The organism is Paenibacillus polysaccharolyticus, assembly GCF_900102085.1.
Lineage (GTDB): Bacteria > Bacillota > Bacilli > Paenibacillales > Paenibacillaceae > Paenibacillus > Paenibacillus polysaccharolyticus.
Genome location: NZ_FMVM01000007.1, coordinates 173,015 through 230,685, shown reverse-complemented (window position 1 = coordinate 230,685; position 57,671 = coordinate 173,015). Strand labels below are relative to the sequence as shown.

45 protein-coding genes and 1 pseudogene (1 of these 46 cut by a window edge) are annotated in these 57,671 nt (G+C 46.5%); 33 read left to right on the top strand and 13 right to left on the bottom strand.

Features of this window, described 5'->3' with window-relative positions:
- Together BLQ13_RS11800 and BLQ13_RS11795 are read left to right on the top strand one after the other, a co-directional pair.
- Positions 1-2,135, top strand: the 3' portion of a protein-coding gene (locus BLQ13_RS11800) for a carbohydrate binding domain-containing protein (protein ID WP_090919542.1). The gene continues 1,768 nt to the left of window position 1, outside the view; the window shows 2,135 of its 3,903 coding nt (coding positions 1,769-3,903); its start codon lies beyond the left edge, outside the window; its stop codon occupies positions 2,133-2,135.
- 218 nt (positions 2,136-2,353) lie between these two features.
- Entirely contained in the window at positions 2,354-2,995 is a 642-nt protein-coding gene (locus tag BLQ13_RS11795) for an NAD(P)-dependent oxidoreductase (RefSeq protein ID WP_090919539.1), read from the top strand.
- 123 nt (positions 2,996-3,118) lie between these two features.
- Here the strand turns inward: BLQ13_RS11795 and BLQ13_RS11790 are convergent, their stop codons facing one another.
- Positions 3,119-3,523: a VOC family protein gene (locus BLQ13_RS11790; RefSeq protein ID WP_090919535.1), complete on the bottom strand. Its 405-nt coding sequence runs from the start codon at positions 3,521-3,523 to the stop codon at positions 3,119-3,121.
- A gap of 224 nt (positions 3,524-3,747) precedes the next feature.
- Here BLQ13_RS11790 and rarD point away from each other — a divergent pair, with 224 nt between their 5' ends.
- From rarD to BLQ13_RS11770, 4 genes are all read left to right on the top strand, one after another.
- Positions 3,748-4,644: an EamA family transporter RarD gene (rarD, locus tag BLQ13_RS11785; protein ID WP_090919532.1), complete on the top strand. Its 897-nt coding sequence runs from the start codon at positions 3,748-3,750 to the stop codon at positions 4,642-4,644.
- A 216-nt stretch (positions 4,645-4,860) separates the two neighbouring features.
- Positions 4,861-5,313 carry an NUDIX hydrolase gene (locus BLQ13_RS11780; RefSeq protein ID WP_090919529.1) on the top strand — a complete coding sequence of 151 codons (453 nt, stop codon included), beginning with the start codon at positions 4,861-4,863 and terminating at the stop codon, positions 5,311-5,313.
- A gap of 18 nt (positions 5,314-5,331) precedes the next feature.
- On the top strand, positions 5,332-6,603 hold the full coding sequence (locus tag BLQ13_RS11775; protein ID WP_090919526.1) for an MFS transporter: 1,272 nt from the start codon (positions 5,332-5,334) through the stop codon (positions 6,601-6,603).
- 21 nt (positions 6,604-6,624) lie between these two features.
- On the top strand, positions 6,625-6,978 hold the full coding sequence (locus tag BLQ13_RS11770; RefSeq protein WP_139168883.1) for a hypothetical protein: 354 nt from the start codon (positions 6,625-6,627) through the stop codon (positions 6,976-6,978).
- An 827-nt stretch (positions 6,979-7,805) separates the two neighbouring features.
- Here the strand turns inward: BLQ13_RS11770 and BLQ13_RS11765 are convergent.
- Both BLQ13_RS11765 and BLQ13_RS11760 read right to left on the bottom strand, forming a co-directional pair.
- Positions 7,806-8,855: a glycoside hydrolase family 53 protein gene (locus tag BLQ13_RS11765; RefSeq protein ID WP_090919520.1), complete on the bottom strand. Its 1,050-nt coding sequence runs from the start codon at positions 8,853-8,855 to the stop codon at positions 7,806-7,808.
- Positions 8,856-9,238: 383 nt separating this feature from the next.
- Complete coding sequence (locus BLQ13_RS11760; protein WP_090919517.1) at positions 9,239-9,466, bottom strand: hypothetical protein; 228 nt, start codon at positions 9,464-9,466, stop codon at positions 9,239-9,241.
- Between the two features lie 247 nt (positions 9,467-9,713).
- Between BLQ13_RS11760 and ppk1 the strand changes: the two genes are divergently transcribed.
- On the top strand, positions 9,714-11,795 hold the full coding sequence (gene ppk1 / locus BLQ13_RS11755; protein WP_090919514.1) for a polyphosphate kinase 1: 2,082 nt from the start codon (positions 9,714-9,716) through the stop codon (positions 11,793-11,795).
- Here the strand turns inward: ppk1 and BLQ13_RS11750 are convergent.
- Together BLQ13_RS11750 and BLQ13_RS11745 are read right to left on the bottom strand one after the other, a co-directional pair.
- Entirely contained in the window at positions 11,755-13,284 is a 1,530-nt protein-coding gene (locus BLQ13_RS11750) for a Ppx/GppA phosphatase family protein (protein WP_090919511.1), read from the bottom strand. The two genes, ppk1 and BLQ13_RS11750, sit on opposite strands and share 41 nt — an antisense overlap.
- 25 nt (positions 13,285-13,309) lie before the next feature.
- Positions 13,310-13,564 carry a hypothetical protein gene (locus BLQ13_RS11745; RefSeq protein ID WP_090919508.1) on the bottom strand — a complete coding sequence of 85 codons (255 nt, stop codon included), beginning with the start codon at positions 13,562-13,564 and terminating at the stop codon, positions 13,310-13,312.
- 236 nt (positions 13,565-13,800) lie between these two features.
- Here BLQ13_RS11745 and BLQ13_RS11740 point away from each other — a divergent pair, with 236 nt between their 5' ends.
- Both BLQ13_RS11740 and sda read left to right on the top strand, forming a co-directional pair.
- The gene (locus tag BLQ13_RS11740) at positions 13,801-14,460 is read left to right on the top strand and encodes a YheC/YheD family protein (RefSeq protein WP_090919505.1); all 660 of its coding nucleotides are present in this window, start codon (positions 13,801-13,803) and stop codon (positions 14,458-14,460) included.
- A gap of 356 nt (positions 14,461-14,816) precedes the next feature.
- Complete coding sequence (sda, locus tag BLQ13_RS11735) at positions 14,817-14,960, top strand: sporulation histidine kinase inhibitor Sda (protein ID WP_024632651.1); 144 nt, start codon at positions 14,817-14,819, stop codon at positions 14,958-14,960.
- Between the two features lie 21 nt (positions 14,961-14,981).
- On the opposite strand, the gene BLQ13_RS28280 is transcribed toward sda, so the two are convergent.
- On the bottom strand, positions 14,982-15,233 hold the full coding sequence (locus BLQ13_RS28280; RefSeq protein ID WP_139168882.1) for a hypothetical protein: 252 nt from the start codon (positions 15,231-15,233) through the stop codon (positions 14,982-14,984).
- 76 nt (positions 15,234-15,309) lie between these two features.
- Complete coding sequence (locus BLQ13_RS11730; RefSeq protein WP_090919501.1) at positions 15,310-16,311, bottom strand: NAD(P)/FAD-dependent oxidoreductase; 1,002 nt, start codon at positions 16,309-16,311, stop codon at positions 15,310-15,312.
- 512 nt (positions 16,312-16,823) lie between these two features.
- On the opposite strand from BLQ13_RS11730, the gene BLQ13_RS11725 reads away from it, so the two are divergent.
- Positions 16,824-18,017 (top strand): NAD(P)/FAD-dependent oxidoreductase, encoded by a 1,194-nt coding sequence (locus BLQ13_RS11725; protein ID WP_090919498.1) that lies wholly within the window; start codon positions 16,824-16,826, stop codon positions 18,015-18,017.
- Positions 18,014-18,268, top strand: coding sequence for a hypothetical protein (locus tag BLQ13_RS11720; protein WP_090919495.1), 255 nt, complete (start codon positions 18,014-18,016; stop codon positions 18,266-18,268). Before BLQ13_RS11725 ends, BLQ13_RS11720 begins: the two co-directional genes overlap by 4 nt.
- A gap of 359 nt (positions 18,269-18,627) precedes the next feature.
- On the opposite strand, the gene hemQ is transcribed toward BLQ13_RS11720, so the two are convergent.
- A complete protein-coding gene (gene hemQ, locus BLQ13_RS11715; RefSeq protein ID WP_090919493.1) occupies positions 18,628-19,374 on the bottom strand; it encodes a hydrogen peroxide-dependent heme synthase in 747 nt (248 codons plus the stop codon).
- A 227-nt stretch (positions 19,375-19,601) separates the two neighbouring features.
- Here hemQ and BLQ13_RS11710 point away from each other — a divergent pair, with 227 nt between their 5' ends.
- From BLQ13_RS11710 to dnaI, 12 genes and pseudogenes are all read left to right on the top strand, one after another.
- Positions 19,602-19,895: a YuiB family protein gene (locus BLQ13_RS11710; RefSeq protein ID WP_090919489.1), complete on the top strand. Its 294-nt coding sequence runs from the start codon at positions 19,602-19,604 to the stop codon at positions 19,893-19,895.
- A gap of 385 nt (positions 19,896-20,280) precedes the next feature.
- Complete coding sequence (locus tag BLQ13_RS11705) at positions 20,281-21,816, top strand: replication initiation and membrane attachment family protein (protein ID WP_090919486.1); 1,536 nt, start codon at positions 20,281-20,283, stop codon at positions 21,814-21,816.
- 110 nt (positions 21,817-21,926) lie between these two features.
- Positions 21,927-22,841, top strand: a complete 915-nt coding sequence (locus BLQ13_RS11700; protein ID WP_090919483.1) for a tetratricopeptide repeat protein — start codon at positions 21,927-21,929, stop codon at positions 22,839-22,841.
- A 202-nt stretch (positions 22,842-23,043) separates the two neighbouring features.
- A complete protein-coding gene (locus BLQ13_RS11695) occupies positions 23,044-24,876 on the top strand; it encodes a sensor histidine kinase (protein WP_090919480.1) in 1,833 nt (610 codons plus the stop codon).
- Position 24,877: 1 nt separating this feature from the next.
- Positions 24,878-26,401 carry a response regulator transcription factor gene (locus BLQ13_RS11690; RefSeq protein ID WP_090919477.1) on the top strand — a complete coding sequence of 508 codons (1,524 nt, stop codon included), beginning with the start codon at positions 24,878-24,880 and terminating at the stop codon, positions 26,399-26,401.
- A 183-nt stretch (positions 26,402-26,584) separates the two neighbouring features.
- Positions 26,585-28,057: an ABC transporter substrate-binding protein gene (locus BLQ13_RS11685; protein WP_090919473.1), complete on the top strand. Its 1,473-nt coding sequence runs from the start codon at positions 26,585-26,587 to the stop codon at positions 28,055-28,057.
- A gap of 80 nt (positions 28,058-28,137) precedes the next feature.
- A complete protein-coding gene (locus BLQ13_RS11680; protein ID WP_090919470.1) occupies positions 28,138-29,067 on the top strand; it encodes an ABC transporter permease in 930 nt (309 codons plus the stop codon).
- Between the two features lie 87 nt (positions 29,068-29,154).
- Complete coding sequence (locus tag BLQ13_RS11675) at positions 29,155-30,012, top strand: carbohydrate ABC transporter permease (protein WP_276539799.1); 858 nt, start codon at positions 29,155-29,157, stop codon at positions 30,010-30,012.
- 33 nt (positions 30,013-30,045) lie between these two features.
- Complete coding sequence (locus BLQ13_RS11670) at positions 30,046-32,349, top strand: glycoside hydrolase family 3 N-terminal domain-containing protein (RefSeq protein WP_208606779.1); 2,304 nt, start codon at positions 30,046-30,048, stop codon at positions 32,347-32,349.
- A gap of 3 nt (positions 32,350-32,352) precedes the next feature.
- Positions 32,353-35,600 (top strand): annotated as a pseudogene (locus BLQ13_RS11665) (alpha-mannosidase).
- Positions 35,601-35,730: 130 nt separating this feature from the next.
- Entirely contained in the window at positions 35,731-39,090 is a 3,360-nt protein-coding gene (locus BLQ13_RS11660; protein WP_139168881.1) for an alpha-amylase family protein, read from the top strand.
- A 206-nt stretch (positions 39,091-39,296) separates the two neighbouring features.
- Positions 39,297-40,247, top strand: coding sequence for a primosomal protein DnaI (dnaI, locus tag BLQ13_RS11655; protein ID WP_090919464.1), 951 nt, complete (start codon positions 39,297-39,299; stop codon positions 40,245-40,247).
- Positions 40,248-40,338: 91 nt separating this feature from the next.
- Here dnaI and BLQ13_RS11650 read toward each other — a convergent pair whose 3' ends face one another.
- The gene (locus BLQ13_RS11650; RefSeq protein WP_090919461.1) at positions 40,339-40,494 is read right to left on the bottom strand and encodes a YqzM family protein; all 156 of its coding nucleotides are present in this window, start codon (positions 40,492-40,494) and stop codon (positions 40,339-40,341) included.
- A 264-nt stretch (positions 40,495-40,758) separates the two neighbouring features.
- On the opposite strand from BLQ13_RS11650, the gene trxA reads away from it, so the two are divergent.
- Together trxA and uvrC are read left to right on the top strand one after the other, a co-directional pair.
- The gene (gene trxA / locus BLQ13_RS11645; RefSeq protein WP_090919457.1) at positions 40,759-41,076 is read left to right on the top strand and encodes a thioredoxin; all 318 of its coding nucleotides are present in this window, start codon (positions 40,759-40,761) and stop codon (positions 41,074-41,076) included.
- Positions 41,077-41,487: 411 nt separating this feature from the next.
- Complete coding sequence (gene uvrC / locus BLQ13_RS11640; protein ID WP_090919454.1) at positions 41,488-43,575, top strand: excinuclease ABC subunit UvrC; 2,088 nt, start codon at positions 41,488-41,490, stop codon at positions 43,573-43,575.
- Here the strand turns inward: uvrC and BLQ13_RS11635 are convergent.
- The gene (locus BLQ13_RS11635; protein ID WP_090919451.1) at positions 43,544-45,241 is read right to left on the bottom strand and encodes a CPBP family intramembrane glutamic endopeptidase; all 1,698 of its coding nucleotides are present in this window, start codon (positions 45,239-45,241) and stop codon (positions 43,544-43,546) included. The genes uvrC and BLQ13_RS11635 overlap by 32 nt on opposite strands.
- Positions 45,242-45,728: 487 nt before the next feature.
- Between BLQ13_RS11635 and BLQ13_RS11625 the strand changes: the two genes are divergently transcribed.
- On the top strand, positions 45,729-47,048 hold the full coding sequence (locus tag BLQ13_RS11625; RefSeq protein WP_420848937.1) for a TrkH family potassium uptake protein: 1,320 nt from the start codon (positions 45,729-45,731) through the stop codon (positions 47,046-47,048).
- A 33-nt stretch (positions 47,049-47,081) separates the two neighbouring features.
- The gene (locus BLQ13_RS11620; RefSeq protein WP_090919443.1) at positions 47,082-47,753 is read left to right on the top strand and encodes a potassium channel family protein; all 672 of its coding nucleotides are present in this window, start codon (positions 47,082-47,084) and stop codon (positions 47,751-47,753) included.
- Positions 47,754-47,780: 27 nt separating this feature from the next.
- On the opposite strand, the gene BLQ13_RS11615 is transcribed toward BLQ13_RS11620, so the two are convergent.
- Positions 47,781-48,704 (bottom strand): LysR family transcriptional regulator, encoded by a 924-nt coding sequence (locus tag BLQ13_RS11615; protein WP_090919440.1) that lies wholly within the window; start codon positions 48,702-48,704, stop codon positions 47,781-47,783.
- Between the two features lie 362 nt (positions 48,705-49,066).
- On the opposite strand from BLQ13_RS11615, the gene BLQ13_RS11610 reads away from it, so the two are divergent.
- From BLQ13_RS11610 to BLQ13_RS11585, 6 genes are all read left to right on the top strand, one after another.
- Positions 49,067-49,735 (top strand): succinate dehydrogenase cytochrome b558 subunit, encoded by a 669-nt coding sequence (locus BLQ13_RS11610; protein WP_090919438.1) that lies wholly within the window; start codon positions 49,067-49,069, stop codon positions 49,733-49,735.
- A 58-nt stretch (positions 49,736-49,793) separates the two neighbouring features.
- Complete coding sequence (gene sdhA, locus BLQ13_RS11605; RefSeq protein WP_090919435.1) at positions 49,794-51,536, top strand: succinate dehydrogenase flavoprotein subunit; 1,743 nt, start codon at positions 49,794-49,796, stop codon at positions 51,534-51,536.
- 206 nt (positions 51,537-51,742) lie between these two features.
- Complete coding sequence (gene sdhB, locus BLQ13_RS11600; protein ID WP_090919432.1) at positions 51,743-52,507, top strand: succinate dehydrogenase iron-sulfur subunit; 765 nt, start codon at positions 51,743-51,745, stop codon at positions 52,505-52,507.
- 187 nt (positions 52,508-52,694) lie between these two features.
- The gene (locus BLQ13_RS11595) at positions 52,695-53,654 is read left to right on the top strand and encodes a metallophosphoesterase (RefSeq protein WP_244159296.1); all 960 of its coding nucleotides are present in this window, start codon (positions 52,695-52,697) and stop codon (positions 53,652-53,654) included.
- Positions 53,655-53,684: 30 nt separating this feature from the next.
- Entirely contained in the window at positions 53,685-54,416 is a 732-nt protein-coding gene (locus tag BLQ13_RS11590) for a metallophosphoesterase family protein (RefSeq protein ID WP_090919780.1), read from the top strand.
- 153 nt (positions 54,417-54,569) lie between these two features.
- The gene (locus tag BLQ13_RS11585; RefSeq protein ID WP_090919426.1) at positions 54,570-55,208 is read left to right on the top strand and encodes a GNAT family N-acetyltransferase; all 639 of its coding nucleotides are present in this window, start codon (positions 54,570-54,572) and stop codon (positions 55,206-55,208) included.
- Positions 55,209-55,489: 281 nt separating this feature from the next.
- On the opposite strand, the gene BLQ13_RS11580 is transcribed toward BLQ13_RS11585, so the two are convergent.
- Both BLQ13_RS11580 and BLQ13_RS11575 read right to left on the bottom strand, forming a co-directional pair.
- Entirely contained in the window at positions 55,490-56,299 is an 810-nt protein-coding gene (locus tag BLQ13_RS11580) for a histidinol-phosphatase (protein WP_090919423.1), read from the bottom strand.
- Positions 56,300-56,518: 219 nt separating this feature from the next.
- Entirely contained in the window at positions 56,519-57,421 is a 903-nt protein-coding gene (locus BLQ13_RS11575) for a LysR family transcriptional regulator (RefSeq protein ID WP_090919420.1), read from the bottom strand.
- Between the last annotated feature and the right edge of the window lie 250 nt (positions 57,422-57,671).

Here is a 57,671-nt window from a genome sequence, read left to right as displayed (position 1 = left end):
TGTTTTTCTCCAAGCCATACGTTAACGGCCAGCTAGCTAAGGATCGCACAGGCCCGTCAGTCTGGTGGCCGCAGCGTTATCCGTATAATCCAGGCAGTGCCAATGTCAGTAAGGCAGAGGGGTGGACTCTTCATTATTTTGACAATACGTTTGGCATCTATACCTACGCTTATGATGTGAGCGGGATTCGTGATATCAAAGTGAAAGTTCGGACTCATCGGGATAAGCAGGCGGATGCGAAGGATAACACTTTCCGTGTGTATGATCCGGCAGCGCTCCAAGCCAAGGGTGTGTCCAACATTGATCCTTCAAAAGTGAGCCCATGGCAGGAATATCCGATGACCAAGCGTGATTTGAAGCCGGACATCAACGGGGTGGCTTGGCAACCAAGCAGTACAGACATGTTCAAACGTGTACCGGCTCAAGAAATCGGCGATATGTATTATACCTATTTCAACGATTTCAGGGATCAACTGGTTGATTATTATATCGAGGCTACGGACGGAAACGGCAATGTGACTCGCAGTGAGATTCAGACGGTATATGTAGGTACGGGAAAATACAAAAAGGATGCTTCCGGTAAAATCGTGGAAGACTCAAACGGAACAATCCAGGGCACACACCCGTTCCTAGTGGTGGATCAGACGCCGCCTTCCGCTCCAACCGAGGTGAAATCCACACGTGTAACGGATCGTAGTGTCACTCTTCAATGGACAGCAGCTACGGACAATGTTGGTGTCGATGGTTATGATATCTATCGGAATGGCACCAAAGTGGGCAGTTCCCAGACGACGGAGTATACAGATACCGGACTTGAACCTGCCAAAACCTACACGTACAGCATTAAAGCCAGGGATAAGGCCAATAACATATCTGATGCCAGTCAAACTTTACAAGTGCAGACACTCGTTGCAGATACTGAGCCACCAACAGCCCCCACGAACGTTGTGGTTAAAGAGTCTACTTCATCCACTGTAACTGTGGAGTGGGTAGCAAGTCAGGATAATTACGGAGTTGCGAGATACGACATCTATCGTGATGGAAGTAAAGTTGGAGAATCAACCCGACTGACGTATACCGATTCTTCTCTTGCTCCCGCAACCAATTATGTATACACCATCAAAGCCGTCGATGCGGCAGGAAATGTCTCGGCCGTCAGTGAGTCAGTCACGGTAAAGACCAAAGAAGGCAATGTGGTCACCATATATTACAAACAGGGTTACACCAATCCATACATTCATTATCGTCCGACAGGTGGAACCTGGACGACGGCTCCGGGTGTAAAAATGACGGCAGCTGAAATGCCAGGATACATGAAAATGACCGTGAATGTAGGCACAGCTACCGGACTTGAAGCGGTTTTCAACAATGGCAGCGGTACGTGGGACAACAACGGTGGAAAGAACTATCAGTTCCCTTTAGGGCTGAGCACCTATAATGCAGGGGTCATCACTCAAGGTGGGCCACAAGTAGATACGGCTCCGCCTAGCGTACCCACAAATCTGACAGTCACCTCAAAAGCTTCCGATCGTGTATCCCTTGCTTGGAGTCCATCAACAGATAATACAGGTGTAACCGGATACGAAATATTTCGGGATGGCGTCAACATTGGCACAAGCACAACAACTGCGTATACGGATACAGGTTTGAACGCTGCAACAGCTCATGCTTACTATGTTGTAGCTTATGATGCAGCGCAGAACAAATCGGCAGCAAGTGCGGAAGTCCGTGTGACGACCGATGCTGCACCAAAGAGCAATAGTGTCACACTCTACTATAAGCAGGGATACGCGCAGCCTAACATTCATTACCGTCCGGCAGGAGGGACATGGACGACACCTCCAGGTGTTCCAATCCCAGTATCAGACCTGCCAGGGTATAACAAAATTACAATTGATGTAGGTACATCGACCGGACTAGAGGCCGTTTTCAACAACGGAAGTGGTACTTGGGATAACAACGGGGGTCGCAATTATGTATTTCCTCTTGGGGTAAGCACTTATCATGCTGGTGTCATCACATCAGGAGCCCCAGCGGGAGCAACATTTTCAAGTAATGGTGACAGCCCAGTGACATCTTTGCCAGTAGAGTTTATCCATGCTTCCCCTTGGAGATTGGGACGTAGGAGCGCCTAAGTTGATGTTGTGAAGAAGAAAGGAAAGAAAGAAGCCTTGTTTATTGAGAACAAGGCTTCTTATTATGGCATTAAGAATATTGGCAGGGGGATATGTTAAAAGATAAAAGAAAACGTGTTGACAAGATAAGTTGTAACATTTATAGTTACATTATGAATTAGGGAAACAACCTTAACATAATAGTTAGTAAAAAAACGATATTGAAGGAGAGATTGACGATGAAAATTGCAATTATTGGTGCAACAGGTAAAGCGGGAAGTACTATTTTGAAAGAAGCGGTAGACCGCGGGCACGAAGTAACAGCGATTGTGCGGAATGCATCCAAATTAGAAGACAAAAGCCTGAATGTATTGGAAAAAGACGTATTTGATCTGACGGCTTCAGATGTTCAGGCCTTTGATGTGGTTGTGAATGCGTTTGGTGCACCAGCAGGCAAAGAAAACCTGCACGTGGAAGCTGGACAAGCCCTGATCAACATTTTGAAAGATGCTCCTAACACTCGTCTGATCGTTGTGGGTGGTGCGGGGAGCTTGTTCACGGACGAGTCCAAAACGCTGCGTGTTGTCGATTCCCCTGGATTCCCTGATGCGTACAAAGCAACAGCATCCAACCAAGGAAAGAACCTGCAAGACTTACAAGCATCTTCCGGCATTCAATGGACCTTCCTTAGCCCTGCTGGTTTCTTCAATCCGGAAGGCGTACGTACTGGAAAATACCAGTCCGGCAACGATGTAATTATGGTAAACAGTGAAGGCAACAGCTACATCAGCTATGCCGATTACGCGATTGCGCTTGTGGATGAGATTGAGAACCCGCAGCATAAAAATGAACGCTTTACTGTAGTTGGCGAAGCGAAGTAATAATTAGATATGTTTGTAGGATAAACTAAAAACAAACGGACACTTGCTTGGATAAGCGAGTGTCCGTTTTTGTTGATGTAAAATTATTTATGATCTATCAGATGTTATCTATGATTGGGCTCATTATTGACGCTTTGGCATCTTGCTCTCATCCATGTACAGCAGATTCCAGCGATGACCATCCAAATCCGCAAACCCTGCACCATACATCCAACCGTCCGTCTCTCCTGGCTTGCCAAAGATGCCTCCTCCGGCACGCTCTACATTCTGAATAAAGGAATCGACTGCTTCTCTGCTATCAGCACCAATGGAGATGATAACCTCTGCACTATGTGAAGTGTCCACAGCTCTGGCTCCGGTAAATTTCTCGAAAGTTGCATAAGGAAAAAGCATAATTGTAGTTTGGCCTATGGAGATCATGGCTCTCTCGCTACCAACGTTCGTCGTTTTAAATCCTATTGTATTAAAAAAAGAAGTTGCCTTTTCTACATCTTTGACCGGCAAGTTAAACCAGATATCTTGTGACATCGTCATGGCCCCCATAGAGAAAGAATTTATCTTATTATACGCTATTATGAAGAGAAGCAATGCACTTCAATGAAGCTGTGTGTTTAGACTGCTATGTATATTGTTACAAAATTGTATTTTTATAAGTATTTCTTTACTTATGTAAGGAACGAGGCGTATAATCCGTTGAGACATCAGAGATTAAATAGAGACTCAGACAGAGAACATAAAGAGAGGTATGTTTCATGAATAGCGGATTAATTAATGCCATTATTGCGTATGTTATGTGGGGAATCCTCCCACTTTATTGGAAGCTGTTTAACAACGTGCCTGCTGGTGAGATTTTGTCACATCGGGTGGTGTGGTCATTTGTATTTATGGGGATTTTAGTCGCTATCCAGCGCCGCTGGAGTGATGTAAAACGAATCTGGACCAGCCGCTCCACTTTACTGTCGCTCACGGCTAGTGGACTGTTGATAGCGATCAACTGGCTGATTTTTATCTGGGCTGTGAACAACGGTCATGTGGTGGAGACTAGTCTTGGTTATTATCTGAACCCTTTGCTGAATGTGCTGCTTGCCGTCGTTTTCCTTCATGAGAAACCGAACCGGGGGCAATGGCTGGCCATTGCTATTGCAGCGCTTGCTGTGCTGATTATTACGATCGACTACGGACGTTTCCCGTGGATCTCCATTTCACTGGCTGCATCCTTTGGTTTATATGGTCTGGCTAAGAAAAAGATCAAGCAAGATGCGTCAGTAGGCTTGCTGTCAGAGACGGCAGTTGTCCTGCCTGTTGCATTAGGCTACTGGATTTATCTTGGCGTTGTGGGTAAAACAACGGCCTGGACGTTGCCAGCGCCAATGTTTTTTGAATTGTTGCTTTCCGGCGTTGTAACCGCATTGCCGCTGCTGTTTTTTGCACGTGCAGCTGCCCGCATGTCGCTGTCCACGCTCGGATTTGTGCAATACATCGGTCCAACGATTATGTTGGTCCTGAGCATATTTGTGTTTAAGGAAACTGTTTCCCCTGTGTTGCTGGTTGGTTTCGCCTTCATTTGGGTAGCACTTATCGTCTATGCTATTGCTTCGATGCGTGCTACAAAACTGGCGAAGTCTGTCCAGGAACAGAAAGCGATCTAATACCAGAAAGTATGTTATAGCATAAAATGGTTGAAAGACTTGAATTGATCTAGTCTTTCTGATGATTAGCCTTTCCATCCTTAAGGATGAGGAGGGCTTTTTTTTTACCAAATTCACAGTCGTAAGGCAACCTGAATGATTCTTTTATTTACAAATTAAGGAACGTATGTTCTAATTGTAGGGAATGAATTTTTGCGGCGGTGGAGGTTAGGGTTGATGAAGCAACAAGGCATTGTATTCGTTGTGAGTGTATCTATTGTAAATAAAGGGAAAGTGCTGATCGTTAAGGAGAACAAAGCATCTGTTCGATACACATGGAATTACCCCTCAGGCCGAATAGAGTATGGAGAAGATGTAATGGATGCGGCACATCGTGAAGTGAGAGAAGAAACGGGTTATGATGTTAGACTAACTGCTACAACAGGTATTTACAATTTTATAAGCAGTCTTCAGCAACAGGTGGTTTTATTCCATTTTATCGGTGAGATTATAGGCGGTTCTTTGCAACTGGATACTATAGAAATTGCAGACGCGAGGTGGATTACGCCGGAAGACCTGTCTACATCGGATGTGCTGGAATTGCGCGACCGCGAAGTGATGTTGCAGATTACGGATAATATAATTACTAAAAGAGAGTATCCCTTAATGCTTTTTCACAGCATGCTATAGAAATGGAGAAAGATGTTCATGAAGTCCTCGTATTTAACCCGTGCTTTTTATTATCTGTGGACAACCCAAACAGCAGCCAATGCCGCGGACGTATTGTATATTATGGCCCTTACGGTTATGGTACTGGATCGTACAAATTCGCTTGTGTCTGCGGCACTTTTGCCATTGATTCGCAGTGGGGCTCAGTTGTTGAGTAGTTTAGTTGCACCTCTATTCATTCAGCGATTTAAGTTGCCGAGTCTACTCTTTTTTTCACAAACCGGGCAATTCCTGTTGTTCATCTGTCTGGCAGTGTACATACAGCTTAATAGCGTAGAATCCTCATTAGTGCTTGTGTTTTCGCTTATATTTGTGATGTCTTTTCTCGATGGGTGGACAACACCAGCTCGAAATGCGCTGATTCCACGACTGGTGACTCATGAACAAGGTCTACTCAAAGCCAATGGACTCATGAGCGTCAGCGATCAAGTTGTACAATTTGCAGGTTGGGGCCTAAGCGGCGTAATTGTTGCATTCATTGGATCAAGTTCAACGTTGTTAATCGCAGCTGTTATTTATGGCTTGGCAGCTGTATTTACACTTGGTGTTAAGGAACCAACGCATGGAGGGATACCAGAGAAGCGTGTGAATGCAGCAGCAGATATTTCTTCTGATCTGGGCACAAGTAGATGGCACACGTTAACCGAAGGTTGGAAGATGATATGGAAGACACCTCGTCTGCGAGTGCTTACGTTCATGGATATGATCGACATGCTTGGTGGCTCTATTTGGGTAGGTGCTTTCACGCTTGCGTTTGTGCAAGTGGCGCTTGGACAGGGAGAAGAATGGTGGGGCTTCATCAATGCAGCTTATTTTGCTGGAACCATTAGTGGTGGTTTGCTGGTACTTGCCCTAGGCAGAATCATTGGACGTCGATATTTTTCAGTTATGATGATAGGGATGGCAGGGTATGGAATCCTAACTGCCGTTTATGCTTTAAACTCACAGCCTTTTGTTGCGTTGTTCCTGGTCATGTTAATGGGGCCATTTGCTGAGCTTGCTATGATTAACCGACGTACGTTGATTCAAAGTAGTGTGGTTAATCCGATGTTACCCAAGGTTTTATCAGCTCAAGCCTCCATGATGCATCTCATATTTTGCATATCTTTGCTGGGTATGGCTTGGCTAGCTGAAATCATAGGCATCGTGAACCTCTATTTGTTTGCAGCCGTACTGACCATCTTAGCCATTGTTGCGGGGTTGCTGAATTATCGGGCTTTTCAGGATCAGACCGTTCATTACGAACGATGAAAATAATGAATTAGGAGGAGAATGATGATGGTTAATGATGAGTTGTCAGAGCACAAGCCTGGTCGTTTCGTGCTACCGAAAAACAGGATTCGTTTCATATCTCCGTTTCTTTTTTCAGTAATCATTGGCATGATCTATACGTGGTTAATCGTGAACGAAACGACAAACGGATATCTTGGCACACTATTGCCAAGTACCAGTGGTGCGGATCTTCATCAATATCTTCCTGTTATCCTTCTTTCATTTCTATTCTCATATGTTGTACAGAGAAAACACATGATCCTGATCGAAAATATATCGTTTAGCTGTATTCAAGCGATGATTGCTATCCTCAGTCTTTTTGTATCTCTTATAGCTGTTATGGTGTTCATGTAATCTAGAACAGGGTTATTTGAACTCGCCCCCCGGAACGCTCAACCGTAGATATCTCCAAGCACCCAGTCAATAGGGTGCAATAACGCTCTTCAACGTCCAAAGGCGCCATCCGTAAGGATGAGCGCCTTTTATAAATGTTTCCACATACTCCTGTGAAAAGCCGAAGCACGTTTTAGAAGCCTGCCTTAAGGAGCAGCGCGTAGTGGAGGGGGCGGGAGCGATTCTGTAGAAGCGGAGCGTTCGCGTTTGTCATCGGATGTTCCCCTATGAAGGGAGATTCCAGAACGATCCGAGGACAACCAGCGATCAAAAGAACGCCCCGCCCCCGAAACGTCCACCCGCAGCTCCCATCTTCTTTTCCATTTACTCCTGTGAAAAGCCGAAGCACGTTTTAGAAGCCTGCCTTAAGGAGCAGCGTGTAGTGGAGGGGGCGGGAGCGATTCTGTAGAAGCGAAGCGTTCGCGTTTGTCATCGGATTTTCCCCTATGAGGAGAATTCAAAAAAAGAAATCCGAGGACAACCAGCGATCGAAAGAACGCCCCGCCCCCGGAACGTCCACCCGCAGCTCCCATCTAAATGAGGTTGCTCTTTCCCCCTTACTCCTGTGAAAAGCCGAAGCACGTTTTAGAAGCCTGCCTTAAGGAGCAGCGCGTAGTGGAGGGGGGAGCGATTCTGTAGAAGCGGAGCGTTCGCGTTTGTCATCGGATTTTCCCCTATGAGGGGAATTCAAAAAAGAAATCCGAGGACAACCAGCGATCGAAAGAACGCCCCGCCCCCGGAACGTCCACTCGCAGTCTCCTCCCCAAAAATGCTTCTAACTCCCGTGCTTAGTCAATGAACCCTTCCATGGTAGCCGTTGGCATCATATTGGACTGCCATGCACCTTTGGTGTACCCAGCATTATAACCTGGAGTAGCTTGTGGCTCCCAGTAGAATACACCTTTTCCTTTACCACTTGGCAAATTGCGAATCTGATTTTTCATCGCTGCGACAAAGCTTTTTCCTGCCGCGGGCTGATTATTGTCCATGCCAATTTCGGAGATCATAATTTCTTTGCCATAACGATTAATCATATCTTTTGCATTGTTGACCGTGTTCGTCACAGCTGTGTTCCAGCCAGAAGCAGAAGGGTAGAGAGACATTGCAATCATGTCAAAGTTGGCCCCATTGTTGATCAGTCCGCCGATGTTCCAGACAAAAAGGGCATTATCGTCTCCGTTTGCAAGATGCACTATCGTTTTGGTACCACTGCTTATGGATTTTACAGCGTTATGTCCTGTGTTCACGAGCCAAGCATAATTTTTCATATTAACCGAAGCTTTACCATCATCCCACAACATACCGTTGCTGGTTTCGTTGCCGATCTGTACCCAGTCTGGAGTGACACCTTTGCTCTGCATGGTCGTCATAACGTCACGGGTATAGCTCCAGACAACATCCATCAACTGCTGGAACGTATAATTTTTCCATGCGGCTGGCTTAGTTTGTTTGCCTGGGTCTGCCCAGGAATCGCTGTAATGCAGTGTTAGCATGACACTCATACCTGCATTTTTAGCACGTTGTGCGAGAGCGGCAGCGCGATCTTTATTCATGTAACCGTTACCATAATCATTCGAAGGATTAACGAAAACACGGATGCGAACAGAGTTAATCTGGTAATCCTTTTTCAAGATATCAATGATGTCCCGTTGTACCCCGTTTTTATCTTTCCACTTGTACCCTTGAGCTTCCATGCCGGGAACCCAGCTAATGTCTGCTCCTTTGGCAAAACTCGGTGCGGCACTGGCGTGCTGACCTGCAGGTAGCAGGATCGAAGTGATTAATAAAACAAAAGCTAGCAAAATGCTTGTCTTGAAACCCCTTACATTTCTAAACATAACAACATGCCTCCTTGGTTATAAGTTGAGATGCATCCTCATTATAGCCTTCCGAAATCATGGTGCTAAAGGGTCCGTTTCCAATATTTTGGTTGTTTTCTTAACTTCTCATCTTTTTCACATGTTACATTCCTATGTATTATATAGAAAAAGACAAAACAAAAAGCCGTCCGAAGACGGCTTTTCTACCCGTGGCGCTTTTTAAAACATTGATCCGTATCCCGCGCCTCCATTACCATCCAATTTATTTGGAAGTAGTGGATCGGGTAAGGGACACGTTCAACATGACATTAGAAATGTTGACGCACCTCCTTTCCTTGTGGCAAGAGTATACAACACTCTGTTTCGAAAAGCTAGTCTTTTTTTTCATATTTACGCAAAAATTATTTTTCGGTTTGAAACATCGTCGTGTCCCGAGCATAATGGCTTTTCGTTCCATCCTCATTGCGAATTCGCACGCTGTCATCACTGATCTGCTCGACAATGCCGTGGCCGACTTCACAATATACACCTGCGGGATCTTCCTGCCATGCGGTAACCACACATTGGGACAGGGCAGCGGTGAAAAATTCAATGTTTTTTTGCAATGTTCTAGGTTTGTTCGATTTCATGAGATACTCCTTTAAAATAACGTGAATTTGGAATAATAACGACAGCCGATCAAAACACACTGTAGTTCACTTTACCTTGTCTATTGTGCTTTGTAAAGGGATGGAAAAAGTTGCGGTCATGAGTTATCATTTACATAAATTTAACACTGCGTTAACATTCCGATGACGCTTGGAGTCGATTACGAATAGTACAATTATAGTAGAAGTTCAAATAAGAATTGACATGCATCACATTCGGAGGCCATACATGCATAAAGATATTAAAACAGGCAACTATGTTAATCGTGATTTGAGTTGGGTTGAATTTAATCGGCGTGTGCTTCAAGAGGCACAGGACGCTACAACGCCTATGCTGGAGCGGATGAGGTTTCTTGGCATTGTTGCCAGCAATCTGGATGAGTTTGTCAGTGTCAGGCTCGCAGAGACCAAGGAGAAAATCAAGGCTGGATTCACACAAAAAGATTTCACTGGTTATACCCCTTCGGGGTTGTACCGCAGACTCATTAAACGAACCGGGGCCATGGTCGCGGAGCAATATAAAACGTACCGTGAGCTCATTCGTCTTCTCGCCAAGAAAGGCGTGCACATCCAGGAGTATGTGGATCTTAATGTGACGCAGCAACGGGCAATGGATCAATATTATCATGACATTATTTTTCCGGTGCTTACGCCGATGGCTATCGACCAGAGTCGACCTTTTCCGCTGGTGCATAACAAGTCCGTTTATCTGTCCGTAATGCTACAAAAAGAAGATGAGCAGGATGGCGAGCCATTTATGGCGATCGTGCAGGTACCTTCCAATCTTCCTCGCATTGTAAAGGTTCCTCTGAGGGCCAATAGCAAGAAAAAAAGTTTCATTCTGATCGAAGACCTGATTAAACAGCATGTGCACACCTTGTTCAGCGGATATGTATCGCTGGCTGTGCAGGAGTTCCGGGTAACTCGAAACGCAGATCTCTCCATTAATGAAGAAGAAGCGGAAGACTTGCTGGAGGCCATCGAAAAAGAGCTGCGTCGCAGACGTCGCGGAGCCCCTGTCAGACTGGAAGTGTGCAAGGATTTCCGTAGTGACGCGCTACAGGAGCTGCAAGAGGAGTTTGAAATTCAGGACCCGATCTTTGAAATTGATGGACCGCTGGATCTCAGCTTTTTAGCTGGATTTGTGGATAGCCTCGAAGGTTTCTCACATCTCAAATATGGTCCTGTACAACCTGTATATCCGCCTGAGTTCCTGCCGAGAGAAAGTCATTTTGAGCTACTTCGCAGACAGGATGTGCTGGTTCATCACCCGTATGAATCGTTTGAACCGGTGACAGATTTTATACTGGAAGCTTCAGAAGATCCACAGGTTCTGGCTATTAAAATGACGCTTTACCGAGTCAATGGTGACTCGCGTCTTATTCCAGCGCTCGCGCTCGCTGCAGAGAGCGGGAAGCAAGTTACCGTTGTTGTGGAACTGAAAGCCAGGTTTGATGAGGAACGGAATATTGCATGGGCTCGGAAGCTAGAAAAGGCAGGCTGCCATGTCGTTTATGGTTTGGTCGGTCTGAAAACACATGCAAAAATCATTCTCGTTGTACGCCGGGAGCAGCAAGGGCTGCGCCGATATGTTCACGTTGGTACGGGGAACTACAACGAAAGCACCGCCAAAGTGTATACGGATGTAGGTTTGTTCACCTCTAACCCGATCATTGGTGAGGATGCATCCGAACTGTTTAACGAGATTACCGGTTATTCCGGCCCGAAGGCACTGCAAGCATTCCGTGTTGCGCCAGATGGCATGAAGGACGAGTTGTTCACATTGATTCGCCGAGAAACAGAGCATGCATTAAAAGGCAAACGTTCCCGAATTATTGCCAAGATCAACTCTTTATCCCATCAGGAAATGATAGATCAATTATATGTAGCTTCGCAGGCAGGGGTGCAGATTGACCTGATTGTCCGCGGCGTATGCTGCTTACGTCCAGGTGTAGAAGGGCTGAGCGAGAACATTCGAGTCATTAGTATTGTAGACCGTTTTCTTGAACATTCCCGGTTGTTTTACTTTGAAAATGACGGTAACCCCGATGTTTTCATTTCCAGTGCAGACTGGATGTCACGTAACTTAAATCGACGTATTGAGCTGATGTGTCCTGTATTTGATCCTTCATTGAAAAAAATGCTGGTGGATATCCTCAATCTGTCATTGAATGACAATGTGAAGGCCAGAGAACTTATGCCAAACGGCAATTATATATTTGTAAAAAATGAAAAGCCCCCGCTGAGAAGTCAGACGGAGGCGATGGGAATTATCCCTTGGAAGCCCGCACAATGGAGTGTTTTAACGTAACTCCCCAGGCTTCTTGCAAATCTTTGACGGCATCTTCCAGGCCGTTCAGTTCCAGTAAAGGCTCGTCTGTACAGGTCAACGTGACCTGCAGCGAGTCTTTTTCTTTGACCGCGTGAATGGCGGCAATGCTCTCTGCACGATTGATCGCTTCGGCCGCACGCAGTAACGAGCCGATGCGGTGAGCATGCTGTGTATCCGAATCTTTCAGAATGTCCTCATGCTTCTGTAGAAGTTGAGGCGTTCTTTTTTTCGGATGATAGTCGGCTGCAATGGCACTTAAAATTGTTTCCCTGTGGGACAGACCGTAAATGCTTGCATTCATAATCCAGTATGCAGAGTGTTGCGTGTAACGGAAATAGTTAATTTGTTTGCCAGCCATATGAAGCATAGAGGATGTGTACAAAATTCGCTCATCAGAGGCATCAGGCGTAGCCTCTTGTAAAGCGGTGTATAAGGTAACCGTATCCTGATGAATCCGGTTCAGACGTTTCTCCGGGATCGGTGGGCCGTAATAAAGGAAATTACGGATGCTATCCTTTAATGCATCAGGTGCGGAAGGCTGACCAGCAGCGAGATAGTCTCTCAGAAGCCCGTCGCGAAGTCCTGCTCCGCTCACGACATAACGGTCTCCCCGGATAATGCGGAAGACAGTACGCAGAATCAATACGCCTGGTACGATGATGTCAGCTCGATCCTTAGCAAGACCTGGCACTTTTTTACGTTGAGCGGAAGTAAGATAGGGCAAGGAAAGGGCGATATTATCCATCGCTTCCTCTCCAATTTCATAGTGATGCGTTACCGGCAAAGAATATTGCGTACGCTTTTGTTCTACTTTTGCGAGTGTACGCATTGTACCACCCAGTCCAATGAGTGGCAAACCGGGATGTTCCTGAGTCCAAGTCTGTCCCTTTAATGCTTCAATAACTTCATTGCAAAGGGATTGTTCATTGGCTTCGGTCCATTGATCCTCGCCTCCATAACGGGCATGTGAATTCACGGCACCGATTGGCAGCGAGACACTGTGCAATCTTTCGCGATTGCGGAACACGGTGATCTCCGTACTGCCCCCTCCAATGTCAACGACAAAACCGTCGGTCAGGTCAATCGACTGTATCACGCCCAGGAATCCGTAATAGGCCTCACGATCTCCCGAGACACATTCAATCGTAAGTCCAGTTTCATTTTCCAGCCATGCAATAATCTGCTCCGCGTTGGTCGCATTGCGGATCGCGGCAGTTGCTGCCGCCCGAATCAGTTCAGTCTGATAAGTCTCACAGGTGGCTTTAAATTGCCGAAGGACGGTTATGGCAGTGGATAGAGATGATCTTAGGATACTGCCATCCGATTCCACAACCCCGCTTAGCCGGGCAGCATATTTGTCTTCATGAATAATGCGGTACGCTCCGTCTTCACTCACCTCATAGATCACTAGACGAATGGAGTTTGAGCCAATATCAACAATTCCAAGTGTTTTATTATTTCGTGTCATAAGCATCTCCTTCTACAAAGGTCGGTTACCCGTAATGTAACAGGGCAGCCAGGGCTTCCGGTGAGCCTGGAGGCGTGGCAGAGAAGGGCGTGGTGAACATTACAACGATGATAAAGACGATGAAACAGGCAAATAAAATACAACTTACGGCAAAGCCACGATTGCGTTTTTTGATAAACAGACGAATACCGATCACGAAGAGAAGTATCGTCACCGCGACCAATACAATGGACATTGCGAAATAGGCCACGCCATAAAGTGATTTGAAAAATGCTTCCATGTCTTTTGAACGCTCCTTAGATCCTCATTTTTAGCCAAAACAAGTCATTCTTTAGTAGCATACGACAGATTGAACCGTTTGAAAAGTAAACGGGTGTTTGTCCTGGAATCCGCTTAGCATAGCAGGACATGTTCCACAGAAAAGGGGCCTTTGCCTTGGACAATCATCCAAGAAAACCATGCTTGGAGTGAGTATGTATAAAGAAGGATCATGGTTTGGAGAGAGGAGATCAACCTATGTCGAGACAGTTAGCAAGCAAATGGCGGAAAACTGCTGCACTGATGAAATATCCGGTAGCTGCTGCTCATATCCCGCAAACAAAAGTTTTTAATCCAGGTAACCTGCTGTACATGCTGCAACGTTATGGAATGGTATATATTAAACCCGTTGTTGGAGGCGGTGGGTACGGCGTGATCCGGGTATCCAGCAGCGGCGGGGCTTTTAGATATACACATATGAAAGTTACTCGTTCTTTTGCAAGCTTTACTAAGATGTATCGCTCCCTTGTAAGGGTAAAGGCCAAGCGAAGATATATCATTCAACAAGGAATTCATCTCGCAACCATTCATGGAAGGCCTGTGGATTACAGAGTTAAGGTAGTGAAGACGGGACAGGGCTGGGTATTTCGTTCTTTGGTTGGAAGACTTGCACGTCCAGGTCTGTGTGTAACGAATCTGAGTAAGGGGGGAACCATGCTGTCAGGCAAAAGAGCACTTGCCTTATCCCTGCCTCACATTGCTAATCGATACAAGCGGCAGGAGATGCGTTCTTTAACATTGACTTGCACACATATCATGGAAAGTCAGTTCCCTGGCATAGGACAGTTGGGATTTGATTATGGACTGGATCACTCGGGCAGAATATGGATTTTGGAAGTGAATACCAGACCTCAATGAAAATTACTGGAAAAGTTAAAGAAAACGGGAGAAAAACCGATAGTATATACAAGAGAAATTGGATGAAAAGCGTTTGAAAATTTTCACTTTTGGGTAATACATTCGGAGCGTTCGTGGAAAATATGAAAATTGCTCTAAATTTTCTTTGAATCCCGAATTTCATAGAGATGTTATCTATCCTGTGTATAATTAATGTCCACATTATCCACTGATATATATTCTATGTTTTTTCCAATTATCAACAAACTATACACAGGATTTCCACACGTTGTTGTGGATAACAAGAACGCTTGTTCTCTTGTCCGATCTCTGATATGATAGTTTTGAGGAAAATAAAGGAAAGGTTGTGGCGGGAAATGGCTATGTTATCCGATGAGATGTTGTTGGATTCCTACCATAAAGCGATCGAATTGGATCTCGAAAGAGATTTCATCGCGCTGCTATTGGCAGAAATCCATAAGCGCAAACTGGGTACTGACGTATCTGCCATACTTCACTAGAGATCCTCATTGCAGGCAATGTTACAGGTTTCCGGACAAGTCCCATAAAGAGACAGGCAGTAGCATACTTGTCTGACAATGGTGACAATACATCAAGTGATTGCAAACGCTCTCGGTTTCGTCTGCCATGTCAGAGGAAGCTTGAAGTTCGTAGGGGCTGTATGGTCCGGTGTAGTCGTCTAATTTGCCGCATTCTGACAGTCCCTGAAAGCAGTGGGGACAAGCCTGCTCCGGTACAACCAGACCGTTACACAGCGGGCATATATAAGACAAGGGTATCCCTCCTGATCATGAGATTGCTCAGGAGTAAGATACCCTTTTTTGTACCATATTATGTGATTGCTTTGAATTAGCGTTTCATATTACTGCTGTGTCCAGGAGACAATTTGGCATCCGGATCGAAGTATACTTTTGCATTATTTACTGCAGTTGGAGCTTCACCGAAGCCAACAGCAATCAGTTTCAGCTTGCCTGGATACGTCGTAATATCGCCGGCAGCAAAAATACCAGGAATAGACGTTTCCATGCGGGAGTCGACAACGATGGAATTGCTGTCAATTTCGATACCCCATTCAGCAATTGGACCGAGGGAGGATACGAAACCAAAGTTAACAATAACATCATCCACTTCAATTTCCTGTGTTTCTTTCGTCTTAACATGAGCAAGAGTAACCTTGGTAATGGTGTCATCTCCGTGAAGTTCCGTAATTTCAGTCGGTGTCACAACGTTAACTTTGGAGTTCATCAGGTTTTCCACACTGTGCTCATGTGCACGGAATTTGTCCCGGCGGTGAATCAGAGTAACCTGTTCAGCAATCGGCTCAAGCATAAGAGCCCAGTCTACAGCAGAATCTCCCCCGCCGCTAATCAAAACTTTTTTACCGGCAAAAGCGTTTAAATCACTGATGAAGTAATGCAGGTTGGTTTTCTCAAACTTCGCTGCACCTTCGAGTTCAAGGCGACGAGGTTCAAATGCACCAACACCCGCCGTGATAATAACCGCTTTGGCATGATATTCATTCTCATCTGTCTTTACGATGAAATGCTGTTCTTCTTTTTTCTCCACCGACACCACTTTTTCTTCCAAGCGAATGTTCGGGTTAAAGTGGCTCATCTGCTCGATCAGGTTATTCACGAGTTCCTGAGCAGTAACTTTCGGAAAACCGGCTACATCATAAATGTACTTTTCCGGGTAGAGGGCAGCGAGCTGTCCACCAAGCTGTGGCATGCTTTCAACCAGTGTAACGGAAGCCTGACGCATACCTCCATAAAATGCAGCGAACAGGCCCGCAGGACCGCCGCCGATAATAAGTAAATCGGTCATTTCATGACCGGACGTCTGTGCAGTCAAAAATCAACAACACCTTTCTTATTTTAATAGGTAGAGAACAGTGATTATTTTTTGCAAATTACGTCACATAATCTGCATGGGTGCCAAACTGTCTTTCCTATTATAAACGGTGTAATCTGGGTTGCAAAGTTAGCTGGATCACTAATCTGAGAATAAATGATGAAGTTCTGGTGAGAATAGGATGAAATTGGAAATGAAAGGCTATGAAAAATAACAAAAAAAACCTTGATCTTTACGAGAAATACAGATATCCTTGACCTGTACTATGTGTTTTTTTGTCAAAATTAGAGTCATAATATCAGGTTAAGAAACAACCTCGTTTTGTGGAAACTTGTGGTTAATTTCACAACTATAATCGTCGATATTATACGTACAGAAGTTAATATACACTTACGAATTTTACATTTGTCGTCATATTGGATAAGACCTGAGCAATACTTGTAAGTAAGAGCATTTTGCATTCCACCTCAATTATCAGGAAGGATGCGAGCGAAACCGGAAGGAGTACAGATATGAGCAGCATTCCCAAAATCGTCATTCTCGGAGCGGGATATGGCGGAATTCTGACAGCGCAGCGGCTGCAGAAGGAACTCAACTATAATGAAGCTGACGTCACATTGGTGAATCGGCATGATTATCACTATATTACAACCCATCTACATATGCCGGCAGCCGGCACGGATAAAATAGAGCATGCGAGAGTTTCTATTTCCAAACTGATCGATGAATTCAAGATTGATCTGGTAAAATCATCCGTGAAGGAGATCCGGCTTCAGGATCGTAAAGTCATTCTGGAGGATGGAACGTTGTCCTATGATTACCTGATTATTGGACTAGGTGGAGAGCCGGAAACTTTTGGTATACCGGGTATGCTGGAACACGCGATGACCATTCGTAGCATCAACTCTGTGAGGCTGATTCGCGAACATATCGAATATCAATTCGCAATGTACAAAAACGACAATAAACGAAACCGTATTCGGTTTGTTGTAGGGGGAGCAGGTTTTAGCGGCGTAGAATTTGTTGCAGAACTTGCTGATCGTATCCCGCAGCTGTGCAAAGAATTTGACGTGGACCCGAAAAATGTACACATCTATAATGTTGAAGCTGCACCTTCGGCATTGCCGGGGTTCGATCCGGAACTTGTGGAGCATGCGATGAACGTACTGAAGAAAAAAGGGGTTACGTTTAAAATTGGTGTTCCAATCAAGCAATGTCTTCCTGATGGCGTAATCGTTGGTGAAGGCGAGAAAATCGACGCTGCCACAGTCGTATGGACAGGAGGCATTCGAGGGAATTCCTTACTTGAACAGGCGGGGCTTGAAGTGATGCGTGGTCGTGTAAAGGTGGATGAATATTTGCGTGCTCCTGGGCATGAACATGTGTATGTGATTGGGGACAACTCCCTTGTGTTTAACAAGGAGGGCAGACCGTATCCGCCAACAGCACAGATTGCGATGCAGCAAGGTGTGAACTGTGCCAAAAATATTGTCGCAGCCATTCGCAACAAGCAGCCTCAGCCTTTTGAATTCACCAGCAAAGGTACTGTTGCCTCTTTGGGTAAAGGGGAAGCGATTGCTGTCGTTGGGGATAAGAAATACAAGGGCTGGAAAGCAGCACAATTGAAAAAATTAGTGGATATGCGCTATTTGTTTATCATTGGAGGTATTCCGCTGGTCCTGAGGAAAGGACGGTTCTTCGGATGAGACATTGCAGTGTGCAGGTTCGTGGTCTGTTAACCCGTGAGGAACTGGATCGTTACAACGACTTGATGCAGGTCGGCGGGTACCTGGAGGAACAGAATCAATATGACCTGGCTTACATCGTTCAGAAAGAAGTAGATATTCTTATTCTGCCGGCGATTGAACGGCTGAAGGAAAAGAGCCGTGACCGTGATCGTGCAACTGCTGAATTCCTCGAATCTCTGAAAGCAGTTGATGAAGAGGAGCAGGATTGAGATTTCATATAATTTAAACAAGATGAGTTTACACGGAGCACTCCGATGACAGAATAACCTTTCAATCGCTGTTATCCCCAAATTTTTTTGATTCCCTTTTTCAAAGGGGAAAATTCGGTGATAAATGCGAGCGCTTCGCTTTTCCAGGTTTTTTCTGTCCTCTCCGTTTTTGTGTAAACATTAAACAATTCAAATTATATAGATCCTAATCAAGCTTGAATTAGGTAATTAGGTATGAAAAAAATCACCGTGGAGCAATACGTCCGGCGGTGATTTTTTATGCTGTCCTTAAAATATAAAAAATCGTTCAGCCTACCTTAAGAGAAGGCAAGCTGGACGATTCTTGCATGTATACAAAATTACAGTTTCAGCATCTCTTCCAGTGTGCTTTCGTTCAGCAAGCTTCCTACATAGAAGGAGCCAAATTCACCGTAGCGTGCACTTACTTCATCAAAGCGCATCTCGTACACGAGTTTTTTGAATTGAAGCGCATCATCAGCGAACAGCGTAACGCCCCATTCCCAATCATCAAATCCGACGGAGCCGGTAATGATCTGTTTCACTTTACCCGCATAACTGCGGCCGATCATGCCGTGACTGCGCATCATGGTACGGCGCTCGTCCATGGACAACATGTACCAGTTGTCGTTCAACTCACGCTTTTTGTTCATTGGGTAGAAACAAATGTATTGGCGTTGTGGTAAAACCGGTTTAAGACGGGCAATAATCTCCGGATTTTGCATCGGATCTTCGCCCTCTTTGCCAAGATAGTTGCTCAGTTCAACTACACTGACATATGAATAAGCTTTAGTCGTGTATTTGGCAAACGTTGTTTTGTTGAAGGCGTTCTCTACTGCCTTCAGATCTTCCAGCGTTTCGCGCAGATGCATCATCACAAAGTCAGCTTTCTGACCTACGACTGTATAAACTACAGTGCTGCCTTGGGAAGCCTCCTCGACTTTTTTCCAATCATTCCAAAACTCTTGAAGCTCGTCCAGGGCAACAGCACGCTCTTCATCGTCGGCTGCTTTCCAAGCGGTCCAGTTCATCGAGCGAAAATCATGCAGGGCATACCAGCCCTCCAGGGTTGATGCGGCTTCGTTCATGGATATTGTTCCTCCTGCGGATTATATTTCCAAATCCCGGTAAGGGATGGTTTAGTGCTTTATCGTTATATTGTATCCCAATATGAAGCAGGAGGGCAAATGATCTTCTCGTGAAAATCGGTAGATTTGTCCAGAAAGTTCGTTGCTTCGCCACATTTTTTGCGGTAAACTTACTACTATCCAGAAGGGAAAACCGAAAGTGTGAAAGAAGAGGTGAACGTCAGCCGATGCAGTTTATACCTGTGCTTGTATTAATGGTATTATTTTTTGTGATGATGTTTGGTATCGGTTTCATTTTGAATATGCTTATGAAGACCACCTGGTTTCCTTCCTATCTGTTCGTCATCGTTATTTTGCCTGTGGTGGTATATTCCTTATGGGATCATTCATCTACGCTCGTGTCACATCTTGGATCGTTCCAGTTGGTCGATTATATGACAGGGGTTGCAGGCCTCGCGGGTGCGATAATCAGCGGATGGACGATTCAGAAACTGCGTTTAGGCGGATATCGAATGTTCTGATGACTGGAAAGTGAAGGCATCTGCCGCAATAACTTGGAAAAGTCTTTATCTTTGACGCAAACGCTTACGCGTGCAAAGGGAAGGCTTTTTTGTTGTGACGAACGGGGTACGGGAATGTTTGTACGCTTTTTTTCATAAGCATAAGATGAATAGATTTAAACTATTTTCGCTTGTAATCTCGCTCTGTAGCTTTTATAGTATTCTAGCGACTCTTTGTCGTTATTCATTTGAAAATTCGCCCAATTCTGCGAAAACGTGAACGATGTCGACCTAGGATGAAACGGAGAGAGAACGGGTTGGTTTTTTACCTGTTTTTGAGCATTTGAGGATCGGACATTTATGATAGAATAGAAAAACAACCTTTGGGGAAGAAGGAGATCAGGCTATGCGCATGAAGAATTTGCATCATTATACGGAACATCATCGCTACTGCGTATACAGGGAGTTTGGATTAAGCGCCCTGGACGACCGCATGCTCACAGGAGCTTACCAGCCTATGGTAGGTGCTTTTGCGGTTGGCTTGTATCGGCTGTTATTTCAGCATCTCCCCGGAGAACAGGTCGGTTATTCCCCGCTTGAGCAGCAACGAAGGCTGTTCATGACATTGGGGCTGGAGCCTAGCGAGAAAGGACGTAAATATCTGGTTGAACAGGCGTCCAAGCTGGAGGCAGTAGGTCTTCTCCAGACATCGCGGGTCTATATTCCAGAGAATGATGATTACATCTATGAGTATGAACTGCAGCCGCCGCTCTCGCCAGGAGAGTTTTTCCGTACACAGCATCTGACACTGTTGCTACGGGACAAAATTGGCAAGTTTGCTGTGTTGTCGCTACGAGCTGGCTTTTCGGCAGTTGAAAATGGGGATGCACCTTACGTTGCAGCCAATAAAGAAAATATTTCAGTTCCCTTTTACGATATATTTGAGCTTAACACGCATGTCATTGATTACGAGCTGGAGCAGGCACTCTCCGAAGTATCCACATCGGCACAGCGAACAGGCACGAATGATGCTGTTGAAGAAAATGCACTGAATTATGCGGACATTATTTTACGCTTCCCGCGTGAGTCGGTAAACCGACGTTATGTGGAACAACTTCGTTTTGATCATGAACAGCTCGGGATCGTCAATTTTGTAGTGAACAAGTTTAGTCTTAGCGTGCAGGATGTGTGCCGACTGTTGGACGAGGATGGTGTATTTAGCCCGCAAGGACAACTATTGCTGGATGATCTTCAACACAAGGCGAGCATGCAATTCAGACAAACGAAGAAACGTCAGGAACAGCAGACAGTGCAAGCCGCCAAGGTGGTTGCTCTTCGCCAGCATATGGAGGAGCCACAGGCATATAATGACTCCGGTGAACCCCCAGTGGAGCATGTTGTTCAGATGGAGTATTATGTCGAGGTGCCACCGCAATTTGCAACCAAGTGTGATATTCATCAATACAATATGATGCTTCGTAACGAGCCGTACACTCGGTTGTTGCAAACATTTTTCCCGGGGGCTGTACCGGATAATCTGGTTGATATTTTCGAAAAAATTGATCTGAGTTACAAGCTACCTGGTGAAGTGATCAACGTATTGATTCATTATCTGATGGCATTGCTTGTATCGGGCGGCGAGCAACGGATTAATCGTAATTTTGTTGAGGCGATTGCCTCCAATATGTTGCTGAAGCAGGTTAATACGTATGAGAAGGCTGTGCAATATATTCGTGATCAGGCGAAGGTCAAAGGCAAGCAGGCTGCAGGAGCAGCTGGAACCCGTACCCGTACATACGGTAAAGGAACCAAAGCCAAACCCGAAATTCCGATTGTACAAGACATAAGCCATGATGGGGATAACGTTTCGGAGGAAGAGTTTGAAGAGATGATGCGATTTGCTCAGGAGATGCAGGCGAGCAAGCAAAAAGGAACGTTATAGTTGTACGATACAGGCGGGTCCCTTATGAGAGGTGACTCGCTTTTTTACATAGGCGTGCAGCAGTACGTCATTAGAGGAGCGCAATTCAATTTGAAGGGAGAGCAACTCCGTTGAGTACGAATCAGAAAGCCATCGAATACCTTGAAAATAATGATTATGATGCAGCGTTGGCTTTATTTCAGAAAGCATTGAATGATTCAAGGGATGTTCAGTCCTTGACCAATCTGTCCTGGATCTATTATCACGAAGAGGGGGATATCGAAGCAGCTATTGAATTGGCTCAGGAAGCAGTGGCGTTGAAACCAACCTCTCATTTTCCTTACAGTCTGCTTGGTGAATTACTTGTTCAGATGGAGAGATGGGAAGAAGCCGCGGTTGTACTATCAGACTCTATTGCTGTGGAGCCTTCCAAAGAGGCATACAATAACTTAGCAATTGCCAAATATCATCTCGGAGAGTTGGAACAGGCTTCAGCATTATTTTTGAAAAGTGCTGGGCCTTCTGATTACGCCATGTATAGTCATGTTCACTGTTTAATTCAGCTGGGACATACCATTGAAGCAAAACACAAACTGGATGCCTTCTTGGAAAGTGATGATGATTTTGTCGGAGAGGTACATGTGGCAGAACTGTACTTGGAGCTTGCTTGTTTTTCCGAAGCGATGCATTGGTTTGAAAAATCATGGGACACATATTCTAAATCGCCCGACTGGGTGTGTAGATATATATATGCTCTAGTTCAGACGAATGCAATGGAACGTGCAGTTGAAATTGCAGAAGAATGTATTCGGTTAAAACAAGATGATATTGAGGAAGCACAGGCAGAAGATTGCGATGAGAATTGGACAGAAAGTGATAAAGTGGCATACGTGACTCGCTTGCAAAATGAAAAAACGGAATACGAATATCTGATCCAGAGGATATCACAAGGTTATGTCCCGCCATTTAAGTTTACAACATCTTCAAGTTCCAAATGTTACTTGTTCGGCTGCTCCAGACATAGTCACCCCGAATATAGGGATTAAATGTATTGCAGAAATAGCCCTTCTCACCCCGAACGGAGTGAAGAGGGCTATCTTTTGTTTTGGCTTTTATCGTCAGCTAGAAACAGGGCGAAATTAAAGAATCCGAGGTATAAACTAAAGAATAGTTGCGGGTGATACGTCTATGTCAGAGGGCGGATGCTATAATTCAAGACAGAAAAACAGCATCAGAGGGGGTGCCAGTTTGCGAATTGGTAGCGTTTACAATAATTTCTTCAAAAACAATATGTTCATGAAAATGCTGTTCATCTTTTCGATGATATCGATCGTTACGATTATTACATTGTCGTATATTATTTTTCTGTCCGTATCGGACTCCACCATACGTCGGGAGCTGGCAATTCAGAAAGCGGCAATGGAGCATGTCGATCGTTACATGCATCAGCAGTATGAATCGGTCCAGAACATGGTGAGGGATATGCACCAGAATGAGGCGTTATCTGCTAACGTCACCTATCTGATGAACCACTCGTACGCCGAGTATGTTCAGCATATGACCAACGGGTATTACGCCAATCGGGATGACTATTCGGCCGAGGTGCTTAACCATTTTCAGAACATCATCGACCGTAATTCGGACATTCATCAGATCATGTTATATAGCGCCGAAAAGCAGGATTTGCTGACCTTTAATCAAAACAAACAGTTCCGCAAGCTGAACACCAACGTGGCCAGATCTTATATTCCCGATGTGATGGCGATGGAGATGCCCAATATCAGTGCGCCCAATTACTGGATTCGCAAGGCTGTCAATCTGTGGGACCCTGAGTTATACGCTATCCGTGTGCCCATTAACAATACTCAGACTTTGCGTAATATGGGCCAGTTCCTCATCTTTTTTGATTCGAAAGGCATCGGCAATGCCCTGGACAACTACGAGCGCAATCTGAAGGGCGATATTGTGGTGCTGTCCGCCAAAGGCACGGTGTTGTTCGACTCCAGCGCGAAATACTACGGGAAGAAGTATCCCTATGTGGAAGCAGCAGATTCCCTGTTTGACCAGACAGACATGGAGGCGATGAAAAAGGAACGGAACATGTATGTCAACAGGTTCGTGTCGGCGGATCAGGGTTACGTTGTCATTGGTACCGTTCCTGTGAAAGAGATGGCAGAATCGTATGCGGGTATTCGCAATACCATTATCTCCATAAGCCTGATTTCTCTGCTGTTTGCTGTGCTGCTTCCGGCTTTTTTCATTATTAACTTTGCCAAGCGTACCCGTAGAATCATTCGTTTCACCCAAAAAGTAAAATACGGCAATTTGTCTGCACGCATCGATGATGCCAGAGAGGATGAGCTGGGGCAAATATCGCACAGTTTTAACGAAATGCTGGATGAATTGAACTTGTATATAGAACGGGTGTACAAGGCAGAGATCAGACAAAAAGAGACTGAACTGGTGGCACTTCAAGCGCGAATTAACCCGCACTTCCTCTACAATACACTCGAAGTGATCCGTATGAGGGCTATTTCCCAAGGGGCGAGAGATGTAGGGGAGATGATCTACAGCTTGTCGGTCCTGTTCAAAAGCCTTGTGCAGCAAAAGCCCAATTATACACTGAAGGATGAAATGGAAGCCTGCCGTCTATATCTGGAGCTGTTCCGTATCCGGTACAAGGATATTTTTATATATACGATTCAGATCGATAGTATGTATTACGGGCATCCTGTGGTGAAACTTTCGCTACAGCCCATCATTGAAAATTATGTGGTGCATGGTATTCGGACGGAGCGTAGCGACAACCGATTGTCGATTACGGTGGGAGAAGCGGATGGTGCCCTGCAGATTGAAGTGCGGGACAATGGCAAGGGCATTGATCCTTCCCGGCTTACGGAAATCCAGGAGGAACTGGAACGTCCCGAGGAATCCGGTCAGATGTTTGGACTACGAAGTGTGCACAGCCGATTAAGGTATCTGTACGGTCCCCAGTTCGGGATCACGATTGTGAGCACGCTTGAAGAGGGGACCATGATCAGAGTGAGATATCCAGCCCATTCGGAAGGGAAAGGTGTATGACATGTACAAGGTGTTTATTGTGGACGATGAGCCGTTCATCATTGAAGGATTATACGATATTGTGGATTGGTCTTCGTTCGGGATGGAAATTGTAAATCACGCAGGCAATGGACAGGCAGCTTTGCAAGCTCTTCCTGATCAGCCGGTGGATATTCTGATAACGGACATTTCCATGCCCTTGATGAACGGACTTGATCTAATCCAGGAAGCCCGGCAGCTACAACCGGAACTGAAGGTGATAATTCTCAGTGGCTTTAATGAATTCGAATATTTAAAAGAAGGCATGAAGCTTGGCATCGAAAATTATCTGCTCAAACCGATTAATGTGGATGAACTGCAATCCACGCTTCGAAACACAGCAACCAAACTGGACCAACTCGTCACACCACGTCTGGAGGAGACATACGGCATCCAGATGTTGAAGGATAATATCTTGCATCGCTGGCTTACCGGACAGATTGCCGCAGCAGAGTTTGAGGAACGTGCCAGGTTCATGAATCTTTCATTGGATGCACCATGTATTGCGGTCGCCGTGTTGCGTGACAAAACGCAGGCGCATAAGGCAGCGATGTTGTTTGCACAGGTCGAACAGCTGGCGGTAGATTATTCCGGTCTGAACATATTTCAGGATATGAATGGAGATATCGTGCTTGTAGCCAACATTGAAGACGAGCCGGATGAAAAGGACAGACTGATGCTTGGTTTGCAGGAGCTGGCAGACCGTCTGGCGGTGAGGTATCCCGATCTGCATATCGGTGCTGGACGTTTGGTGAAAGGGCTATATCAGGCTCCAGTGAGTTATGAAGAAGCCAAGAAGGCACTCCAGTACGTGATGATTTACCCTGAACGGAGAGTTATCGATCATGTCATGTTGGATCAACAAGGCCATGCGGCGCTGTCTTTCTTTATAGATTGGAGAGCCTATGCGAAGCTGATTTTGTCACGCAGCACAGAGCAGTTAGCAGGACGGATTCGCACCGATTTTGAACAGCATCGCCATGAACTTACACCTGAGCAGTTGCAAAATACGGCACTGGAAATGGTGATTCGTTTCAAGATGGAGCTGGAGGGCATCAGACATGCGGAGGAAACGGTGATCTATCAGCAAGGACTTCGTCTGGTACTGGATAGTACCACCTTGGATGAACTGGTGCACGCTTTGCAGCAGGTGGCCGCCCGGACGATTGAGTCCCTGCTTCAGGATATGCGAAATCCTATTGTGAATCAGGTGTTGCAGCATATCGACAATCATTATGCCGAAGAGCTTTCCTTGAAGCTGCTTGGCGCACAGTACCATCTACATCCGGTTTATTTGGGTCAGCTGTTCCATAAAGAGACAGGCGAGACGTTTGCCGAGTATATCAACAAGTATCGAATCGAACGTGCCAAGGAGCAATTGCGCAGCTCCAATCTGAAGGTGCATGAGATCGCCCGGAACGTAGGGTACTGGGAGACCGGCTATTTTTATAAACAGTTCCGCAAATATGTGGGGATTTCACCGACTGACTATAAAGTGTTTGGTTAATGGCGCAGTGCGATTTAATTTGGTGATAAAACAAGTTTACTGCCTGATTCTCTTTAATTTGTACCTCGAAACCTTAAGTTTATCTTCTTTTTGTAAATGCTTTCATTCGATAAGGTTAAAGCAGTTAGTTGAAAGCACTCAGGGGAACATCAGAAGGAAACACGAAAAGGGAGGATCATGCAAATGAGTAAAACCAAGAAGCGTTTCTCGCTCGTTCTTTCATTGTTAATGGCTGTTACGCTTGTTCTTAGCGCTTGCGGCGGCAACAAAGAGGCTTCCGATTCTGGTGGAGCAGGTGATGACACCGTGCAGTTGATCTGGTACACCATCGGCACACCGCAGAAGGATGTTAACAAGGTCTTGGAGGAAGTCAGTAAATATACCAAAGAGAAAATTAACGCTACCGTGACGATGAAAATGGTGGACTGGGGTGACTATACTCAGAAAATGCAAGTGAACGTAGCGTCCGGTGAACCGATGGACATTATCTTTACTTCTGCGGGTGGTTTTGACTACGTGCAAAATGCCAGAAAGGGCGCATTCCTCGAACTGGATGATCTGCTTGCCAAATACGGTCAGGACCTGACTAAAACCATTGATCCGGCTTTCCTGAATGGTTCCAAGGTAGATGGTCACAACTATGGTATTCCGGCCAATAAGGAGCTGCCGCAGCAGGAAGTCTGGCGTTTCAACAAAACGCTGCTTGATAAATACAAACTGGATACCTCCAATATCCGTACGTTAGATAGCCTGGAACCTTTGCTTAAAAAAATCAAGGAAAATGAGCCAAGTATTACTCCTTTTTCCATGGATAAAAACTACGTGCCGTATGTGCCATACGACTATGTAATCCAGAACCTGCCGATGGCCATAAAGCTGGACACCACCGATTACAAGATCGTGAACATTCTGGGAACACCAGAAATGAAGGAAGCGCTAACAACGATGCACAGATATTATAAAGCGGGTTATGTGTCGGCTGAAGCGGCAACAACAGGCTCTACCAATGATCTGACAACATCGGGCAACTGGTTCCTGGATCGTGCACAGACCCAGCCGCTCGCAGACAATCTATGGTCGGCAAGTTACGGTTATCCTGTCGTATCCACACCGGCAAGTGATGCTATCATTACCAACACATCGGTACAGGGCTCCATCATGGCAATCTCGGCCAACTCGGAATACCCGGAGAAAGCGATGGAATTCCTGAACCTGCTGAATACAGACCCGGTGCTGCGCAATATGGTGGACTCGGGCATCGAGGGTACACACTACAAAAAAGTAGAAGATACTCATATGGAAAACCTGCCTGAATCCAAAAACTATGATATGCCTTCCTACTCTCTCGGTAATAACATGTTGCTCTATCTGAACAGCAATGATCCGGATGACAAATGGGATGAGTTCAAAAAGTTCAATGCAGAAGGCGTGAATTCGCCAATCCTCAGCTTTAACTTTGATGCAAGCAAGGTATCTGCCGAGCTAACGGCAGTACAGAACGTGAAAGAACAATATTGGGCAGCATTGATGACAGGTACCCTCGACCCAGCCACCAATCTGGAGCAAGTGATTGAGAAGTTCAACCAAGCCGGACTGGAGAAAGTGATGGCTGAAGCCCAAAGCCAGCTGGATGCCTGGAGAGCAGAAAACAAGTAAGAAAATGAGAGAAGGGATCGGGCGGCTGTTTGTAGCGTTCGATCCTTTTCTCATTCATAGCCTGAAGGAGGATACCCGCAATGAGTACATTTTTTAAGAATCTAATCAAAAACCGAGTCATGCTGCTCATGGTGTTGCCCGGCGCCATCTGGTTTTTCTTCTTCTCTTACCTGCCGCTTGCAGGCACCGTCGCAGCCTTTAAACAGTACCGATTCAGTCGCGAAGGTTTCTGGGCCAGCCTGATGAAAAGTGATTGGGTAGGGTGGGACAACTTTAAATTTCTGTTCAGCACCAATGATGCCTGGCTGATTACACGCAATACGCTTTTATATAATATCACGATCATTTTTCTAGGTCTGGTCTTTGCGGTTGGACTTGCAATTCTGCTCTCCGAGCTAATCAACAAACGTCTTGCCAAGCTGTATCAAACGGGGATGTTTCTGCCATACTTTCTGTCCTGGGTCATTGTGGGTTACTTCGTATACAGCTTCCTGAGTATGGATCGCGGCATGTTGAATCAGATGATTGGCTGGTTCGGATTCGAACCGATTCAGTGGTACTCGGAGGCCAAGTATTGGCCGTATATTCTAATTTTTGTGGCGTTGTGGAAAACGATCGGATACAGCAGTATCGTCTACCTCGCCTCCATTCTGGGTATCGACAAGTCGCTGTATGAAGCCGCTATGATTGACGGTGCGAGCAAATGGCAGCAGATTCGAAACATTACGATCCCGCTGCTGTCTCCAATTATTACGATCATGACCCTGCTCGCTGTGGGGCGTATTTTCTACGCGGATTTTGGACTCTTTTATCAAGTGCCGAGAGATTCGGGAACGCTGTATTCCGTTACAAACGTAATCGATACGTATGTCTATCGCGGTCTGAAAACCAGCGGTGAGATCGGCATGAGCACAGCAGCAGGTTTGTATCAATCCGTTGTAGGTTTTGTGCTTGTGATGATCTCCAACTATGTGGTTCGCAAAATCGATAAAGACAGCAGCTTATTCTAAGAAACGAGAAAGGAGTGAACCTCTGTGACTCAAGCTCAATTGGTAAAAAAACGCGACTTCCATCACGTATCTGCTACATGGAACGTGATGATGAATATCATCGCCGGACTCTTTGCATTGATCTGTGTATTTCCGTTTATCTTTGTTGTTATCATCTCGTTTACGGATGAAAAGGTGCTGGCCCGTGACGGGTACCGCCTGATTCCGGCGGAATGGAGCTTCGCGGCCTATCAGTTTGTCTGGCAGAGCGGGGATACGCTGCTGCGGGCGTATGGGGTGACCATTCTGGTGACTGTACTAGGCACGATCATCAGTCTGGTTCTGATGTCGCTATATGCCTATGCAATCTCTCGCAAGAGCTTCCGTTATCGGAGATTTTTCTCCATATTTGCTATTCTGACGATGCTGTTCAACGGTGGCATGATCCCGACGTATATGGTGGTATCCCAGTTGTTAGGCATGAAGGATACGATCTGGGCATTGATTCTGCCGCTGGCGATGAACGCTTTTTATATCATGATCTTGCGTACGTTCTACTCGACCAGTGTGCCGGATGCAATCATTGAATCAGCGAGAATTGATGGTGCCGGAGAATTTTATACGTTTCTGAAAATAGTCATTCCGTTGTCGCTGCCGGGTCTGGCCACGATTGGTTTGTTCAGTACACTCGGCTATTGGAACGACTGGTTCAATGCCCTTCTATATATTGATAGTCCCAATCTGGTACCGCTGCAATCGATGCTGATGCGAATTGAGTCGAGCATTCAATTTATTCAGCAGAACTCGGCCAACAGCTCGATGAGTCTGGCTGCCATGCAGTCCATTCCGCAGGATACATCCCGGATGGCTATGGTTGTGCTGGCCACACTGCCGATCATATTCGCTTATCCGTTTTTCCAGCGTTATTTCGTACAGGGTCTGACGGTGGGTGCAGTAAAAGAATAATCGGATTCCTCTACAGAAATGGAGAGTTACAACATGATGATATACAAGGATAAAAGCAAGACTGTTGCCGAACGAGTAGAGCATTTATTAAGTCTGATGACCACGGAGGAAAAGGCGGGTCAGCTTGTGCAGCCCTTCGGCTGGCAGACGTATACCCAGGATCAGGGAAATATTACGCTAAACGAAACCTTCAAGAGACAGGTGGAAAAAGGAGGCGTGGGATCGTTGTACGGAACACTGCGAGCCGATCCGTGGACAGGAGTTACGTTGGAGAATGGTTTGTCTGCCAAGGCGGGGGCAGAGGTCGTCAACCTAATTCAGCGTTATGCAGTGGACCATTCCAGACTTGGCATTCCGATCCTGATTGGTGAGGAATGCTCTCACGGTCATATGGCGATTGACGGAACCGTTTATCCGGTTCCTCTTCTGCTCGGAAGTACCTGGAATGTGGAACTGTATCAGGACATGTGCCGGGCGGTGGCTTTGGAGACACGTGCTCAGGGTGGTGCGGTAACCTATTCCCCGGTGCTGGATGTGGTGCGGGACCCGAGGTGGGGACGCACCGAAGAATGTTTTGGCGAAGACCCATACCTTATTGGGGAACTGGCTGCTGCATCTGTAACGGGGCTTCAGGGAGAACACCTTGACAGTGAAGATGCGGTAGCCGCGACGCTGAAGCATTTTGTCGGATATGGAAGCTCGGAAGGAGGACGTAACGCAGGGCCTGTGCATATGGGCTTGCGCGAGCTGCTGGAAGTGGATTTGTATCCTTTCCGTAAAGCGGTTGAAGCTGGTGCAGCGTCCATTATGCCGGCGTACAACGAAATTGATGGCACGCCGTGCACCGTGAATACGGAGCTGCTGGACACGATTTTGCGGCAAGAATGGGGCTTTGACGGAATGATCATTACGGATTGCGGAGCAATCGACATGCTGGCAAGCGGGCACGATGTTGCGGCAGATGGTATGGATGCATCGGTTCAGGCGATTCAGGCCGGTATTGATATGGAGATGTCTGGCGTGATGTTTGGACGTTATCTGGTGCAGGCGGTGGAAGAAGGCAAACTTGAGATGGGGGTGCTGGATCAAGCGGTTCGCCGGGTGCTGGCATTGAAGTTCCGACTGGGACTGTTTGAGCGTCCTTATGTGGATGCGGAGCGGACAGCTGAAGTGATCGGCAGTGAACAGCATATTCAATTGGCACGTCAATTGGCAGCGGAAGGTGCAGTGTTGCTGAAAAATGAAGGCTCTGCCCTGCCGCTGTCTACAGCAGAGACAGGACGTATTGCCGTGATTGGGCCTAATGCTGACCAGGCATACAATCAGCTTGGGGATTATACGTCTCCGCAGCCGAGGTCAAAAGTGGTCACTGTACTGGACGGCATCCGCAGCAAGCTGGCGGGGACTCAGAACGATGACGATGTGGAAAAAGGAGTTAAAGTCCAGGTTTATGCAGAACAAGAGCAGATTCTTTATGCGCCTGGATGCCGGATCAAAGGTGATTCCAAAGAAGGTTTTGAACGAGCCATGGAGGTGGCCCGTGAGGCAGATACAGTTATTCTGGTCATGGGCGCTTCCAACGTATCCGAATATTCATGGAATGACATGGAGTGTGGTGAAGGCATAGACCGGATGACGCTGGGGTTAGCTGGTGTACAGTTGGAACTGATGCAGGAAATCTATAAGCTTGGCAAAACCATGATCGTGGTTTACATCAATGGACGACCCATTGCAGAACCGTGGGCAGATGAGCACGCAGATGCGATTCTTGAGGCATGGTATCCGGGACAAGAGGGCGGGCATGCCATTGCAGATCTATTGTTCGGTGATGTCAATCCATCCGGAAGATTGACCATCTCCATTCCCAAACATGTGGGTCAGCTTCCGGTCTACTATAACGGGAAACGATCTAGGGGCAAGCGTTATCTTGAAGAGGATCTGGAGCCGCGCTATGTCTTTGGATACGGGCTTAGTTACACAACATTTGAATACAGTAAACCGAAGCTAACACGTACATCCATGACTTCGATTGAACATGTAACGTTAACTGTAGAGATCACCAACACAGGACAACGCAGCGGGGCAGAGGTTGTGCAATTGTACATTGCGGACATCGTTAGTCAGATGACACGTCCAGCCAAGGAATTAAAGGCATTTTCTAAAATCAGGCTGGAGTCTGGGGAGACCCGGACGGTTGCCTTCCAGATTGGGGCAGAGCAGCTACAATACATTGGCCGTGATCTGAAACCTGTCGTAGAACCGGGGCAATTCCATCTTCATGTGGGTCGTAATGTGAACGATACAGAGTGGATTGAACTGACGGTAGAGGAGGCCTGACCTATGGAACGCATCAGACGATTCATTCGCGAGTTGTCCGAACAGCAGTGGCTGGAGCAACAGCAGTTGCGGAGTTGGGACATTACTCGCGCTTATTATCATACGCCAGGAGATTATGAGGTTCATGGGGATTACCCCGAAGGCCATGATTTTGAACGTTTTCCAAGCCAACAGGGTAACACCTATTTCTTCAGAACCAAGCTGCATATTCCGGAATCGTGGCAGGGTCAACCGTATGGACTCGTATTCGATACCGGGGGGAAGGCTTGCTGCGGGTAAATGGTCACTCTTATCAAGGGCTGGATCGCAACCATACGTATGTCTCGTTTGATCCGTGCAAAGTGGGAATCCATCCGGAACTGGAGATTGAGATGTTTGATCCGGTACCGGAACCCGTAGATCCGCTGAACCAACAGGCGGTCATTCAGCCTCCGATCACATCCATCACAAGCCTGCTCGTCAGACCCAATAAGGCTGTACGCAGTCTGATGTATACGGTGACCATTGTGAGGGATTCGGCGATTCTGCTGCCCGAAAGTGATTTTCGGCAGGTTCGATTGGTAGAAGCGATCTATCAGGCGATGGACCAATTCGCAGGCATGAGCCAGGAAGAGATTATGCACGGGGCGGGCGTTTACCAGCTGGAGGAACGTTTGATACGGCGTGTACGCGAGATTGGCGGTAATGCAGAGGGGCTGGAGCATATGGTGGGGCAGTCTCATATTGATATTGCCTGGCTGTGGCCGGTGCGGGAAACGGTGCGTAAAACGAGCCGTACCTTCTCCACGGTGGACGCACTGATGAACGAGTATCCGAATTATGTGTACTCTCAGAGTCAGCCGTTGCTATATGCTTTCTTGAAGAAGAACGATCCCGAGTTGTACGCCCGTGTGAAAAAGCGTATTGCCGAAGGACGCTGGGAACTGGTTGGCGGCATGTGGGTAGAGCCGGATCTGAACATTCCGAGCGGAGAATCCTTGATGCGGCAAATGTTATATGGTCAGCGTTTTTATAAGCAAGAGTTCGGCATGACCTCCCGGATTGAATGGCTTCCAGATACGTTTGGATACTGCGCGTCTCTTCCCCAGATCCTGAAGCATGGCAACGTGGATTATTTTATGACGACCAAGCTGGGATGGAATGATACGAATGTGTTCCCATATGATCTTTTTCAATGGGTGGGCATTGACGGTACATCGATTCTGTCCTATCTCAATCATGGCGTTAACGAACATACGCTGCCGAAGGATATTCATGATCACTGGCAGTCTTATCGCCAAAAAGCAGCCCATCCCGAGCAAATGCTGCTTTACGGGCATGGAGACGGGGGCGGCGGGGTAACACGCGAAATGCTGGAATACATTGACCGTTCTGATCTGATGGTTGGACAACCGGAGAGCGGGTACAGCACAGCAGGAGCCTTTTTTGATCAGATCCAAGCTGCGCAACCTGAACTTCCCAAGTGGCACGGTGATCTGTATCTGGAGCTGCACCGGGGAACCTACACCACACATGCCCGGAACAAACGAAGCAACCGCAAGGCAGAGGTGCTGTATCGTGAAGCCGAACTTTGGGGCACCCTTGCTTACCCTGCCATGAATGAACAAGCGCAAGCGGAGATACACCATACACTGCACGAAGGCTGGAAACTGATTTTGCTCAATCAATTCCACGATATTATTCCGGGGTCTGCCATTACCGAATCGTATGTCACTTCCCGGGAGGAATACGAGAACGTGTTCCAATGGGGCACGTCAGGGCTAAATCAAGGGATTTCTATATTAGCTGAACAGGTGATTACGCAGGGGCAGGAAGATTCAACGGCGTATCTGGTTCTGAACAGTTTGGGCTGGAAACGCAGTGCTGTTGTGCAAATTCCTGTGCGGGCTGATTCCAACTCCCACGTAGTGGATGAGCATGGTCATTACTTGCGATCCGACCGTGAAGGCAATCAATTGTTTATTTTTGTAGAGGACATTCCCGCGTTCGGTTATAAGACCCTTTGGCTGTTTTCTGAGCCGGATCATCCAAGTGAACCGCATCAAGAAGAGCTGCATCCAAAAGAGTCGAATGCAGGGACTGAAGCAGTGGCTACGATGAACAACATGGAGAGCAAGACGATTTTTAACGATACATGGGATACCGCGTATTATGATGTGCAGTTTAACGAACAAGGCGAGATGACCCGCATATGGGATAAAACAGCGGAACGCGACATGTTGCAGCCGGGTGAGCGGGGCAACCGGTTTCACTTTTTCCACGACCGCCCAACCCTTTGGGACGCATGGGATATCGATAATCGTTATGAAAAGCAGACTGCCGGAGAAGCGCAGCTTTTGGAGAAAAAGCTGGTGCTGGCAGGTCAGGTGAAGGATGTCCTGCGTTTCCGCTGGAAAATTCATCAATCCGTCATTATACAGGATATTATTTTCTATCACGATTCGCGGCGAATTGATTTCAAAACACAGGTGGACTGGCATGAGAATCACAAGCTGCTGAAGGTTGGATTTCCAATCGATGTAATGACGTCCAAGGCCACCTACGAAATTCCATTTGGGGCTCTGGAACGGGCCACACATCGCAATACAAGCTGGGAGCAGGCTCAGTACGAAGTCTGTGGACACCGGTTCGCAGACGTCTCTGAACATGGGTATGGTGTAAGTCTGCTTAACGATTGCAAATACGGATACGACGTACAGGGAAGTACGATTCGCTTGTCCTTGCTGCGTGCCTCTAAATGGCCTGACCGGACAGCAGATCAGGGAGCACATGAATTCACATATTCCCTGTATCCTCATGAGGGCGACTGGCGTAAGGCGCATACGGTACGTCATGCCGCGGAACTGAATCACGAAGTGATTGCGCATCAGGTGATGTCAGGACAACCAGATCAGCATGAAGAGATTGAAATGCAACCAGAACATGACATATCGTATGTGCATTCAAACACAGGGTCAAAAAAGCAAGGGGCGACCGGTTTTCTTCCCGCAACAGGAGCCTGGATCACCTTTGACAGCGAACATGTCATTCTGGATACGGTCAAACGGGCAGAAGATGGTCAAGGAACGGTGCTGCGTTTCTATGAATCATCCGGCAAACGCGAGCGCATTATTTTGAAATGGCCGCATGCCTTTGAGCAGGCATACCAGTCCAATGCACTTGAAGAACAGGGGGAGCCGCTGGAAAGCAACAACGGCGAGTTTACCCTGTCCTTTAAACCTTTCCAAATCCAAACCGTGCTGCTGCGGTAAACTTTGTTGCGATATTTATGGGGTATAACAGCGATCGGAAGGTTGTTCTGCCATCGTAGTGGTCCAGTGTAAATAAATTTTTCAGCTCTTCATAGCCCCACTTAAACTAGTTTAAGGAGTGCACTCATCTATGGAACAATTGCGTTTACCCAAAATACCGATGCCGCCTGTTGTAACGCCGACAGCGATTCAGGCTAAGCTGATTTTGTTCTGTGATCCGGCCTTTCCGATAGAGGGGCAACAACCCTCAAGACAGGCGATGGAACATTGGAAGTCGTTGGAAAGTAAGGGCATTCTCATTGCAGACGCACATGGGCTGGCCGATGCGTTACAGGCGGCAGGTGGTGAGGGATGTTTTATCAATCTGCATGCCCCGTATTTTCCGAAATCGGCCTGGACGGCCATTGTGGATTATTTACATCAGGGAGGCGGCCTGATCAGTATCGGCGGGGCCCCTTTCAAGCGGCCTGTACGCGCAGAACACGAGACATGGGTCGTGGAGTCAGAGCAGACGGCATATCATCAGGAACTGTATATCCATGAGACGATTGGCGTATCGACAGCGGATGTGCAGTCGTATGTTTCTTCCGAATCGATCCCGCTGCTTGCCGGGAAAGAAGAGCTGTTAGAAGTTGCCGATACATGGAATCTTGTCCCTCATACAACCAAAACAAGCGATCTGCCACACCAGATGGGATCGGCGGGTACAATGAGTACACAGATTCACGCGTTGCTGACAGGCATCAACCAAGATGGACGCAGCATTGCCGCTCCGATGGTTTTATGGGAAAACATACGTGGAAGCTTTGGCGGTTCACGCTGGTTATTTGTAAATCTGCCCTTAACCGACTCTTTTTGGACGCAGAACGGTGCGGCTGAGATCGTGAAATGGGGTGTGTTCTGTGCTCAAGGGGTAACGGAGCTGTCTTTGAAACCAAACTATGCGTCTTATGAACCTGGGGAACGGGTAGTGCTCACCCTTCAGGGGCAGATTTTGCAACGTACGGGATTTCAACGGACTGGACTCCAACGGACAGGATTTAGGTGCAGTGCCTTCGAGAGATGGACGTTTGCATTGACCGTAGTACGAGAAAACCGGATGAACGGTCAAACAGAGCCTGTATGGAATCACCAGCTGGAGATGCACATTTCTGACGAACAGCAATATGTTCGATTGTCGTTACCGAAGCTTGTGGAGCCTGGGCTTTACCGAATCGTCTGCCGAGCAGAGGCACCGGACGGTGAGATTCGTGTCCTGCGTCAAGGATTCTGGGGCCAGGACACGGCTTTGCTTGCGGAAGGGGAGGGGATTACCCGCAGCAGGGATTATTTTATCCAAGCGGGGCAACCGCTGCCTGTTGTCGGTATGACGTACATGACCTCGGATGTCGCGCGGAAATTTCTGTTTCTGCCCAATACGGACGTATGGGACCGGGATATGGAACAGATGGCGAAGGCCGGGATTAACTGGATTCGTACTGGGATCTGGACAGCTTATCGCAATATGATGCAGGTGGACGGTCACATGGCGGAAGACGTTCTTCGCGCCATCGATGCTTTCTTTTTAACGGCGAAGCGGCATGGTTTGCAGGTGACGTTTACGTTCTTCTCTTTTACCCCCGAGACCTGGGAGGGAGTTAATCCCTATTTGGACCCGCAAAGCGTCGAGGCACAAAAACGATTCATTCGCAGCGTTGTCAGTCGGCACATACACAGTACCCATGTAGATTGGGACCTCATCAATGAACCGTCCATGTTTGATCCGGCACGTATTTTCTCTGCTGGTCCGCGTTCATCCCGGGATATGTACGAGCAGCAGGCTTTTATGAGCTGGCTTCAGAAGCGTCATGAGATGATTGAATCGCTGCAGGAGGCATGGAATATGTCCCCGAGACAGCTTCCAAGCTTCGCGGATGCGGTGATTCCTGAACCGGAAGAGATCAATTTTGATGTACAGGATATGCATCAGCCCAAAAAAGGCACTCGCTGGCTGGATTATTGCCTGTTTTCCATGGAGATGCACAATGTGTGGGCACAGGAACTGGTCAGTACAATCAAGGATTTGGCTCCGAAGCATCTGGTTACTATTGGACAGGATGAGGCTTTGGGAGCACAACGTCCATCCCCGTTTTTCTATGAGCGCGAGGTGGATTACACGACAGTGCATTCCTGGTGGCTGAATGATGATCTGCTCTGGGATGGCATTTTTGCCAAAACACCGAATAAACCGAATCTGATCCAGGAAACCGGTATGATGTATGTGGAAACGCCAGATGGACGCGCCAAACGTACGGAAGCCGAGCTGCACAGCATACTGGAACGCAAATATGCTTATGCCTTTGCGACAGGTGGTGCGGGTGCGGTGCAATGGATCTGGAATACAAATTTTTATATGGATAACGCGAATGAATCTCATATCGGGGCGCTGCGTGCAGATGGCACAGAGAAACCGGAAGCAAACGTATCGTATGATTTTGGCCGTTTTATGCGAGAGGTGCGGGAGTTGTTCGAGGATCGGGAACTGGAGCAAATTGCCGTCGTATTTCCGTATTCGAACGATTTCTCCAACCGTTCGCTGGCATATGATGCGACGACTAGGCTGACCCGGGTGTTGTCCTATGAGCTGAAGTTGCCGTTCCGTGCATTGTCGGAATATCACTTGGATTCACTGGAACATCAGCCGCCGAAGCTGGTCATCGTGCCAAGTCCGCATAATCTGGAAGATGCTGCGTTCCGTCGATTAATAGAATTTACAGAGAAGCAGGGTGCAAGCTTGCTTATCACCGGTCCGCTGGGAATTGATGCATACTGGAAACCGAGCAGAAGAGCGGATATGTTGGTGGGGAAACGAAATCTGGCTAATGTGCAGCGTGAGGAGGTGCTTCACCTTAACGGGGCAAACCATCGTGTCACTTATGGCAGACGCCGTATTGCCGAAGTGGTCAAAGAAATGCAAGTTCTTCTTGCCGATGGTCAGAAAGGACACTTGCACCCCTCTCTTGATGCCGACGCCATCGATGAAATGGATACAACGAAAACATCGAATACATCGAAAACATCGCCATCGCCTAAAGCAGATCGGGTAACCGTTGTACCACTGGGTGAGGGTAAGGGGAAGCTGATCTGGACCCCATTGCCACTGGAATTGAACGGCCGGGATGAGCCGCTTGTGGAACTGTATCGTTATGCCGCAGCTACAGCAGGTGTAGAGCGGGAGCTGGAATGGTTATCAGGCGGGCAGATTGCGGGAATATACGGCCGGAAGCTTCATTTTTCAAAAGGGAACTTGTATATTTTCGTTTCGGAATATGCCTGGAATGAGCAGGTACGAATCAGAGATCAGCATACAGGTGTTACGTATTCCTTTGAACTTCAGAGCAATCGCTCGGTGCTGTTTGCGACGGATTCCTCGGGTAAGCTGCGTGCCGTATATCGTCCGGAAGAAGTTGAGATCGAGATTATACAACAAGATGTGAAAGAGGCTTATTAACGACATGACACAATCGGAATCCAACGAGAGTGAGATTGTAACGGCGAGGATGCGCCAGTTGTAAGGGTTCGACGATTTTCCAGATGTATCTGTTGAGTTATTGGTGGCTTTTCTATAGAATGAACAGTACGAATGATTGAACATAAGGCGATAAGGATGTCCCTTTATTCAATAATACAGATACTAATAAAAGGGGGCTTGAAGTCATGGAATCCTTGGGAGGACTGCTTCAGCAGCTGAACCCTTCGTTTCGTGAGCAGTCGCGGCGAATTATGGCGGATTTGTTGGAAGATCCATATGTGCGCGAGTTCCGCGCAGGTCATCCTGAACTGAAAGATACACAGCTCATGCCCGATCTGAGCAAGCTGTTTCAGTATGCTAAAGATTCGAAGAACTGCGCGAATTGTCCGGGACTCGACAACTGTCCCAACGATTTTCAGGGTCATTTCTGCAAACTGGAAGTAGAGAACTTCAACGGTAAACCCGAAATTATAGATATCAAAGCACCTTGCTCCAAACAGATCGCCCGGCAAAATGAACATATCATCAAACAGCGGATTCGCAGTTTTTATGTGGATGAGCGTGCTCTAAGCGCTGGATATAATGATGTGGAAATTATGGGCAAAGATCGCATGCGTGCGCCAGCGGTGAACCGTGTGCTTCGTTATATTAGCGAGACCAAGGCCAATGGACTTTCGACGCAAGGGTTGTATCTGGAAGGTTCGTTTGGAACCGGCAAAACGTTTCTGATGTGTTATCTGCTACATGAACTCGCGGTTGCGGGTCATACAGGTGTCATTATTTATATGCCTGACTTCGTGGAGGATTTGAAATCCATGATCAGTGAAGGACAGAAGCTCAAGGAAATGACGGATGTTCTGAAAAGCTGTGATCTGCTCATCTTTGATGACATTGGTGCAGAGAACCTGAACCCATGGGTACGGGATCATGTGATGGGCTCTATTCTTAACTATAGAATGAATCGCAAGCCAACGTTCTATACTTCCAATTACAACCTGGAAGGGCTTGAGAAACACTTGAGCTTTACGAACCGGGATGGCGAGGAATCGAACAAAGGTCAACGTTTGATGGATCGAATTCGTCCATTTGTGGATGTCATTCAGGTACGGGGCGAGAACCAACGAGGGAAGAGCTAAGATATAGATGAACCAAAAAAAGCCTGGCTTTCGCAATATGCGAGAACCGGGCTTTTCTGGTCTGCGGGAGCCTGAAACTGACTTGAATATCCTATTCGGTCAGGAATTTGAAAATTACCATACCAAAAAAGATAACAGTCATCAGGCCGCCCATGCCGACAACGCCCATAATCAGATCAAAGAGATCGCTACGCGGCTCCTCGTTCACATGTTCACGCGGGTCGGTCATCCGAATATTAGCGTCCATAGTGTTGCCTCCTTTGAGGATTGACAGCTTGGCCTGCAAGCAGGGCTACAATCCGGAGTAATTTTAGTATACTTGGAAAAGAAAGCGTTTGTAAAGATTTTGCAGACGACTGGCTGCACCTGTAATTGTGAAGATTTCATGTTGGGAAGATGAACATTATCTGTTCATTTCACATGTCTAACGCACATGTGTTATACTGGAAGTGTCGTTCACGACGTTACAGGTTAAAATAAAACCGTAAGTATATATAAGGAGGACAATTTCATGGCTATTGTTAACGTATCCGATCAATCCTTTAACACGGAAGTCGAAGGAGAAGGAACGGTTCTGGTTGATTTCTGGGCGCCTTGGTGTGGTCCTTGCAAAATGCTCGCTCCAATCCTGGAAGAGCTGTCCACAGAAGTTGGCGATTCCGTAAAAATTGCTAAAGTAAACGTGGATGAGAATCCAGAATCTGCTTCCCGCTTTGGCGTAATGAGCATTCCAACACTGATCTTCTTCAAAGATGGTCAACCGGTTGATAAAGTGGTTGGTCTGAACTCTAAAGAAGCTCTCAAAGGAATCATCGAAAAACATCAATAAGCAGCAAGTCACAACATAATTAAGTGCAGGCTGACACATCGCCTCCGGTTTACATGCCGGGGGCGTTTTGCGTCGATAAGCGATATGTAGGACAATATAAAAGTAATATATAAATGATGTGATAAATTTTTTATATTATATAATTGAATATAAAATGAAACTGGAAATTTACATGATTAACGGAGAGGACAGAAAAGAACTGGAGAAGCGAAGCTAAAAGCTTTCTGAAAGAAAGCTACATCGGAAGCATCTACTGTAGCCTTTATCACCGGATTTTCCCTTTTAAAAAGGGATTCAAAAAAATCTGGAGATAACAGCGATTGAAGGTTGTTCTGTCATTGGAGTGGTCGGTGTGAATTTTTTGTGTAACCATGACTTTTACTTTTTTCGGAAGGGAGGACCCACCGAATTATGGATCCATTTATGCAGGAGTTAGACGCACAGGAGAAGGCACTGGAGCAGATTCGTCACAAGCTTGCATTGCTTCCAGACCTGCCGGGCTGTTATTTGATGAAAAACAGTGAAGGCACCATTATTTACGTTGGTAAAGCGAAAGTGCTCAAAAACCGCGTGCGCTCATATTTTATTGGCAGTCATAACGGAAAGACACAGCGTCTTGTATCCGAAATCCGTGATTTTGAATACATCGTGACAGGTAGCAACATGGAAGCACTCATTCTGGAGTGTAACCTGATCAAAAAACATATGCCGCGTTACAATGTATTGCTTAAAGACGATAAAACGTTTCCTTATCTTAAAATAACGAATGAAAAGCATCCGCGGCTCGAAGTGACCCGCCGTGTGCTGAAAGATAAAGCCAAATACTTCGGTCCGTATCCGAACTCGTATGCGGCACACCAAACGAAAAAACTGTTAGATCGGATGTATCCGCTCCGCAAATGTGGTGTAATGCCGAAGGAAGTTTGCCTATATTACCACATGGGCCAATGCCTTGCTCCTTGTGTGAAGGAAGTGGGCAAAGAGCAGTATGACGAGATTTCGCAGGAGATCGGATCATTTCTAAGCGGCGGGCATGAGGAGATTAAAAAGGACTTGCAGCGTAAAATGCAGGAAGCCGCTGAAGATTTGTATTTTGAACGTGCCAAAGAGCTGCGTGATCAGGTGATTGCGATTGATGCGATCATGGAAAAACAGAAAATTACGATGGCGGATGCCAGAGACCGTGACGTCTTTGGATTTGCGATTGATAAAGGCTGGATGTGTGTCCAGATTCTATATATGCGTCAGGGGAAAATGATTGAACGCCATGTATCCACCTTCCCGTTCTACGGTGAGGCCTACAATGATTTCATGTCCTATGTAACCCAGTATTATAGTGATAACCCGGCTTTGCCACAGGAAATTTTGCTACCGGAGATGCCGAAGGAACTGCTCTCTGGTCAGGAAACAAGCGATTCCACAAAAGTGGATCATGCGAATATATCCGAGGATAAACATTCTGAGGGAACGGTTGAATCCACGCAAGAAGAATTACAAATCGGGATGAATCAGACCGCTGCTTCGATGCCAGTTGTTGCCGAGACACTTGCAGCTTATGGGGCGGAGGTAACTGAGGAAGAAGAGAGCAATGCTACCGGATTGCAGGAAACATCCAATGCCAAACTGCCATCCGAGATGGAGGACCCGTCGCAAATGGCTGCTTCTCTGCAAGAATGGTTGGACATTAAAGTGCATATCCCGCAACGCGGACTGAAACGCCAGATGATTACGATGGCACTCGACAATGCACGGGTGGCATTGGAGGAGAAGTTCCGCCTCATTGAACGTAATGAAGAGCGAACATCTAAGGCTTCCGAGGGATTGGGGCGCTGGATCGGTCTGGAGCAGTTAAGACGAATTGAAGCTTTCGATAACTCGAACATTCAGGGTACGAATCCGGTGTCTGCCATGATTGTATTTACCGACGGTAAACCGGACAAGAAGGAATATCGTAAATATAAAGTGCGCTCTGTCGAGGGGCCGGATGATTATGAAACAATGCGTGAAGTTATCCGTCGCCGTTATGAGCGAGTGCTCAAGGAAAACTTGACCCAGCCTGACTTGATCGTAGTCGATGGAGGTAAAGGACAGATTTCCGCAGCTGTAGACGTGCTTGAGAACGAGCTTGGGCTATTCATTCCGGTGTGTGGATTGGTGAAGGATGCCAAACACAAAACATCACAGCTGATGATTGGTAATCCGCCAGAAGTGATTGCCCTGCCGCGGGACAGTCAGGAGTTTTATCTGTTACAGCGGATTCAAGAAGAGGTTCACCGATTTGCCATCTCATTTCACCGTGAGCAGCGCGGCAAATCGATGGTTACGTCTAGACTCGATGCCATTCCAGGCATTGGGGAGAAGCGGCGTAAGCTGCTATTGAAGCATTTTGGCTCTTTACGCAAAATAAAAGAGGCCAGCGTTGAAGACTTCCGGCCTCTATCTATTGGAGATAAACTAGCTACTCAGATTATTGCAGCACTTCGTGATGAGGAGTCGTGACATACGGCTTCTCTTTTTGTTTTGGATTGAAACGGTAGACCACGTATCCAACAATAGCAGGCAACACAATCCAAAAGATTCCGGCACCCATGTTCAGGGCGTCTCCCATGAAAATCAAGCTGAGCCCCATCAATAGGCTATCAAAGATGACATGTGCAAAAACAACAGCAATGAAGCCGTGACGCAACATAATTAGGCTGAACAACAGTCCAATGACAGTCAGTTCGATCGGTCGTGTAATGACTGGATAGATTGGATATAAGGTGTGTCCAAGTGCCCAAATAATTGTAGGGATCAGACAGGCGATAAACGTGTTACGCACAACTTTTTGCATCATGCGGATACCGAACAGTCGATATACGGCCTCTTCCCCGATTCCAGCCATCCAAGCCATAATCGGAAAGATCCAGGCATACGTCATGTTATATGTCGATTGATCTGCTGAGGTGGTGGACCATGTGCCGATGCTACGTTCAAGAATAAAGAATAGAACGGATTGTACACCTAGCAGAATGAATGCCCATAGATAACCCGTGTACATACTCTGCAACACATATTTGCCGTAACCCGGCTCCTTGGCACGAGGCCACGGATTAAATCCGATTTTGCGCCACATGCCGTCACCAGCGACAAGCGATAGATAGATCGTAGCACTCATCACGATGGTTATGCCGGTCTGAATGAGCATAAGGAACACTAACATGAAGCTTGAAAGTCCTTGTGCCTGGAAGAGAGGCAACATGTTCAGTGTACCAATCATAGAAGCAGCAAAGTACACCAGTGACAATACGACGCCTCGTTTGAACGATGTATTTGCACGAGCCAGAATGCTATAAATAATGGCAAGCACACCAAGAACAAACGTCAGAAAAGCGTAACCACCGTAAGTTAACCAATTGGCTAATTGGGTCTGGTCTTTAACATAATCCGTGTGGGATTTCGGTACGGAGAACTCCGGATCGAACGAACGGACAGCCCCATTTTCAAATGTAAAATTCAATTCTAGCTTGGAGTTGCCAATCGTTTTACTTGCATCCGTGTACTTCAGACCCGGCTCGCCATCTCGTGTATCCAGTTGAAGTGTTGGGATGTCATATCCGAATTCTTTCAAAACTCCAGCCGCGAGTTTTTCTTTTTCGTTCAATGGCATATTGCCTTCTGCAAGTGACTCTGAAGTTCTTCTGATGCCCTGTTCTTGCTCTGATTCAACGGCTGTATACAGGGAGGAAGGCAATATCCGCTTGAAGGCAACTACCTTGCCTGTTTTCATATGTACGTCAACGTTAAGGTAACCCCCACTGTCCTGATCAAGCAAACGCACTCGATATACATCGTAAGGATAGGTTGTTTCCCATTTTTTATTGTACGTGGCAAGCTGTTTCGTCTTCGCCATATAACCGTAAATATCGGAATGGGTCTGATACGTTACTAGGGGTTTACTGGCATTGTCTTGGAGCGTATAGTCATCAACGGAAGCCGCGAATGAACGTGCAGATTGGATCGCTTGATCCTTGCTAATGAAGGATGTAGACGAAATTTCTGTCGTTTGTGATGAAGTCGCAGGAAAGATCTGAAAGACAAAAAATAAAATCAGGCCGATCACCGCAAGCAACCCCAAACGTTTGAAGTTAGCCTTAAGCTGTAAAGGCTGCCCTAAGGGATTCATGGAATGGTGTTCCTCCTTTTTTCAATTACATCGTAATGTAAAGATAGCACAGGGCATGTCCTCAATGCCAATGACAGGGCGAAAACAGGTGTAAATCTTTGAAAACAAATGAAAATGATCGAAAAAATCCGATCTTGCTGTCCGGGTATGAACTTTTTTCCCGTTTTGAACGAATTCGAAGTTATTTACCCAAAAATCGTTTTGTGTGCATTCGTTGCAGCGCTTATAATTTTGAAGCAAATATGCAAAAATCCGCATGTCCGGGGTCTAACAAGGGAACGAATAGAACGGAAAGAGCTAACAAAGCTAACGGAGTGGACATCCAGAGTAGGCATCCTGTAAAAGAGTATACTAACTCTAGTTGGATGCATATCAACTCCAATTATATGATGTTTTTTTATGAATCATACATGAGCTCCACAGGGTGGAGTTATTTTCTTTTTTAGCAGAGGTGGATGATACTGAAGTGAAAGCAAATGTTCAATGGATGCGATTATCGCCGCCCCGTATTCTGGTGTTAGGATTTGCTGGCATTATTCTGCTGGGTACACTGCTGTTGATGCTTCCGGCATCCAGCCGAAGCGGCGACAGCCTGGCCTTTATCGATGCACTTTTCACAGCAACTTCGGCTGTGTGTGTGACAGGGCTCGTTGTTGTGGATACAGGAACCTATTTTTCAGTGCTGGGTCAGGTGATTATTGCGATTCTGATTCAGATCGGCGGTCTCGGTTTTATGACGATGTCTACGCTGGTTGCGATTGCGTTCAAACGGAAAATATCGCTCAAGGAGCGATTGATTTTACAAGAGGCAATGAATCAGAGCACGATGGAAGGCATTGTGAGGCTGATTCGCAAAGTCGTGATTTATTCGCTTATTCTGGAGGGGATTTGCGGTACATTGTTTGCACTGCGCTGGTCATTTGATATGCCGATCGGGCAGGCCATGTATTACGGTTACTGGCACGCCATCTCTATGTTTAACAATGCCGGGTTTGATATGTTTGGTCATTTTAGCAGTCTAACGGTCTATGTCTACGATCCGCTTGTTAATTTTACCGCCATGTTTCTGATTGTTTCGGGTGGGATCGGTTTTGTGGTGTTGTCCGATTTGGTGGAATATCATAAAACCAAGAAGCTATCCTTACATTCCAAAGTTGTTTTGCTGATGACGGCCTTATTGATTGTGTTTGGTGCGCTGGTCATTTTTGTATTCGAGTTCAGCAACCCACGAACGCTAGGTGGTCTGAACTGGGGCGGCAAGTTGCTCGGCTCGTTCTTCCAATCGGTAACACCGCGTACAGCCGGGGCCAACACGGTCGATATTGCCGGACTGCGGCAGGCCACGCAATTTTTCATGATTATATTGATGTTTATCGGTGCATCACCGGGGTCAACCGGGGGCGGCATCAAAACAACAACGTTTCTGATTATGGCCGGGGCAGTCATTGCCATGATGCGCGGTCGGGAGGATATCGTCTTTTTCCGTTATCGGCTTGTACAGGAACGTATTTTCAAAGCACTCACCATCACGCTACTGGCACTGTTGTTCATTATTACGGTGACGATGGTGCTGAGTACGACAGAAGACAGTAATTTTTTAATGATATTATTTGAAACGACATCTGCCTTTGGTACGGTAGGGCTTTCTCTTGGCCTGACGATTAAACTCACCACATTTGGCAAGTTAATGATCTGTTTTACCATGTTTGCAGGACGGCTTGGACCAATTACACTTGCGTATGCACTGGGGCAGAAAAAGGGTAAGGATTTATACAGGTATCCGGAAGGCAAAATGATAATTGGTTAGTAATTATTAGGATAGAGGGGTTCGTGAAGAACGATGAAAAAACAGCAGTTTGCGGTCATTGGACTTGGGCGGTTTGGCTCCAGTCTGGCACAGGAATTAATGGAACTAGGTTATGAGGTACTTGGCATTGATAAAAATGAAGAGCTTGTCGAAGACATGAGTGACCTGGTTACTCACGCTGTCGTGGCGGATGCTACGGATGAAGAAGTGCTACGCTCCCTCGGCATTCGTAATTTTGACTGCGGCATCGTTGCTATCGGCGACGATATTCAGACGAGTATCCTTACTGCCATTCTGCTCAAAGAGCTGGGGGTCAAAACGGTTGTAGCCAAAGCTATATCGGTTCTTCACGGACGAGCACTTGATAAGCTGGGCATTGACCGTGTCGTTTACCCCGAACGGGATATGGGCATCCGGGTCGCTCACCAATTGGTTACACCAAACCTGCTGGATTACATCGAATTGTCCAATGATTACAGTATTGTAGAGATGAAGGTACCTGCCTGTCTCCACAATAAAACGCTCGCTAGCTTGAATGCACGCGTACGCTTTAACTGTAGCATTGTAGCCCTGCAAAAAGAAGCCGGGGTGATTATTGCCCCGACGGCGATGGATTCCCTGCAAATGGGGGATATTATGGTCATTATCGGCAATAATGGTGATATCGACCGATTTGAAGAAGAAGTTATTAGTCAAGAGAGCTGAGCAGTAAGCTGCTTCTTCTGAATTATATCAAGGCGTTGTTGTCCTCCTTGTGGGCAATGACGCCTTTGCTGTAAAAAATGCAGCAGTCTCCCTGACCCATTGTCTGGCGGTTTCGCTGAGGTTTTCTTTTTCCCCATAGATCATGCACGTTGTTCTTCGGGTCTGTTTCAACTGAGGTAAATGCACGGCAACGAGATCGTTATCTGCAAGCAGCTGTGGACGAAGATAAGATTTGGGAAGTAAGGCAGCGGCTTTACAGGTCGGCAGAAGACGGATAATGGCTTCAAATGAATCAATCTCCATGCGAATGTCAGGCATTACGGTGCAACGCTGGAACAGATCGTCTGTCAGTTTGCGGTACCATGTGCCTTTGGAGAACGTAATCATCGGCAGATCCTGCAGATGCTCCATACCTGCTTCTTTGCCTGCAAGTGGGTGCGTTAGCGGCACAACTAGCTCCAGGTGATCGTCAAATAGTGGAACACAGTTGAGTCCCGTTTCGCTAATGGATGAGGCTACAATGCCCACATCGGCTTTTTTATCACGAACAAAAGAAACGATCTCATGGGTTTTGCCTGTTAACAGCTTTAATTCTGCATGAGGATGTTTTTCCATAAAAGATTTGACGAGTGGAGGTAAAGTGGTCTGAAGTGTCGTCAAACTCGCTCCTAATGTAATAATGCTCTGTTCCTCGTCCTTGTATTGAGATAACATGGTGAGAAATTTCTGTTGCTGTTGTTTCTGCTCGACGGCGAAGGTGTAAGCTAGTTGGCCTACGCTGGTTAATTCCAATCTTTTGCCGCGGCGATGAAAGAGGGATACGCCCAGTTCATCCTCCAGCTTGGAGATTTTACGAGAGAGTGCAGGCTGAGACAGATTCAGTAACTTGGATGCACGGTTTAGACTGGATTGCTCTACAACCGCTGCGAATGCGTTTAATTCTTCGAACATGAACACAAACCTCTCTTCATTATGAGTGTGATTCTTGCCCTTGATTAATCGTTTGCTTTATTGTATGGCGTTTAGTCTCGTTGTTTGAATGGTTATATAGGTTAGGAAAATCATAGTTTCAATGGTATAACCCTTACAAAACCTTTGTTTCAACACTTATACCTATAGGTTATAACATTTAATAATTATATTGCAATTCCCTTATAAGAAAAAAAGGAGTAACATGAATTGTGACACAAGTTGTTCACACCTGATCAAAACGGAACAATTTGTCGAACCTTCCCATGTAAGAAGGATTCGTGTCATGATATAAGAATGGATTTATGAAAACGTTGTATTTAGCGAAAGGGGATCGACATTTTATGAAAGGGTTTTACTCGAGAAAGCTGCACTCCTTGCTTGGCGTCATTCCGCTCAGTTTGTTTTTTCTAGAGCATCTGGTGACGAACTTCTCAGCAGTTGAAGGCGGCAAAGAAGCTTTTAATGGTGCGGTTGCCTTCTTGAACAGCCTGCCGCTCGTTATTGTTTTGGAAACGTTTCTGATCTGGCTGCCGCTGTTCTATCACGGTGTATATGGTCTGTACATTGCTTATCAGGCAAAGCCTAACGTGGGTCGTTACGGCAACGAGCGTAACTGGCGTTATACGTTGCAGCGGATCAGTGGTGTCATCACGTTTGTATTTGTGATCTGGCACGTATGGGAGACGCGTGTACAAGTGGCTCTCGGCAACGTAACACACGAAGAGTTGGGCGGTGTTATCCATAACATCGTGATGAATCCGGTAACATTTATTTTATATCTGATCAGTGTGGTTGCGGCGTCATATCACTTTGCCAATGGACTCTGGTCGTTCCTCGTTAGCTGGGGAATTACGGTCGGACCTCGTGCACAGCGGGTATCTTCGTATGTGTGCATGAGCTTGTTCGTACTCGTATCCATCATGTTTATCGCTTCGTTGTTTGCTTTCCGGAACGTTGATTTCCAAACAGCAACTTCAATGATTGACGCGGTAAAATCCGTTTTGGTCTAACATTTACTGATCTTAAATTTTATGAATAACGCTTACTTACTAAGGGAGTGAACTAGCAATGGCATCATCGAATGTAATTATTGTGGGCGGCGGTCTCGCAGGCTTGATGGCGGCGATCAAATCGGCTGAAGCCGGAGTCCATGTTCATTTATTTTCACTGGTTCCTGTTAAACGATCCCACTCCGTATGTGCCCAGGGCGGTATCAACGGTGCGGTAAATACCAAAGGGGAAGGCGACTCTCCATGGGTACACTTTGACGATACGGTTTATGGCGGAGACTTTCTTGCCAACCAACCACCCGTTAAAGCAATGTGTGAAGCAGCACCTGGTATCATCCATCTGATGGACCGGATGGGCGTTATGTTTAACCGTACACCGGAAGGATTGCTCGATTTCCGCCGTTTCGGAGGAACAAAGCATCACCGTACGGCATTTGCCGGCGCGACAACAGGTCAACAGCTGTTGTACGCACTCGATGAGCAAGTACGCCGCTGGGAAGCAGCGGGTCTCGTAACCAAGTATGAGAACTGGGAGTTCCTGCAAGCCGTTGTGGATGATGAAGGGGTATGCCGCGGTATCGTAGCCCAGGATCTGAAAACGATGAAGGTACAAACATTCCCAGCCGAAGCCGTTATACTGGCAAGCGGTGGTCCGGGTATCATTTTCGGTAAAACAACAAACTCCGTAATCAATACAGGTACGGCTGCAAGCGCGGTATATCAGCAAGGTGTGAATTATGCCAACGGTGAGTTCATTCAGATTCACCCGACTGCGATTCCAGGAGACGACAAGCTGCGTCTGATGTCCGAATCTGCGCGTGGTGAAGGTGGACGAATCTGGACATACAAAGACGGCAAACCTTGGTACTTCCTTGAGGAGAAATATCCATCCTACGGTAACCTTGTTCCGCGTGATATCGCAACGCGTGAAATCTTCAGCGTTTGCGTAGACATGGGACTTGGTGTGAACGGCGAGAACATGGTATATCTCGATCTCTCTCACAAAGATCCGAAGGAATTGGATGTCAAACTGGGCGGAATCATTGAAATCTATGAGAAATTCATGGGAGACGATCCGCGTAAAATCCCGATGAAAATCTTCCCGGCCGTTCACTATTCCATGGGTGGCATGTGGGTAGATTATAATCAAATGACAAACATTCCAGGGCTGTTTGCAGCTGGCGAATGTGAATATCAGTATCATGGTGCAAACCGTTTGGGTGCAAACTCACTCGTATCCGCAATCTATGGCGGTATGGTGGCAGGACCTAAGGCAGCTGAATATATCAAAGGTCTTAAGAAATCATCCGCTGATATCTCTTCTTCTGTATTCGATGGTTATACCAAGCGCCAAACCGACAAATACGAAGGCATCATGAAAATGCAAGGTACGGAAAATGCCTATGTGATTCATAAAGAGCTGGGCGAGTGGATGACAGCCAACATGACGGTGGTTCGCTACAATGACAAGCTTGAAGCAACCATTGGCAAAATCAAGGAACTGAAAGAGCGTTATGGCAAAATCAACATGTACGACAACTCCGGCTGGAACAATCCAGGTGCGGCATTTACTCGCCAGTTGTGGAACATGCTTGAGCTTTCTGAAGCGATGACACTTGGCGCATTGCTGCGTAACGAGAGCCGCGGAGCGCACTACAAACCGGAATTCACAGAGCGTAACGATGAAGAGTTCCTGAAAACGACTATCGCGAGCTGGTCGAAAGAAGGCCCACAAATCTCGTACGAGCCAGTCGACGTATCCCTGATTCCACCACGTATCCGGGACTACTCAAAAGACTAATAGCGTAGGGAGTGGAAATGCCCGAAAGAAGCGAAGCGTTCGCCTTTATCACCGAATTTCAACCCTGTGAAGGGTTGGTCAAAGAAATTCGGGGATAACAGCGATCCAAAGGGCATTCCGCGACCGGAGCGTCCACCCGAGTACCCAAACATCCAGCTTTGCACACCAGCAATACAATCATCGTCACCAGAGGAGGGGACAACGATATGGCGGAACAAGCAACAGTGAGTAAAACCGTCAAGTTTATTATCACCCGTCAAGACAGCCCGGAGTCATCTTCGTATACCGAGGAGTTTGAACTTCCGTACCGTCCAAACATGAACGTCATCAGCGCCCTGATGGAAATTCAGCGGAACCCGGTAAATAAGGATGGTAAATCCATTGCGCCGGTTTGTTGGGAATCCAACTGTCTTGAAGAAGTGTGCGGCGCCTGCTCCATGGTTATTAACGGCAAACCGCGTCAAGCATGTGCAGCTTTGATCGACAAGCTTGAACAACCCGTACGCATTGAACCCATGAAAACTTTCCCGGTGGTACGTGACCTTGTCATTGACCGTACGCGGATGTTTAACGCTCTGAAGCGCGTTAAAGCATGGATTCCAATCGATGGTACCTACGACCTTGGTCCAGGGCCTCGGATGCCTGAGAAGAAACGTCAGTGGGCTTATGAGCTATCCAAGTGTATGACTTGTGGCGTATGTCTCGAAGCTTGTCCGAACGTTAACGAAAAAACTGATTTTATTGGTCCAGCTGCGCTGTCCCAGGTACGTCTGTTTAACGCTCACCCTACAGGTGAGATGAACGCAGAAGAACGTCTGGAAGCGTTGATGGACGATGGCGGTATTGAAGGTTGCGGAAACTCGCAGAACTGTGTGCGTTCATGTCCAAAAGGCATCCCGCTCACAACGTCCATCGCTGAGATGAATAAACAAACCACCAAGCATATGTTCAAACGTTGGCTGGGTGTATAGTGCTGTAAACGAGAGGCAGAGGTTCATTCTGCTTCTTCGAGAAGTCGTGATCCCGCGCAGAATTTGGCGGGTCACGGCTTCTTTTGTCATCAACCGAAGGAAGCGGGCATCCTAGGCAGAATATGGTATACTACAGGGATGGATATTACCTATAACAACTTTTAAGAAAACTGACCCGAGGAGGGGAATGATGGGAAAGACACCACGGTTGAACAGCGGCAACTCGCCGTCCCGACACTCGAACGGGCCAAACCGTTCGAATGCACCTCTTTTTCCTGGAAAAGAAAAGGATCATGACCCTTCTCGTCGAATGTTCCAACTACGAAAACATGTGATGACTTTGGTAGCTAGTGTGCTGACACTGGGATACGCGCTTTGGGAGCCTCGGCGTCTACAAGTCAATCATATTGATCTTAAGTTCCCTTCATTTCCTGAAGCGTTTAATGGACTGCGTGTCGTTCATTTCAGTGATGTACACCTTGGTTTCCATACAGGACGAAAAGAGTTGAGCAAGCTGGCAGAACAGATCAAGGATCAGCAACCGGACCTCATCTGTTTTACCGGAGATATCGTTGAGAGACAATCCGAGCCGATGCGTGAGTGTGTACCGATTCTAGCCTCTATGACAGCAAGGTATGGGAAGTTTGCGGTACTCGGGAATCATGATTATCGAGGACAGCAACAGCAGGACGTCATGAATATGTTCCGTGAAGCGGGTTTTACCCTTTTACTCAACCAGCATATTGTTATCGAACGTGGAAATGAGAAGTTTGCAGTAGTAGGTCTTGATGATGCGTTAACAGGAGAGCCCGACTTGGACGGGGCCGTTACAGGGTTAAGTGAGAGTGTATGGAAACTGCTACTTATGCATGAACCGGATTATGCCGATTATGCCGCTCCGCATGGATTTGGTTTGCAACTCTCCGGTCACAGTCATGGTGGTCAAGTTCGGTTTCCCTGGTTCGGTGCAATGACAACTCCGCGGGGTTCACGCAAATATGTTCAGGGATTGCATTATACATCTAAGCCCCAGATGCCCGTTTACGTGAATCGGGGATTTGGCATGACGCAGCTTCCCATTCGTTTTCTATGCAGACCTGAATTAACCGTGCTTCATTTAAGCCGGGATGATGTAAGTGAAAGATGAGGCTTAACAAACATGAATGGGGGTAACCAGATGGAACGTATAGCAATTGTATCCGACATTCATGGCAACATGACTGCCTGGGAAGCTGTGATGAAAGATATTCAGCATCGTGGTTTGAACAGGATATTTTGTCTGGGTGATCTTGTGGGCAAAGGACCTCAACCAGCTGAAGTGGTGGATCAGGTCAGAGCGACATGTGAGGTGGTCATTCGTGGAAACTGGGATGAACTGATCGCAGTCAATCAGGATGTCCGTGATTTCACATGGCAAGCTGAGCGACTGGGAGCAGACAGAGTATCTTATTTGGCGAGCCTTCCCTTCAGTTATGGATTCAAATTAAGCGGACGCACTGTTCGATTAGTTCATGCTTCACCGCAAAGTGTATATCATCGCGTACAGCCATGGGATGAGATGGAGAAGCGACTGGCGATGTTTGATCCTCCGACGGATGATTCAGAGGCTGGTGCGGCTGACGTGGTGGGTTATGGCGATGTGCATAATGCATTTCTGCAATATTTGGACGGGAAAATGCTATTTAATACTGGCAGCGTAGGGAATCCACTCGATCTTCCGCAGGCTTCATATTGCATTCTTGAAGGGGAATACGGCGATGATAGTCAAAAACCGTTTAACCTTCAGTTTGTTCGGGTTCCTTACGACATTGAACATGAAGTACGGATCGCACAAAAATCAGAAGTACCGGCGCTTGAGGCATATATTCGTGAAATACGCTCAGGTATTTATCGTGGATTACAAGAGTAAATGGTGTAAATGGAGTGTCATGACCGAATAAAGCTGAACAATGACAGGACATACTACAATTTATGTCATTCAATCAGTAGTATCATGCCGGATCATCCTTAGAGCTTGCTTGTCTTACCGGACTAAAGCCCGTTAGGCAAAGGAGTGATTGTCATGCTTAATCGAAATATGCTAATCCAAGGGCTACCAGCCTTATGGACAGAGCGTCTTGTACTTCGGTCATTACGTCAAAGTGATTACATCACTTTATCTGAACTCTTATCTGATCCTCAAGTGATTCGCTACGTCAATCGTGGGAGCCAGCCCCCACCCATTCGGGCGAGAAAACTGTTAAACCAGATTCGGAGCAGCAGTGCCAAGCTGGATTCACTGCATTACGGCATCTGTTGGAAAGGCAGAGAGCAAGTGATAGGCATTACCTCTTTTCAGCAGTGGAATGATCAAAAAGGGACTGCACAGATCGGTTACATCTTGGACAAGGCGTGCTGGGGTAAAGGCGTGGCAACGGAAGCGGTGCATCGTTTGCTGACATTCGGATTTGATGAGCTTCATCTGTGGAGGGTTGAAGCACGCTGTTATGAGGCCAATGGTTCCTCTGAACGGGTACTGCTTAAAATGGGCATGACTTATGAGCGGAATCTTCCGTCATATGGACTGAACGATGAAGAAGACAACGCATTCGAAAGCTCGATGGATGTTAAAGTATATGGTATGTACCGGGAACAGTTCCAGCATGATCTGTACCTCGAACGGCTTCATAAGTTGGCATCGAACAAGCCGGGAATTTCATAACGTAATAGAGGATAAGGTAACTGAAACGAACTTCAATCATTTGTTACACAATTGAAATATAGTTGCAATTGAACTCTAACAGACAAGGGGTAAACTTATCTCATGACCCCCTTTTTGATAATAGATAATGCTGTTGGAACCCGCGATGAGCGGGTTCATTTTTTTTATAGAAATATTGTGCTCAATCTACTAGGGAATTAGATAAAACAAGAAAAGAAAAGAAAAGAAAAGATCCTCACGCGTATTCTTGCTGCGTAGGGATCTTTGTGTTTCGCCATCTTTTATAGAGGAACAACTTGCATTTGCTTTTGTTTGAAATACACCCAATCGGTGAAACCGATCTCCCGCAGACGTGTGCGCACAAGGTCAAGCTCGTCTGCTACCCGGCCCGGAATATGAGCGTCTGAACCAAATGTCACTTTTACACCGTAGTGATTGGCACGCTCCAGAATAGCATCGGATGGGTACCAACCGCCACTAAGCTTGGTTTTGCCCGAGGTGTTGATCTCAATCGCAACGTTGGCACCGGCTATCACCTGGAGAGCTTCGTCAATCGCATGGTCTGCAATAATTTCGGAGAACGGTGGATAATTGCCTTTCATCGCATCGATATGTCCAAGAATCTGGAACATGCCGCTACGGGCCGATTCTGCGATTAAAGCATAGTAGCCTTCTTTCACTTCAATTTTGCGAGCATTGCTTAGTCCGTTCCAGCGAGTTTTGTTGAAAATACTGATATCCTCCGTGTGATGCACGGAACCGATAATATAGTCGAACGGGTACTGTCCCAGCGTTGTCCGGTACAATTCAGCATGTGTTGGAAAGTAGTCGGATTCAATTCCAAGCAAAACGTCAATTTTTCCGGCATATTCTTCTTTTAACGCGAGCACTTCAGCTACATAATGTTGTAATTCGGATTTACCCATTGCAATTCGTGGATGCGCCTGCTCCAGTTCACTGCCAAAGTAAGGGGTGTGATCCGAGATTCCAATAGCCTGAAGACCTGCCTCAATGCCTGCTTCAATGTAATCTCTGATGTTGCCGTCCGCATGACCGCAGCGGAAATGGTGTGTATGAAGATCAAATTTCATATGGAATCCCTACCCTTTCTTTTCATCTATTTAAGTTGAACTGGAGATTTTACACAATCCACTCCGATGACAGAACAACCTTCAATCGCTGTTATCCCCAGATTTTTTTGATTCCCTTTCCGAAGGGAAAATCCGGTGATAAAGGCGAGCGCTCCGCTTTTCAGGTTTTTTCTGTCCTCTCCGTTCACGTGTAAAAAGAATAGTTCAACTTATCTAGGCTTATTCTGAGCTAATAAATTGAGTCTCCGGCATGCCTTTGAGATCACTCAGAAACTGATGCATCGCCGAATTCAGATAACGACTGGATTTATAGATGACACCTACAGGATGGCTGACCTCAAGCTCACTTAAAGGAATCATTCGGAGCGTACCTTGCCGCAGCTCCTGTGCAACGGATTGTTTGGAGATAATGGCTGCACCGAGATCAATCTCCACCATTCGTTTCACTTCTTCACTACTCGACAACTCCATGACAACATTGGGTTCGATGTTATATTTTTTGAAAACGGCTTCCGTAAACCGACGCCCAACCGTATCCGGGGACAGGAGAATCAGAGGTGTGCTCCGCAGTACATCAACCGCGGCATGTTTTTTCTTCGCCAGCGGGTGGGAAGGGGATACAACAAGTTCAAATGTATCGTAGTATAGCACGGATGTACTAAGGTTAGGGTTCCGTTCTGTCAGATATCCAATTCCGATGTCCACCAGACCATTCTCGACCTGTGTATAAATCTGCGCGGAAGGCAGAGATTGTATGCTTGTTTTAATGAGTGGAAATTGATCCTGAAAGTAAGAGAGCACCCTGGGCAATATTTGAATCGCAATGGACGTTGTTGTTCCGAGTACAATACGTCCTTGTGGCGTTTCATCAAGGTCGGACAGCTTTTGTTTCAACTCGTCTACAATATCGAGCATCCGTTCAGCATGTTCCAGAAAAACCTGTCCGCGATCTGTGAGGGTTACTGGCTGGTTCCGATCGACAAGCACGGTGTTGAATTCATCTTCCAGACTTTTGATCTGAGCGGAGACAGCCGGCTGTGTCAAGTTAAGAAGTTCTCCCGCTTTACGGAAACTCATCGTTTTGGAAATAGTAATCAGCGTTTCGAGTTGGCTGATGTTCATATACGGCCTCCTTGCAACAAAATATCCTCTGTATGTTATGTGTCATGCAGTGAATTCCGTGACGGGTTATGTTTCTTTTATCTTAAATTATAGGGGATTACGGAGATCAGAGCAATGAAGGGCAGATGCCTATTTGAAAGTAGACTAATGGACTAAATATATGGAATAAATGTGAACCAAGCTAAAATTTAAAATTTTAACTATATACATAACCGGTATAAAAGTCCTAGTTTCTTTTTACAGTGTCAAT

Coding starts and splice junctions, on each gene's coding strand:
- BLQ13_RS11795 (WP_090919539.1), top strand. CDS start 2,354: ATGAAAATTGCAATTATTGGTGCAACAGGTAAAGCGGGAAGTACTATT.
- BLQ13_RS11790 (WP_090919535.1), bottom strand. CDS start 3,523: ATGTCACAAGATATCTGGTTTAACTTGCCGGTCAAAGATGTAGAAAAG.
- rarD (WP_090919532.1), top strand. CDS start 3,748: ATGAATAGCGGATTAATTAATGCCATTATTGCGTATGTTATGTGGGGA.
- BLQ13_RS11780 (WP_090919529.1), top strand. CDS start 4,861: ATGAAGCAACAAGGCATTGTATTCGTTGTGAGTGTATCTATTGTAAAT.
- BLQ13_RS11775 (WP_090919526.1), top strand. CDS start 5,332: ATGAAGTCCTCGTATTTAACCCGTGCTTTTTATTATCTGTGGACAACC.
- BLQ13_RS11770 (WP_139168883.1), top strand. CDS start 6,625: ATGATGATGGTTAATGATGAGTTGTCAGAGCACAAGCCTGGTCGTTTC.
- BLQ13_RS11765 (WP_090919520.1), bottom strand. CDS start 8,855: ATGTTTAGAAATGTAAGGGGTTTCAAGACAAGCATTTTGCTAGCTTTT.
- BLQ13_RS11760 (WP_090919517.1), bottom strand. CDS start 9,466: ATGAAATCGAACAAACCTAGAACATTGCAAAAAAACATTGAATTTTTC.
- ppk1 (WP_090919514.1), top strand. CDS start 9,714: ATGCATAAAGATATTAAAACAGGCAACTATGTTAATCGTGATTTGAGT.
- BLQ13_RS11750 (WP_090919511.1), bottom strand. CDS start 13,284: ATGACACGAAATAATAAAACACTTGGAATTGTTGATATTGGCTCAAAC.
- BLQ13_RS11745 (WP_090919508.1), bottom strand. CDS start 13,564: ATGGAAGCATTTTTCAAATCACTTTATGGCGTGGCCTATTTCGCAATG.
- BLQ13_RS11740 (WP_090919505.1), top strand. CDS start 13,801: ATGTCGAGACAGTTAGCAAGCAAATGGCGGAAAACTGCTGCACTGATG.
- sda (WP_024632651.1), top strand. CDS start 14,817: ATGGCTATGTTATCCGATGAGATGTTGTTGGATTCCTACCATAAAGCG.
- BLQ13_RS11725 (WP_090919498.1), top strand. CDS start 16,824: ATGAGCAGCATTCCCAAAATCGTCATTCTCGGAGCGGGATATGGCGGA.
- BLQ13_RS11720 (WP_090919495.1), top strand. CDS start 18,014: ATGAGACATTGCAGTGTGCAGGTTCGTGGTCTGTTAACCCGTGAGGAA.
- hemQ (WP_090919493.1), bottom strand. CDS start 19,374: ATGAACGAAGCCGCATCAACCCTGGAGGGCTGGTATGCCCTGCATGAT.
- BLQ13_RS11710 (WP_090919489.1), top strand. CDS start 19,602: ATGCAGTTTATACCTGTGCTTGTATTAATGGTATTATTTTTTGTGATG.
- BLQ13_RS11705 (WP_090919486.1), top strand. CDS start 20,281: ATGCGCATGAAGAATTTGCATCATTATACGGAACATCATCGCTACTGC.
- BLQ13_RS11690 (WP_090919477.1), top strand. CDS start 24,878: ATGTACAAGGTGTTTATTGTGGACGATGAGCCGTTCATCATTGAAGGA.
- BLQ13_RS11685 (WP_090919473.1), top strand. CDS start 26,585: ATGAGTAAAACCAAGAAGCGTTTCTCGCTCGTTCTTTCATTGTTAATG.
- BLQ13_RS11680 (WP_090919470.1), top strand. CDS start 28,138: ATGAGTACATTTTTTAAGAATCTAATCAAAAACCGAGTCATGCTGCTC.
- BLQ13_RS11675 (WP_276539799.1), top strand. CDS start 29,155: ATGATGAATATCATCGCCGGACTCTTTGCATTGATCTGTGTATTTCCG.
- BLQ13_RS11670 (WP_208606779.1), top strand. CDS start 30,046: ATGATGATATACAAGGATAAAAGCAAGACTGTTGCCGAACGAGTAGAG.
- BLQ13_RS11660 (WP_139168881.1), top strand. CDS start 35,731: ATGGAACAATTGCGTTTACCCAAAATACCGATGCCGCCTGTTGTAACG.
- dnaI (WP_090919464.1), top strand. CDS start 39,297: ATGGAATCCTTGGGAGGACTGCTTCAGCAGCTGAACCCTTCGTTTCGT.
- BLQ13_RS11650 (WP_090919461.1), bottom strand. CDS start 40,494: ATGGACGCTAATATTCGGATGACCGACCCGCGTGAACATGTGAACGAG.
- trxA (WP_090919457.1), top strand. CDS start 40,759: ATGGCTATTGTTAACGTATCCGATCAATCCTTTAACACGGAAGTCGAA.
- uvrC (WP_090919454.1), top strand. CDS start 41,488: ATGGATCCATTTATGCAGGAGTTAGACGCACAGGAGAAGGCACTGGAG.
- BLQ13_RS11635 (WP_090919451.1), bottom strand. CDS start 45,241: ATGAATCCCTTAGGGCAGCCTTTACAGCTTAAGGCTAACTTCAAACGT.
- BLQ13_RS11625 (WP_420848937.1), top strand. CDS start 45,729: ATGCGATTATCGCCGCCCCGTATTCTGGTGTTAGGATTTGCTGGCATT.
- BLQ13_RS11620 (WP_090919443.1), top strand. CDS start 47,082: ATGAAAAAACAGCAGTTTGCGGTCATTGGACTTGGGCGGTTTGGCTCC.
- BLQ13_RS11615 (WP_090919440.1), bottom strand. CDS start 48,704: ATGTTCGAAGAATTAAACGCATTCGCAGCGGTTGTAGAGCAATCCAGT.
- BLQ13_RS11610 (WP_090919438.1), top strand. CDS start 49,067: ATGAAAGGGTTTTACTCGAGAAAGCTGCACTCCTTGCTTGGCGTCATT.
- sdhA (WP_090919435.1), top strand. CDS start 49,794: ATGGCATCATCGAATGTAATTATTGTGGGCGGCGGTCTCGCAGGCTTG.
- sdhB (WP_090919432.1), top strand. CDS start 51,743: ATGGCGGAACAAGCAACAGTGAGTAAAACCGTCAAGTTTATTATCACC.
- BLQ13_RS11595 (WP_244159296.1), top strand. CDS start 52,695: ATGATGGGAAAGACACCACGGTTGAACAGCGGCAACTCGCCGTCCCGA.
- BLQ13_RS11590 (WP_090919780.1), top strand. CDS start 53,685: ATGGAACGTATAGCAATTGTATCCGACATTCATGGCAACATGACTGCC.
- BLQ13_RS11585 (WP_090919426.1), top strand. CDS start 54,570: ATGCTTAATCGAAATATGCTAATCCAAGGGCTACCAGCCTTATGGACA.
- BLQ13_RS11580 (WP_090919423.1), bottom strand. CDS start 56,299: ATGAAATTTGATCTTCATACACACCATTTCCGCTGCGGTCATGCGGAC.
- BLQ13_RS11575 (WP_090919420.1), bottom strand. CDS start 57,421: ATGAACATCAGCCAACTCGAAACGCTGATTACTATTTCCAAAACGATG.